General features: G+C 61.5%; 42 protein-coding genes and 3 tRNA genes (2 of these 45 only partly in view). 23 read left to right on the top strand and 22 right to left on the bottom strand.

What is annotated here, in order from left to right; genetic code table 11:
* Positions 1–3,371, bottom strand: the 5' portion of a protein-coding gene (recB, locus tag CLH61_RS02520) for an exodeoxyribonuclease V subunit beta (protein WP_099613113.1). Its footprint begins 391 nt before the window's first position; the window shows 3,371 of its 3,762 coding nt (coding positions 1–3,371); its start codon is at positions 3,369–3,371; its stop codon lies off the left edge, out of view.
* A gap of 23 nt (positions 3,372–3,394) precedes the next feature.
* Entirely contained in the window at positions 3,395–6,976 is a 3,582-nt protein-coding gene (recC, locus tag CLH61_RS02515) for an exodeoxyribonuclease V subunit gamma (protein ID WP_228152501.1), read from the bottom strand.
* Between the two features lie 276 nt (positions 6,977–7,252).
* On the opposite strand from recC, the gene CLH61_RS02510 reads away from it, so the two are divergent.
* The 7 genes from CLH61_RS02510 (at position 7,253) to CLH61_RS02480 (ending at position 18,379) form a co-directional block, all read left to right on the top strand.
* Positions 7,253–8,848: an FAD-binding oxidoreductase gene (locus CLH61_RS02510; RefSeq protein ID WP_099613111.1), complete on the top strand. Its 1,596-nt coding sequence runs from the start codon at positions 7,253–7,255 to the stop codon at positions 8,846–8,848.
* 60 nt (positions 8,849–8,908) lie between these two features.
* The gene (locus tag CLH61_RS02505; protein WP_099613231.1) at positions 8,909–10,528 is read left to right on the top strand and encodes a glycerol-3-phosphate dehydrogenase/oxidase; all 1,620 of its coding nucleotides are present in this window, start codon (positions 8,909–8,911) and stop codon (positions 10,526–10,528) included.
* Positions 10,525–12,087: an FGGY-family carbohydrate kinase gene (locus tag CLH61_RS02500; RefSeq protein ID WP_099613110.1), complete on the top strand. Its 1,563-nt coding sequence runs from the start codon at positions 10,525–10,527 to the stop codon at positions 12,085–12,087. Before CLH61_RS02505 ends, CLH61_RS02500 begins: the two co-directional genes overlap by 4 nt.
* A 110-nt stretch (positions 12,088–12,197) precedes the next feature.
* Positions 12,198–14,723, top strand: a complete 2,526-nt coding sequence (locus tag CLH61_RS02495; protein ID WP_099613109.1) for a bifunctional diguanylate cyclase/phosphodiesterase — start codon at positions 12,198–12,200, stop codon at positions 14,721–14,723.
* A gap of 69 nt (positions 14,724–14,792) precedes the next feature.
* Positions 14,793–15,158 (top strand): MbcA/ParS/Xre antitoxin family protein, encoded by a 366-nt coding sequence (locus tag CLH61_RS02490; RefSeq protein WP_099613108.1) that lies wholly within the window; start codon positions 14,793–14,795, stop codon positions 15,156–15,158.
* Positions 15,155–15,949, top strand: a complete 795-nt coding sequence (locus tag CLH61_RS02485) for an RES family NAD+ phosphorylase (RefSeq protein WP_099613107.1) — start codon at positions 15,155–15,157, stop codon at positions 15,947–15,949. The genes CLH61_RS02490 and CLH61_RS02485 overlap by 4 nt, the downstream gene beginning before the upstream one ends.
* 411 nt (positions 15,950–16,360) lie before the next feature.
* Positions 16,361–18,379 (top strand): hypothetical protein, encoded by a 2,019-nt coding sequence (locus tag CLH61_RS02480; RefSeq protein WP_143752058.1) that lies wholly within the window; start codon positions 16,361–16,363, stop codon positions 18,377–18,379.
* Positions 18,380–18,606: 227 nt separating this feature from the next.
* Here CLH61_RS02480 and CLH61_RS02475 read toward each other — a convergent pair.
* From CLH61_RS02475 to CLH61_RS02455, 5 genes are all read right to left on the bottom strand, one after another.
* Positions 18,607–18,680, bottom strand: a tRNA-Cys gene (locus CLH61_RS02475).
* A gap of 95 nt (positions 18,681–18,775) precedes the next feature.
* Positions 18,776–18,851, bottom strand: a tRNA-Gly gene (locus CLH61_RS02470).
* A gap of 208 nt (positions 18,852–19,059) precedes the next feature.
* Positions 19,060–19,845 (bottom strand): rhodanese-like domain-containing protein, encoded by a 786-nt coding sequence (locus CLH61_RS02465; RefSeq protein ID WP_099613105.1) that lies wholly within the window; start codon positions 19,843–19,845, stop codon positions 19,060–19,062.
* Between the two features lie 283 nt (positions 19,846–20,128).
* Positions 20,129–22,777 (bottom strand): AAA family ATPase, encoded by a 2,649-nt coding sequence (locus CLH61_RS02460; RefSeq protein WP_099613104.1) that lies wholly within the window; start codon positions 22,775–22,777, stop codon positions 20,129–20,131.
* The gene (locus CLH61_RS02455; RefSeq protein WP_099613103.1) at positions 22,774–23,895 is read right to left on the bottom strand and encodes a metallophosphoesterase family protein; all 1,122 of its coding nucleotides are present in this window, start codon (positions 23,893–23,895) and stop codon (positions 22,774–22,776) included. Before CLH61_RS02455 ends, CLH61_RS02460 begins: the two co-directional genes overlap by 4 nt.
* Before the next feature lie 263 nt (positions 23,896–24,158).
* Between CLH61_RS02455 and CLH61_RS02450 the strand changes: the two genes are divergently transcribed.
* The 8 genes from CLH61_RS02450 to CLH61_RS02415 all read left to right on the top strand — a co-directional run bounded on the left by CLH61_RS02450 (position 24,159) and on the right by CLH61_RS02415 (position 31,664).
* Positions 24,159–24,539 (top strand): rhodanese-like domain-containing protein, encoded by a 381-nt coding sequence (locus tag CLH61_RS02450; RefSeq protein ID WP_099613102.1) that lies wholly within the window; start codon positions 24,159–24,161, stop codon positions 24,537–24,539.
* A gap of 63 nt (positions 24,540–24,602) precedes the next feature.
* Complete coding sequence (thiB, locus tag CLH61_RS02445) at positions 24,603–25,607, top strand: thiamine ABC transporter substrate binding subunit (protein WP_099613101.1); 1,005 nt, start codon at positions 24,603–24,605, stop codon at positions 25,605–25,607.
* Between the two features lie 12 nt (positions 25,608–25,619).
* On the top strand, positions 25,620–27,293 hold the full coding sequence (gene thiP, locus CLH61_RS02440; RefSeq protein WP_228152500.1) for a thiamine/thiamine pyrophosphate ABC transporter permease: 1,674 nt from the start codon (positions 25,620–25,622) through the stop codon (positions 27,291–27,293).
* A complete protein-coding gene (locus tag CLH61_RS02435; RefSeq protein ID WP_099613100.1) occupies positions 27,286–27,900 on the top strand; it encodes an ATP-binding cassette domain-containing protein in 615 nt (204 codons plus the stop codon). Before thiP ends, CLH61_RS02435 begins: the two co-directional genes overlap by 8 nt.
* Positions 27,901–28,017: 117 nt before the next feature.
* The gene (locus tag CLH61_RS02430) at positions 28,018–29,115 is read left to right on the top strand and encodes an MlaE family ABC transporter permease (protein ID WP_099613229.1); all 1,098 of its coding nucleotides are present in this window, start codon (positions 28,018–28,020) and stop codon (positions 29,113–29,115) included.
* A 110-nt stretch (positions 29,116–29,225) separates the two neighbouring features.
* The gene (locus CLH61_RS02425; RefSeq protein ID WP_099613099.1) at positions 29,226–30,044 is read left to right on the top strand and encodes an ABC transporter ATP-binding protein; all 819 of its coding nucleotides are present in this window, start codon (positions 29,226–29,228) and stop codon (positions 30,042–30,044) included.
* Positions 30,045–30,048: 4 nt separating this feature from the next.
* On the top strand, positions 30,049–30,987 hold the full coding sequence (locus tag CLH61_RS02420; protein ID WP_099613098.1) for an MlaD family protein: 939 nt from the start codon (positions 30,049–30,051) through the stop codon (positions 30,985–30,987).
* Positions 30,984–31,664 carry an ABC-type transport auxiliary lipoprotein family protein gene (locus CLH61_RS02415; RefSeq protein ID WP_099613097.1) on the top strand — a complete coding sequence of 227 codons (681 nt, stop codon included), beginning with the start codon at positions 30,984–30,986 and terminating at the stop codon, positions 31,662–31,664. The genes CLH61_RS02420 and CLH61_RS02415 overlap by 4 nt, the downstream gene beginning before the upstream one ends.
* Here CLH61_RS02415 and pgsA read toward each other — a convergent pair.
* From pgsA to CLH61_RS02395, 4 genes are all read right to left on the bottom strand, one after another.
* On the bottom strand, positions 31,615–32,175 hold the full coding sequence (gene pgsA, locus CLH61_RS02410; protein ID WP_099613096.1) for a CDP-diacylglycerol--glycerol-3-phosphate 3-phosphatidyltransferase: 561 nt from the start codon (positions 32,173–32,175) through the stop codon (positions 31,615–31,617). The genes CLH61_RS02415 and pgsA overlap by 50 nt on opposite strands.
* A gap of 7 nt (positions 32,176–32,182) precedes the next feature.
* Complete coding sequence (gene uvrC / locus CLH61_RS02405) at positions 32,183–34,036, bottom strand: excinuclease ABC subunit UvrC (RefSeq protein ID WP_099613095.1); 1,854 nt, start codon at positions 34,034–34,036, stop codon at positions 32,183–32,185.
* Complete coding sequence (gene uvrY / locus CLH61_RS02400; protein ID WP_099613094.1) at positions 34,020–34,679, bottom strand: UvrY/SirA/GacA family response regulator transcription factor; 660 nt, start codon at positions 34,677–34,679, stop codon at positions 34,020–34,022. Before uvrY ends, uvrC begins: the two co-directional genes overlap by 17 nt.
* 92 nt (positions 34,680–34,771) lie before the next feature.
* The gene (locus tag CLH61_RS02395; protein WP_099613093.1) at positions 34,772–35,023 is read right to left on the bottom strand and encodes a YheU family protein; all 252 of its coding nucleotides are present in this window, start codon (positions 35,021–35,023) and stop codon (positions 34,772–34,774) included.
* Between the two features lie 132 nt (positions 35,024–35,155).
* Between CLH61_RS02395 and CLH61_RS02390 the strand changes: the two genes are divergently transcribed.
* The 4 genes from CLH61_RS02390 to CLH61_RS02375 all read left to right on the top strand — a co-directional run bounded on the left by CLH61_RS02390 (position 35,156) and on the right by CLH61_RS02375 (position 37,525).
* The gene (locus tag CLH61_RS02390; RefSeq protein ID WP_099613228.1) at positions 35,156–35,860 is read left to right on the top strand and encodes an AzlC family ABC transporter permease; all 705 of its coding nucleotides are present in this window, start codon (positions 35,156–35,158) and stop codon (positions 35,858–35,860) included.
* Entirely contained in the window at positions 35,853–36,191 is a 339-nt protein-coding gene (locus CLH61_RS02385) for a branched-chain amino acid transporter permease (protein WP_099613092.1), read from the top strand. The genes CLH61_RS02390 and CLH61_RS02385 overlap by 8 nt, the downstream gene beginning before the upstream one ends.
* A 43-nt stretch (positions 36,192–36,234) precedes the next feature.
* The gene (locus tag CLH61_RS02380) at positions 36,235–37,182 is read left to right on the top strand and encodes an AEC family transporter (RefSeq protein WP_099613091.1); all 948 of its coding nucleotides are present in this window, start codon (positions 36,235–36,237) and stop codon (positions 37,180–37,182) included.
* 64 nt (positions 37,183–37,246) lie between these two features.
* Complete coding sequence (locus CLH61_RS02375; RefSeq protein ID WP_099613227.1) at positions 37,247–37,525, top strand: acylphosphatase; 279 nt, start codon at positions 37,247–37,249, stop codon at positions 37,523–37,525.
* Positions 37,526–37,629: 104 nt separating this feature from the next.
* Here CLH61_RS02375 and CLH61_RS02370 read toward each other — a convergent pair whose 3' ends face one another.
* The gene (locus CLH61_RS02370; protein WP_099613090.1) at positions 37,630–38,727 is read right to left on the bottom strand and encodes a porin; all 1,098 of its coding nucleotides are present in this window, start codon (positions 38,725–38,727) and stop codon (positions 37,630–37,632) included.
* Positions 38,728–38,891: 164 nt separating this feature from the next.
* A tRNA-Ser gene (locus CLH61_RS02365) sits at positions 38,892–38,982 on the bottom strand.
* Between the two features lie 418 nt (positions 38,983–39,400).
* Here CLH61_RS02365 and CLH61_RS02360 point away from each other — a divergent pair.
* Positions 39,401–40,051 carry a cupin domain-containing protein gene (locus CLH61_RS02360; RefSeq protein WP_099613089.1) on the top strand — a complete coding sequence of 217 codons (651 nt, stop codon included), beginning with the start codon at positions 39,401–39,403 and terminating at the stop codon, positions 40,049–40,051.
* A gap of 94 nt (positions 40,052–40,145) precedes the next feature.
* On the top strand, positions 40,146–40,643 hold the full coding sequence (locus tag CLH61_RS02355; protein ID WP_265734781.1) for an isochorismatase family protein: 498 nt from the start codon (positions 40,146–40,148) through the stop codon (positions 40,641–40,643).
* 12 nt (positions 40,644–40,655) lie between these two features.
* On the opposite strand, the gene CLH61_RS02350 is transcribed toward CLH61_RS02355, so the two are convergent.
* From CLH61_RS02350 to CLH61_RS02340, 3 genes are read right to left on the bottom strand one after another with little or no spacing between them, the layout of a single operon-like run.
* Positions 40,656–41,273, bottom strand: coding sequence for a flavin reductase family protein (locus CLH61_RS02350; RefSeq protein ID WP_099613087.1), 618 nt, complete (start codon positions 41,271–41,273; stop codon positions 40,656–40,658).
* A gap of 29 nt (positions 41,274–41,302) precedes the next feature.
* Positions 41,303–42,493: an MFS transporter gene (locus CLH61_RS02345; protein WP_099613086.1), complete on the bottom strand. Its 1,191-nt coding sequence runs from the start codon at positions 42,491–42,493 to the stop codon at positions 41,303–41,305.
* Between the two features lie 17 nt (positions 42,494–42,510).
* Complete coding sequence (locus tag CLH61_RS02340) at positions 42,511–43,353, bottom strand: CheR family methyltransferase (protein ID WP_099613085.1); 843 nt, start codon at positions 43,351–43,353, stop codon at positions 42,511–42,513.
* Positions 43,354–43,617: 264 nt separating this feature from the next.
* On the opposite strand from CLH61_RS02340, the gene CLH61_RS02335 reads away from it, so the two are divergent.
* Positions 43,618–44,202 carry a peptidylprolyl isomerase gene (locus tag CLH61_RS02335; RefSeq protein WP_099613226.1) on the top strand — a complete coding sequence of 195 codons (585 nt, stop codon included), beginning with the start codon at positions 43,618–43,620 and terminating at the stop codon, positions 44,200–44,202.
* On the top strand, positions 44,199–46,148 hold the full coding sequence (gene mnmC / locus CLH61_RS02330; protein WP_099613084.1) for a bifunctional tRNA (5-methylaminomethyl-2-thiouridine)(34)-methyltransferase MnmC2/FAD-dependent 5-carboxymethylaminomethyl-2-thiouridine(34) oxidoreductase MnmC1: 1,950 nt from the start codon (positions 44,199–44,201) through the stop codon (positions 46,146–46,148). Before CLH61_RS02335 ends, mnmC begins: the two co-directional genes overlap by 4 nt.
* Positions 46,149–46,172: 24 nt before the next feature.
* Here mnmC and CLH61_RS02325 read toward each other — a convergent pair whose 3' ends face one another.
* From CLH61_RS02325 to rluB, 6 genes are all read right to left on the bottom strand, one after another.
* On the bottom strand, positions 46,173–48,962 hold the full coding sequence (locus tag CLH61_RS02325) for an SBBP repeat-containing protein (RefSeq protein ID WP_099613083.1): 2,790 nt from the start codon (positions 48,960–48,962) through the stop codon (positions 46,173–46,175).
* Between the two features lie 208 nt (positions 48,963–49,170).
* A complete protein-coding gene (gene ligA, locus CLH61_RS02320) occupies positions 49,171–51,201 on the bottom strand; it encodes an NAD-dependent DNA ligase LigA (protein ID WP_099613082.1) in 2,031 nt (676 codons plus the stop codon).
* Positions 51,202–51,275: 74 nt separating this feature from the next.
* The gene (gene zipA, locus CLH61_RS02315; protein WP_099613081.1) at positions 51,276–52,400 is read right to left on the bottom strand and encodes a cell division protein ZipA; all 1,125 of its coding nucleotides are present in this window, start codon (positions 52,398–52,400) and stop codon (positions 51,276–51,278) included.
* A gap of 112 nt (positions 52,401–52,512) precedes the next feature.
* Entirely contained in the window at positions 52,513–56,010 is a 3,498-nt protein-coding gene (smc, locus tag CLH61_RS02310) for a chromosome segregation protein SMC (RefSeq protein ID WP_099613080.1), read from the bottom strand.
* Between the two features lies 1 nt (position 56,011).
* Complete coding sequence (locus tag CLH61_RS02305; RefSeq protein ID WP_099613079.1) at positions 56,012–56,695, bottom strand: GntR family transcriptional regulator; 684 nt, start codon at positions 56,693–56,695, stop codon at positions 56,012–56,014.
* A 133-nt stretch (positions 56,696–56,828) separates the two neighbouring features.
* Positions 56,829–57,671 carry the 3' portion of a 23S rRNA pseudouridine(2605) synthase RluB gene (gene rluB / locus CLH61_RS02300; RefSeq protein WP_099613078.1) on the bottom strand. 297 nt of this gene lie beyond the right edge of the window, so the window shows 843 of its 1,140 coding nt (coding positions 298–1,140); the start codon falls outside the window, past its right edge; its stop codon occupies positions 56,829–56,831.

The raw sequence follows: 57,671 nt of genomic DNA, 5'->3' as shown, positions 1-57,671 counted from the left end.
TTCAGGGTCGCGCTGCGGGCTTGCGGTCGGTTGCGGATTGCAGGATCGTCATGGCCGGTCAGAGTGTGTTGACGAACCAGGGCGTCCAGAGCGGTGGTGTCTACCTGGTGACTTGCAAACCAGAACTCCATCTCGGGCAGCACGCGGCTCAGGCTACCCAGGGCCACCGGCATTGCGGGGCCGTCCGGCTGGCTCGGTAACGGTAGCGGCGCCTCCAGCAGATCGCCGGCCCAGTTCAGTAATGGACCGGCCCAGGGAGTCCAGCCCCTGCTCTGGCAGGCGCGCTGGATCAGTTCGCGCAGGCCCGCCGGATCCCCGGCCACGGCAGCAAACCCCTCGCGGGCACACCATTCAAGAATGCCATGGAGGAACGTACCGGGTCCGGCACCACGGTAGAAACCGTGGATCCGTCGGGTATCCGGATGCGGGTGGCGTGTCGGAGGCGGCAAGACCTGGCCAAGGGGCACAGACTCCTCGCGCTGGCGCTCCGCCTCCGGGGTTTCCGCCTCCCCGCCGGGGCGAACGGGTTGCGAGGGTGAGTCGGCCGCCTGGTAACGAATTGCCGAATAGCTGGCAATCCACCAGTTTTCTTTCGCCTGCCTGGCGGGTACCCGTGCGTCCACCAGCGAATGCGGCTGCTCCGGTGTATACAGGTCATCGCTGGCGGGAGGCAGCGGCGATACCGCCATGGTGGCACAGGTCGCTGTCATCTGCTCAAGACAGCCCTGCAACGACTGGCTACCGTCGTGGCCTGCCAGGTAACCCAGGGCACAGCGTTGCTCCTCCCCCTTGATATCCGGCGCCCCCACCCAGGTGGCGTGGCGGGCACGGGTCAGCGCGACGTAAAGTTTGCGGATGTCCTCCGCCAGTCGCTCCCGGTCGGCCCTGGCCAAGGCATCCTCGTCCGCGCTGAAGACCAGCGCCAGCCGGCCATCGCCGTCGTGCCACGACAGCGGCGTGTCTTTCTTGTTCACCGGACGGCAGCTGGTAGCGTACGGCAGAAAGACCAGGGGATACTCCAGCCCCTTGGACTTGTGAACTGTGACCACCTGGACCAGGTCGGCATCGCTTTCCAGCCTGACCTGCAGTACCTCCGAGCCCTTGCCGCCATCCGCCAGCATGTCGCCATAGGCACGAATCAGTGCCTGCTCTCCGTCCACCCGCTGACTTTCCCGCTGCAAAAGCTCCGCCAGATGCAAGACATCGGTCAGCGACCGCTCGCCGCCCTCCCCGGCCAGCAGCCGCGCCGGGGCATCAAAGCGGGCCAACAGTTGACGGATCATGGCCAGCACGCCCTGGCGGCGCCACGCAGTATGGAAGCTGCGGAAGGCTTCAATTTCTTCTTCCCACGCCAGCTCGCTACGCCGCAGGTGATCCAGGGTCGACCATTCCAGACCCAGTGTGGCGGTGGCCAGCGCAGCGCGGACCAGTTGGTCGCGTTCCGGTTCGGCGCAGGCTTTCAGCCAGGCCAGGACATCCCGCGCCTCCGGTGTCTGCAGCACCGACGCACGGTCAGACAGGTACACACTTTTGACACCGCGCCGGGACAGTGCCTCTCGAACCCGGCCCGCTTCGGTGCCGTTGTTCACCAGGATGGCAATATCTGAAGAACGCAGCGGTACCAGTTCGTCATCCGGGCGCCGGAATCCGGCCCGGCCCTGCACCCCCAGGTTGAGCAGGCGTACGATCTCGGAGGCGCAGGCCTCTGCAGTGCGGTCCTGTACAACCGGTTTGTTGTCGGTATTGGTATCCGTCCAGAAGGACATGGCCGGCGGTTGCTGGCCATCCACTTCCAGCCATTCCTTGCGACCCTGAGCCCGTACCGACAGGAATGGCACCGGATTGGCACCCGCGCCGCCATGGTCCCGGAACAGGAAGGCGCCATGGCGGGTCTTCTGCTCACCGTAGGCAAACACCTGGTTGGCAGCCTCAACCATCGCCAGTGCCGAACGGAAGTTTTTTGGCAGCGTGACGTGGCGGCCTTCAGTCGCCTGCCGAGCCTTCAGGTAGGTAAAGATATCAGCGCCGCGGAAGGCGTAGATCGCCTGTTTCGGGTCGCCAATCATGAAGAACCCGGTATTGCGGTTATTCTCGGCGACACGGTAGACCGCATCGAAAATCCGGTACTGCACCGGATCGGTATCCTGGAACTCGTCGATCATCGCCAACGGAAACTGCTGCCGGATGGTAGCCGCCAAACGCTCACCGCCAGGGCCGTGGAGCGCGGTATCCAGCCGGGTCAGCAGGTCATCGAAGCCCATCTCCGCCCGGCGCTGCTTCTCCCGCTCCAGGCGACGACTGATCCAGCGGCAGGCGTGGAACAGCAGGCTTTCCGGGGAGACCTGGCGACCGCAGATGTCCCGTAACCGGCCCACCGCAACCACCAGTGGGTGTTCCTCCGGCCCCGCATCCTTCCATGCATCCGCAATGCCCTCCGGGCTCAGCCGGTTCCAGGCCGGCTCGGTGAGACCGGGCGCGGCCAGGTCATCACCAGCGGCCCACTCCAGCAGCTTCTCGAGCCAGCCCGCGAGATGGTTATCCCGTAACTTGCTGCCGTTGAACGCCTTGCGGGAACGGGCTTCGGCGACGACCGAGCGGAAGTCCTCGACCCACCCGGCAATTCCAGGTCGCAACTCATCGAACACCCGACGGCGCGACGCCACCAGATCCCCCAGCTGCACGGCAGGACTGCCGCCGTCTTCTGGCAGCGTATCCAGGTAGGCCAGCAGGCTTCCCACGCGGTCCTGCAGGGTGTCGGGAGCGCTGAAACACCCCAGCCAGAGATCGGCCGCATCCGCATCCAGCGGCGAGACGAAGGTGCGCCAGTAGTCCCGTACCACTTGTGCGAACAGCTCACTCTGGTCTGTTTCAAGGTTCTGGTTAAACAGTCCGCCACTGTCGAAGGCGTGCTCCTTCAGCATCCGGTTACACCAGCCGTGGATCGTGTGCACTGCCGCTTCATCCATGGACTCCGCCGCCAGTTGCAGCAGGCGGGCCTTGGCCGGCCATTCGGCGGGGTCCGGGTAGCTGGCCCGCAACTGCAGCAATGGATCATCCTGCTGGTCCGGAGCCTGTAAACTGTCAGGCTCGCCCCGAAACACCTCGGCCGCCTCGGCCAGGCGTTTGCGGATCCGGTCCCGCAGCTCCTTGGTAGCCGCTTCGGTAAAGGTCACCACCAGCAGGTCCCGCGGGGTCAGCAGTTTGCCGGTCGCGGCAATGTCGCCGTGGCCCAGAATGGCCCTCACGTAGAGCAAGGCAATGGTGAAGGTCTTGCCGGTCCCGGCACTGGCCTCAATCAGCCGGCTCCCGCAGAGCGGGAACGTCAGCGGGTCCAGCTCGACAATGTCGATCGGCGTTCGGGCATCCGTCATATCGGCTCCGTGGTGATCCCTCATCATTTGGCCTCCCGGTCTTCAGAGTGCCCCTTTACCGCTTCATGTAGCGGTCGGTAGAGCCGGTTAACCAGTGTGGTAAAGCGTCCGTCCGCCACCAGGCGGTCGAAATCCGGCCAGGCCCGTTGCAGGGCCGGCGTTTCATCCACTTCACCGGAGCGCTGATAGGCGCTTTCGAATACCGTCCGGGCTGCCTCCCGGGCCCTGTCCTCACCTTTTGGCAGCGCATCGAGCCAGGCGAAGGCGGTTTTCGGGGCGACCGGCAATGGTTCGCACAGGCCCTCCAGCCACGTGGTCAGGATGTCGTGCAGATGATCCCTGGCCTGCTGTTTCGGTAACGGCGGGAAACTGACGTCGCCGGCCTTGCTGAGCAGGAACGAGTTGACCGGCCCGTCCAGGGTCAGGCAGGCCGCCAGGTGGTTGACCCAGGGCGCCAGGAAACGGGGCCATTTGTACTGATTACTGGCGGTCGTCAACCCGCTGGTGTGCAGGCTGACCAGGGCCAGGTCACCCTCTGGCGTGGCTCTCAGGCCATCCAGCCAGTCTTCCAGTACCAGCTGCTGGCCGGCCAGCTGGAACCCGGCGGAGACCAGATGAAGGTCCTGCTTGACCGGATAGCGGGCCAGCAACGCCTGGTAGCGTTCATACAGTTCGGGCAGATCACGGGTCAACCGGCGTTGCTGCAGGACACCGACGCCACCTGCCGGCAGTTCACCCCGTGCGGCCTGCCTTTCGGTCACCCGGGTGAGCCGCGCCTCCAGCGACGCTTCATCCGCGCTCCGGCCATTCTCGGGCGGCTGTAACAGGACCTGACTGATCAGCTCGTCGGTCAGCTTCCAGTTGCCAAGGCCATCCACCACAAAGGGCTCATCGTCCTCGGTGCCCGCGGCCTCACGGTCAAAGTAGATGCCGAGGCGCTGACGGAAGAACGCCTCCACCGGCTGCTTCAGGAAACTGGCAGGCATGCTGAGGCTGATGGTATCCCCCGGCAGGTCCTCGGGAAGATCGCCAAGTGCCTGCCGGCCGGATTCCCGCTCGCGCTGACCGTCGTGGGCACTACGCCACTCGCCGGCGTAGGTGAACAACGGGCCCTCGTCGCCGCTGAAATAACGGGGACTGAACGGCTGCAACGGATGCTCGGTTGTCAGCCGCTCCGACAAGGACGTTGCCGGCCCCGTGGCGTGTCGGGCGTCTTTCCCGGTCGGCTTGGCCGGCCGGATTTCATCCAGATGATCCCTTAGCTGGGCCACCAATACCGAGGGCGGCCTCTCAGAATTATCATTAACACTACGACCTATCCAGCTGATATAAAGTCGCTTTCTGGCTGACAACAGGGCTTCCAGGAAAAGGTAGCGGTCATCCTCGCGGCGGGAGCGGTCACCGGGGCGGTAATCTCCGGCCATCAGGTCGAAATCCATCGGCGGGTAGCTGCGGGGATAGTCGCCATCATTCATGCCCAACAGACAGATATGGCTGAACGGTATTGCCCGCATCGGCATCAGCGTGGCGAAGTTGACCTTGCCGGCGAGAAAGCGCTGGCTCAGACCGCCCTGGTCGAGTTTGGCCAGCCACTCTTCCCGCACGATCGTCAGTGGCAGGGGCACGTCAGCCAGCCCGGCGTCTTCACAGGTCGCCAGCCAGCGTGACGCAACCTGCTCCAGCCGCCCCATTATCAGCGCTCCCTCGTCATCCAGTGCACCGAAGAAACGGTCCCGCAGATCATTCAGGGTTGCCAGCCACTGCCCCGGCGTGCGAGGAAGCGAGAGGGCCTGCCAGAGGTAGGCCAGTTCACGGATAAAGGCATCAAGGCGCCCGGCGATCTGGCTTTCCAGTCCACCAACTTCGTCATAGGGCTCGATTCCCTGCCAGGCCTCGCCTTCACCAGTGGCGTAGCCCAGCAACATTCGGTGCAGGCCAAACATCCAGGTGTTCTGTTCCATCTCCGCAGGCAGCTCGAGGGCACGCTTCTGATCCCCCTGCAGGCCCCAGCGAATATTCGCGCCGCTGATCCACTGGTGAAGCAGCGGCAGGTCTTCTTCGGTGAGACCGAAACGCTCCCGCACCGACGCCACGTCGAGCAGATCCAGGACATCACTGACGGCAATTCGGGATTCCGGTAATGCCAGCAGGTGCTCAAGAGCCACCAGCACCGGGATCTGATGACGCTGACCCTGGTCGGATATGGTAAACGGAATGAAACGGCGGTCATCATGATCAAAACGGCCAAACACGGCCTGAATGTGGGGCGCGTAGGCATTGATGTCCGGCACCATGACAATGATGTCCTGCGGCTTCAGTGCCGGGTCACTATTGAAGGCTGCCAATAGCTGGTCGTGGAGGATTTCCACCTCGCGCTGAGGGCTGTGGGCGGTATGGAATACCAGGGATCCGTCGGCCCCTTCCTCCGGCGCAGGCAGGCTCCGGCTTTCGCTGACCGGACGCAGATTGAGTATGTCATCCTGCAAACGCGCGAGGAGCGTCGCACTGGAATCTCCGGCTACCACATCATCAAACAGATCGATCCGCTCAAACCAGTGGCGGTAGTCTGCCGCGTTGTCGTACTCATCCAGCAGCCGGATATAGTCACGGCCCTGCTTGCCCCAGGCCGCCAGCAAGGGGTGGGCGTGAAGGTGCAGATTACGGTCATCCAGCACTGCCGGCATCCCCTCCCGCAGTGCGCCCCGACGGTTGGCCGCCCGCAACAGCTCCCGGTCCTCGACTATATCCGCCCAGTAGAAGCGGCAGGGGTTGTGCACGCACAGCAGCACCTGGCTGCACTGCCCCAGGCGGCTCAGCACTTCCAGGGTTTGCTGGGGCAACGACGAGACCCCGAAAACCACCAGCCGTGCCGGCACCCCGGCAGGCCGGGTTTGCGGCGTCAGGCTGCGGGCAGCGTCAAGAAAACGGTTGTGAACGTCAGCCCGGCTGATCTCTCCGTCGGCGGCGCCGATATCCTCCAGCAGCAGCCGCCACAGCGCGGGCTGCCAGCTCTGGCCGGCGGGCACCGCCGCTTCCTGGCCGCGGACCAGCAGCACGTCCCTACCCTCGCTCCACGCCTCCAGCCAATCCGCGCGGTAGACCTGGTACTGGTCGAACAGGTCGGCGATTTTTTCCGCCAGCTGGAACAGCCTCCGCTCCGGCTCCTCACCACTGAGAAAGCGCGCCAGCGGCGCAAAGCCCTCCTGTTCGGTCACTGCCGGCAGCATCCGCAGCAGGCGCCAGGTCATCCGGTCCTTGTCAAACGGCGACTCGGTCGCCACCGCATCCGACCCCAGCACTGCACGATAGACCTGCCAGAGAAAGCGCGACGGCAGCGAGAAGGTCATCGCGGCGGCGATACCCAGGCCGGCAAGTTCCGGGTCGTCCCGGTCCCGCGCCAGGGCCAGCTTGAGCCACTGGGCAATACCATTGGAGTGCACCAGAAACACCTCTTCCTCCAACGGCGCAAGGGGGAAGCGGCGTATAACTTCAACGGCAAGCTCCCGCAGGTTCTCCAGCCGGTTGCCGTGAATGACCTGAAAACCGGTGGGAATCGGTCGGCTACCGCCGGATTCCATGGGTCCTGCCGCTGGCGCCTGCGCCATGTGCACTCCTGAGTCTGATGGGTCTTACCGGAAAGTCTGCCTCAACTGCGCGACACCCCTTGTCGTCGCGCCTGTTGCAAACGGGATCACAAACCAGATCGCAAACCGGCACTGTCGTCAAATGCCAGCCGGCTTGTCGTGATCGGATACTGTATCAGGGGAGAATACCGCTACAATCCTGACAGTCCAATCTTTACGAAAAATCAGCGTGTTGGCCACTGCTGGCTATCCTGGCCACCGCAGGCCTGCCAACGCGCCCCAAAGGAGTAATGCACCATGAGACGCTGGAATGGCTGGGGAGATGACCAGTACAACCTCGAGTTACCCGATGCGGGCCGCCAGTTTCTCGACGACCGGGTTGGCCCGGGCACTCCGCTGCGGGATGTTGATCTGGACACTGTTTGCCAGTCTGTGCCGCCGTCAAGGCTGGTGCCCCATCCACTGGTACAGACCCGCGCGGAGGACCGCGTGCGGCACGCCCGTGGCCAGAGTCTGCCAGACTGGCTGGCGATGCGCAGCGGTGACTTCGGCGTATTTCCGGATGGCGTGGCCTACCCGGAATCCGCGGACGACGTAAAGCATCTCCTCAACTACGCCCGCAGTAATGGTATTCAGCTTATTCCCTACGGCGGCGGCACCAGCGTCGCCGGCCACATCAACCCGCTGGCCGGGAACAAGCCTGTACTCACCGTCGACATGGGGCGGATGAACCGGCTCACCGACCTGGACACCGAGAGCCAGGTGGCAACATTCGGCGCCGGTACACCGGGGCCGCTGGTTGAATCCCAGCTAAGGGCGCGGGGCTATACCCTCGGGCACTTCCCCCAGTCCTTCGAATTGTCCACCATCGGCGGTTGGGTAGCCAGTCGCTCCAGCGGCCAGCAGTCGCTCCGTTATGGCCGCATCGAACAGCTGTTTGCCGGCGGCAGCATTGAAACCCTGCAGGGCACCCTGGAAATTCCCACCGTGCCGGCCTCCAGCGCCGGGCCGGATATCCGTGAGATGGTGATGGGGTCCGAAGGACGTATTGGCCTGATCACCGAAGTCAGGGCCCGGGTAAGCCCCCTGCCGGAGCACGAAAGCTTTCATGTCATGTTCTTTCCGGACTGGGAGCAGGCCCGCAATGCGGCTCGCAAGCTGGTGCAGAACCGGACGCAACTTTCCATGCTGCGACTGTCCAATGCCGTAGAGACCGAGACCCAACTGGCGTTGGCGGGCCACCCGCAGCTGATTCGCCTGCTGGAATCCGTCCTCGCCCTCAAAGGCGTCAGGGGCGGCAAATGCATGATGACCTTTGGCACCACCGGCAGCCGGCGGCAGTGCCGGACCGCCCTCGGGGAAGCCAGGGCCCTTGGCAAGCAGTTTGGTGGCGTCTACACCGGCACCCGGTTGGGTCGCAAATGGGCCGAAAAGCGCTTCACCATGCCGTACCTCCGCGAAGCACTGTGGCAGATGGGGTATGCCGTAGACACGCTGGAAACCGCAACCGACTGGGACAACGTCGACAACCTGCTGAACCGGATCGAGCATAACCTCCGTCAGGGGCTCCGGGAGCAAAGCGAACGGGTTCACGTGTTCACTCACTTGTCCCACTTCTATCCCCAGGGGTGCAGCATTTACACCACCTATGTCTTCCGGGTGGCCGACAGCTACGACGAGACCTACGCCCGCTGGCACCACCTGAAGTCCACCACGTCAGAGCTGATCGTCCACAATCGCGGCACCATCAGCCACCAGCATGGTGTCGGCAAGGATCACGCACCCTATTTGCCGCAGGAAAAAGGCGAACTGGGCATGATGGCCATTCGTTCGCTGTGCGGTTCCTTCGATCCGGAGCAGTTGCTCAATCCCGACACCCTGTTCCGCAACTGATCCCGTCGGCACTGCGGTAACCCAATGAACCGTTTAAATGACCTGACCCAGGTGGCAGACATGACGAATTCATCCCGGCAAGACGCGCTCAACACATTGCGGGCAGCAGACTCACCGTTCGATGTAGTGGTGCTTGGTGGTGGAATCACCGGCGCCGGTGTCGCCCGGGAGGCCGCAGGCAGTGGCCTGAAAACACTGCTGGTCGAACAGCGTGATTTTGCCTGGGGCACCTCCAGCCGGTCATCCAAGATGGTCCACGGAGGACTGCGCTACCTGGGCAGCGGCCATCTCAAGCTCACCCGCGATGCCGTCCGCGAACGGGAGCGACTGTTGGCCGAGGCCCCCGGGCTGATTGACCCACTGCGTTTCATCATGCCCCACTTTCACAAGCAGTTTCCCGGACCTCGGCTGTTCCAGCTGCTCTTGCGCGCCTACGACCGTCTCGCGGGCCAGCAAAGCCGGCTATGGCTTTCGCCCGGTGAGACCCTGCAATGGGTTCCGGGGCTCGACAGCCACGGCCTGGCTGGCGCCAGCGGGTTCACCGATGCGGTAACCGATGATGCCCGGCTGGTACAGCGAATCATCGCGGAGGCCCGCGCTGACGGCGCCACCTGCCTGAACTACGTCTGCGCCCGGAAGATTCTGCGGGATGCTGCCGGCCAGGTCACCGGAGTCGAACTGGTGGACACTGCGGATGACGGCGCTGGCAGCGCATTCCGGGTAACGGCGAACCTGGTCATCAATGCCACCGGCGCCTGGGCGCAACGACTTCGTCCCGGCGCCGGCCAGGGAAGCCCCATTCGTCCACTACGGGGCAGTCACCTGGTCGTGCCATTCGACAAGCTGCCCGTTGCCTGTTCGGTGTCCCTGTTCCATCCGGATGACCGTCGCCCGGTGTTCGCCTTTCCCTGGCAGGGTCGCACGGTGCTTGGTACCACTGACCTGGACCATCGCGAGGACCTTGATCATGAGCCGTCCATCACCGACGCCGAAGTCAGCTACCTGCTGAAAATTGCCGCAACCCTGTTTCCCGGCCAGCCTCTGGGTCGCAGCGATATCATCTCCACCTGGTCCGGCGTTCGTCCCGTGGTCAGTGAAGGTAACGAGCTGGCTCCGTCGAAAGAGAACCGTGAACACGTGATCTGGCAGGATCAGGGGCTGATCAGTGTTGCCGGCGGCAAACTGACGACCTTCCGGCTCATCGCCCGGGAAGCCCTTGACCTTGGCCGCCATCAGTTGCCGGCGCAACGACCGGCACCAGAGCTCCGTAACGAACGACAACCGGTGCTTGCGCCTTGCCCGGCATTGCCCCGACCCCCGGGGGTATCCCATGACCTGTGGCAACGATTGCAGGGCTACTATGGCCGTCAACTTGAAGGACTGCTGACCGCCGGCCCACTGACGACGATTGGTGACAGCGGCGTGACCTGGGCCGAACTGATCTGGGCGGCAGCTCATGAAGACGTAATGCATCTGGACGACCTGTTGTTGCGGCGAACCCGAATTGGTCTGATCCTGCCCCGGGGGGCTGAGGACCAGTTACCCGCCATAGGCACGCACTGCCGGAAAGCCCTGGGCTGGAGCGAACCACGCTGGCATTCCGAAGTGGAACGCTATCTGGCTCTCTGGCAGACAGCCTACGGTGTACCTGCCCAGCCTCGCCAGGGGGTGCACCCATGAGCGACCGGCAACCACTGATCCTCGCCATCGACAACGGCACCCAGAGCGTGCGCGCCTTGCTGTTCGATACGAGGGGCAACCTGGTCGGCAAGGGGAAGCAGGAAATCGAACCCTATTTTTCCAGCCAGCCGGGCTGGGCGGAGCAGGATCCCGACTATTTCTGGGACAACCTGGGCAAGGCTTGCGCACTGCTCTGGCGAACGACCAACGCAAGCCCGCAGCAGGTGGTGGGAGTCACCGTCACAACCCAGCGGGGTACGGTGGTCAACCTCGATGCGGACGGCAAACCGCTGCGGCCTGCCATTATCTGGCTGGACCAGCGCCACGCCCGGGTAGATGGCCCGTTAAAAGGACCCTGGGGATGGCTGTTCAGGCTCCTGCGCCTGGAAGACACCATTAACCGTTTCCGGGAAAAAACCCAGGCCAACTGGATTGCCCAGAACCAACCGGATCTATGGGCAAGAACCCACAAATTCCTGCTTCTGTCCGGCTACCTCAATTTCCGGCTGACCGGACAATACCGGGATTCCGTTGGCAGTCAGGTGGGCTATCTGCCGTTTGATTACAAGCGTCACCGCTGGGCAGGCAAGCGGGACTTCAAATGGCGGGCCATGCCGGTAACCCCTGCCATGCTGCCCGAACTGGTCAGCCCCGGTGAGGTGCTGGGCCATCTCACGCCCGCTGCGGCCGCTCACCTCGGACTGCCCCCGGGCCTGCCAGTGGTCGCTGCGGCATCCGACAAGGCCTGTGAAATTCTCGGCAGTGGCGGCCTGCATCCGGACATTGCCTGCATGAGCTATGGCACCACGGCGACGATCAATACCACCAGCCGGCGGTACGTGGAACCCATTCCCCTGATGCCGCCCTACCCGTCGGCCCTGCCCGGCCACTTCAGCACCGAGGTGATGATTTATCGTGGTTTCTGGATGGTGAGCTGGTTCAAGAAGGAGTTTGGCCTGCGAGAGCGCCACATTGCCCGCGAGCGGGGTATCCAGCCCGAGGTACTGTTTGACGAACTGGTCAACTCGGTTCCGGCGGGTTCCATGGGTCTGATGTTGCAACCCTACTGGTCGCCGGGTGTAAAACAGCCGGGACCAGAAGCCAAGGGCTCCATTATCGGATTTGGCGACGTACACACCCGGGCCCATATCTACCGCGCCATGCTTGAGGGCCTGGCGTACGCCCTGAGAGAGGGCAAGGAGCGCATCGAGAAACGCAGCGGGGTAAAAATCCGTACCTTGCGGGTCGCCGGTGGCGGCTCCCAGAGCGATGCGGCGATGCAGCTGACCGCCGACATTTTTGGCTTACCGGCCGAACGCCCTCATACCTGGGAAACATCCGGCCTCGGCGCAGCGATCGATGCTGCTGTCGGCCTGGGTCTTCACCCGGATTTTGAGACCGCCGTGGCCGCAATGACGCGGGTTGGCGACGTCTTCCAGCCGGACCCCACCACCCGCGAGCTGTATGAGCGGCTGTATTCCGAGGTCTATCTGCAGATGTATCCCCGTTTGCAGCCCATCTATCGTAAAATCCGGGAGATTACCGGCTACCCCCGCTAGCGCCGGACCAGTCCCGCGACGGCGGCTCAACTTTTAGTATCATGAGCAAGCCAATCTGCGATGGCTGGTATACACTAGCTGCCGGTTCCCTATAACAACTACAGATACCAATGCAACGCGTGCCGCAACAGCCTGCGCAATACGATCGCCTGATCGCACTCCCCCACATCGCTGGCCTGCTGGTCGCTCTGGCTATTCTCCATCTAGTTGCCCATAGCAACTTTTTGCTGTTCCACACTCTGGTCGAGATGCTGCGGATCGTGGCACTCACCGGATTATTCGCGCTGGCATGGCACACCCGACACTGGTCCGGGAACTCCTTTCTCGGCGTTGCAGGCACTGCGGCTATTGCCATTGCCGGACTGGAGCTGCTGCATACCCTCTCCTACAAGGGGCTGGCTATATTTCCCACGGCCGACGCCAATCTGCCGACCCAGTTGTGGATTGCCTTCCGGGGCCTGGAAGCCCTGGCATTCCTGGTTGCCGCACTGTGGATCAGGCGGGCGGTGCACTACGGGTGGGCCCTGACCGGTTTCGGATTACTCGGCCTGGCCCTCCTGGTGCTGGTTTTCAGTGGCTATTTTCCGGACAGCTTCGTTGAAGGCAGTGGCCTTACCCGTTTCAAGATTATCGCCGAGTACCTCATTGCGCTGTGCTTTGCCCTGACCATGATCCTGCTTTTTCGCCGGAGAGAGCAGTTTGCCGCGCCCGTTCACCATTTGTTGCAGGCCTCCCTGCTGTTCAACGTATTTGCCACCCTGGCGTTCACCCAATACATCAGCGTGTACGGATTCGCCAACGAACTTGGTCATTACTTCCTGTTTCTGTCGGCCTACCTGATCTATCGCGGTGTGCTGGTAACCGGGGTGGTGTCACCGTTCAACCTGCTGTTCCGTAACCTTAAAATGCATGAGGAACATCTTGCGGAGCTGGTGTCCGAACGCACGGCGCAACTTGAGCAAAGCGAGTCTCTCCGGCAGACGTTTTTCCAGCACTCACCCGCCATCATCCTTCTAACTGATGCGGACGGGCGGCTGACATTGGCCAACCCGGCCTTTGAAAAACTCGCCAACCGACGTCAGGATCAGATTCTTGGCAAAACCCTTCACGACGTGCTGTCGCCGGAACTGGCCGACACCGCCGCCCGCCATGTCCATGAGAGCCGGCAAGCGGGCAGGCCCGTTACCGTGACCGAAACGGTGAACATCGACGGCCATTCCCGCATCTTCGAGACCATTCATTTCCCGCTTCCGGGATTGGCAGCGTCGGATTCCGGTCGCGGTATCATCGCCACCGACGTCACTGAACACCGTCAGGCCCAGGCCAGAATTGAATTCCTGGCCCATTTCAATGCGCTTACCGCACTGCCAAACCGCAACCATTTTGAAGAACTGGTCAACAACCGCCTGGCCCAGGGCCGACCGGCCGGGCAGCGCCAGATGCTGGCTTACATCGACCTCGATAACTTCAAGGATATCAACGACACCTTTGGCCATGTGATGGGTGACAACCTGCTGCGGGAAATCGCAGGCCGGCTGAAAAGTGCATTCCACACTCAACACAGCGTCATTGGCCACTCCGCCGGAGACGAGTTCATGATTTTCCTCGGGCCGGTGCAGAGCGAGGACGAAATAAATCGTGAAATCAGAACGTTATACGATCTTTTTGCATCACCCTTTGAAGTCAGCGGGCAGCTGCTGACTATCACAATATCGGTGGGTGTGGCCGTATCACCCTCGGACGGCGAAGACTTTTCGGTGCTGTTCCGCAACGCTGACACCGCCATGTATGCCGCCAAAGCGGAAGGCCGGAACACCCACCGCCGCTTCACTCAGGCGATGGAACAGAAGGCCCTGGAGCGACAGGGGTTACTGGCGAAGTTGCGCGGAGCCCTCGGGCGAGGCGAGCTCTACCTGAACTATCAGCCCCAGTTTGATCTCGCCACCCGCCAGATCGTGGGTGCGGAAGCGCTGCTGCGCTGGTGCCATCCGGAATTGGGCGCCATCAGCCCCGAGCGGTTCATACCCATTGCCGAAGAAAGTGGCCTGATCGTCGAGATCGGTCAATGGGTCATCCTCGAAGCCTGCCGGCAGGCCGCGGCCTGGCAGCGTGCCGGGCTGCCTGGTATCACCATGGCGGTTAACCTGTCCGCCATCCAGTTCCAGCGTCCGGACCTGTGTGAATCTGTTGCGGGTATCCTGGCGACAACCGGCCTGCCCGGGCAAAACCTCGAACTGGAACTGACCGAATCGGTTCTGGTCGGGGATGTGGAGCGCGTCGTGAATACCATCAAAACCCTCAAGCAACAGGGCATTCATCTGACCGTCGATGATTTTGGCACCGGGTATTCCAGTCTCGCCTATCTCCAGCGGTTTGCCGTCGACAAGCTTAAAATTGATCAGTCTTTTGTGCGTAATATGGCCACCGACGAGAGCAGTTCCTCCGTGGTACGGGCAATCATCAGGCTCGCTCACAGTCTCGGCCTGAAAGTCGTTGCCGAGGGCGTTGAGACAGCCGGCCAGACTGAACAGCTCGCCCGTCTGACCTGCGACGAAGTCCAGGGCTACCACTTTGGCAAACCGATGGATGCGGAGGAATTTACAGCCTTGCTGGGTAGCCGGACCACGCCAGCCTGAGCAGAATTTCGTATGTCGATATTTCACATAAATGCTCTATAATGTGAAAACTCGACAAAGGAGGCGATTATGATCTCTCCCACGGCTAAACGTGACACCACCAGCGATCGCATGCTGCTCGGCAAGGCACTGCTCAATGCCGGCCGCGCCATGGGGCTTACCCAGGCGGAACTCGCTGACGTGGTGGGCCGGAACCGTACCGGACTGGTGCGCGACGGTGTTGACCCGGCCAGCAAGGCAGGCGAACTGGCCTTGCTGTTCATTCGCCTATACCGCAGCGTCTACAGCCTGACCGGCGGCGATGAAGATGCCATGCAGCACTGGCTGGACACCCGCAACCGCTACTTTGACGCGATACCCCGCGAGCTGATTCAGACCGCAGAAGGACTGGTACGGGTCAATCACTACCTCGACGCCATGCGGGGGCGGATTTGAACTATCGGGAGCGGGTCACCGAGCACCTGACTGCCCTGCAGGGGGCTGTGTTCCGCGTGGTGGAAAGCCAGGAGGAAATAGCGACAACCCGGCTGGTGGACAACATCCAGGAGCAGATGCGTCTGGAGGAATTACTGGAGGGCAGCAAGCCTGCCCTGCCTCCCAAAACAGAAAAACTGCACTACCTGCTGTCCACGCCGTTCCGCTATCCGCCGCTGAAGTACGGCTCCCGCTTCGGGCGCAGTTTCGAACCCAGTTTGTTCTATGGCGCCATGAGCGTGGACACCGCGCTGGCGGAAACCGCTTATTACCGCTTCGTATTCCTCAGCCACCTGGAAACTCCTTTTCCAAGGCCTCTGACGACTCTGCATACACTCTTCAGTGTTCGCATCCGCACTGCCAAAGGCATCCGCCTGCAGGAGGAAGCATGGCGGGACCTGCATGAGGTACTGACTGATCCAGTCAGCTACCGGGAAAGCCAGGCCCTCGGCACCGATATGCGCCGGGCCGGCGTCGAAGCCTTCCAGTTTCTGTCTGCACGGGCACGTCAGGCCGGGCTCTATCAGCTGCCATTCGAGGTTTGCCAGGGTGTCGAAGGTATCAATGCCGCGCTGTTTTCACCCAGGCCATTTTCCGACAAGCAACCCAGAAGCCGGCAGCGCCTGATCGTTGTCAGCGGTCAGGAAACAGTATCGATGAGCCTGGCGGGGGAAGATGGCCACAAACGGGGCGTTGACTTTCACCGGCATGTTTTCCTGGTCGATGGCAACTTTCCCCAGCCCGCATTTTGAGACTCTGCAGAACTTCGCTCGCTGCGCAGCCCGGCACCAATAGAATCATGATCGCGCTCATTCTCACCCAACCCTCGCTCCGCCCTCACCCTTGACGTCAGATGATTAAAAAATCCGCAGTTTTGTTGATCTGCATCTAAGGGTGCGACAGCGAATGCGCTCTATATTGACGGTGAACGATCAATAATCGTCGTCGCAGGCAAGGCAGGCCAATCAACGGCACAAAGTGGCCGAACCGATTGTTCCCTGTGCTGGAATGTTGTTGCGACGGGCTGGCAAGGCGTATTTGAGGGTAGCGAAATGTTTGATCTGTACAACCAGAAGAAAATCTTGGCGGGAACAGTCCTGACCACGGTTCTACTTTCCGGCTGCAGTGACGGCTCATCATCTTTGAGCGGGATCTCAGACCTGGTGACCAACCCGCCTGCCGCAGAGCAGGTGCCGATATCTCCGAAAGTTCTCGACAGTGCCGCGTCTTTCCTTGGTGCCGCCACCGGCAAGGAGATACCACTCTCGGTGGATTCGGTAGTTTTTATCAACTCTGCACTGGGTTTAAACGAGGTCTCCGCGGATCCGCAGAACCTGTTTGGTGATCTGTGGATGGTGGTACGCGATGCCTATGGCGTTCCCGTTCTGGATGCCCTGGAGTGTATCCAGCCGATCGCCTCCGAAACCATCACGCTTGCGGACGGTACCACGACTGACACGGTGCCAATGGTTATCGACACTCTGGAAGAAGAGCCGGTTTGTGCGGTGGAAGAAGGCTATGAGCAGTACACCATCGAACTCGAGATCGGCCGGCTGAACATGGTCCGCACCATGACGCAGAATCCGACTGTGTTCGCTCGCGCTCTGGAGGAGGCCATCAAAAACATCAATGCCTCAGAATCCATCAAACTGGACCCTGCCGGTCGATTGATTCTGGTTTCCAGTGATCCGGTGACCGGTTTACCCGTTGAAAACACCATCGACTCCCCTCGGGAGAACCTCGCCCTCTATAATGCACTGCTCAAGGAGGGCCGGATTGCTGGTTTCGGCCCCGAAAAGCACGAGGGCGGCCAGACCATCGCCCCCCAATGGCTCGAGATCCGGGCTGACCTTGAACTCGGAGACCTCGCTTACCTGCGGGACGGCACACCCGGGCGGGATCATGGTGTTGACCTGTATAAAGGGTATGCGGACCTGTCCGGAACTACCCATGACCGCCAGATGGACTACGCAAACCAGCTGCTGAGCTATATCCAGTACTACGATAACGGCAGTACCTGCCATTACCGGGACGATACCGGTTATGCATGGGCGCAGGTTTTCGATCTTGAGGGATATTACGGTGAGAACATCGCCGGTTTTATGACCCATGCCGATGATGCACGGCGTACCATCGTGTTCATGCACGATGTTATCCAGGATATGCCGGAAGCCCCCCTGCAGACGCTGCCCACGGCCGATGGCAGGTTCGATCTGATGCATGCCGCGGCTGCCTTCCTGGGTGGCGCCTCCAACAAGAGTGTGCCCCTGACCATCGATGGACTGGTGTTCATCAATACTGTGCTCGGCCTGAACGAAGGCGTTGATTTTACCAACAAGGGTGAAGTTTTCGGTGATCTATGGGAATTGGTACGCGACGAGAATGGGGTTCCGGTTCTGGACGGTAATGATTGTCCGCAACCGGTCTCGATGAATGGTGGTACCGTGCCAATGGAATTCGACCCGGATTCCGGTGAATGCGTGATCGTCGAAGGCTACGAGGACGATGTGATTGAACTGGAGCTTGGCCGCCTGAACGTGGTACGGGTAGCACTGACCAATCCACGGGTTCTGGACCGGGCCCTGTATGACGTGATGAATTCCATCAACGCCTCCGTCGGCCTCAAGCTCGACCTGGCTGGCCGCCTGGCTTACGGCATTGATGATGGCACCGGCAACGTCACCTACCAAACAGTCGATTCCCCGTTGGCCGGTCTGTCGCTGTACTGGGCGCTGATGCGCTGGGGCAAACTCGAGGGCACCGTTGAGATCATACAGGATGGTACGTGGACCCCGGTGGACTTGGCCATCAAAGAAGACCTGCGGGATCAGCTCACAGCTGAAGGCCTCCTGTTCCTGATGGATGGCACCGAGGCCTGCCAGGGCAATGCTGCCGACTGTGGAGCAAAACGCCTGACCAGCGGTTACGTGGACTACAGCGCCTTCAACCACACCACCGCAACCATCTACTCCGGTGCCATGGTGGATTTCGTGGAGCGTCAACCGGATGATCTCAGCTGCGCCTACGGCGACCGTACTGAGGATGTTTGGGTCCGAGTGCTGGGCAGCGACGACTACACTGGCAGCAACATAGACGCCTTCGTCAAGCAGGCCGAGGACACCCGCAACGTCATCCAGTTCATCCACACGGTGATTCAGGATCCGTTGACGGTGGCCCTGTGACAAGGTTCCGCTAGCGGAAACGCGCCAACAAACCCCGCTTCGGCGGGGTTTTTCGCTCTGAGGCGATATGATAAGAGCGCCTCATCCGCCAGCCGCCTTTAGGCTCCCGGCAACATCGGCCATTTCAAGACGTCTGGGAATATGGAAATAGCATGACACCGGCAGGCCAACCGACCACGACAGAAGTCAGATGCGAATCTGCTACGACGGTGAAGGAGAAGAAAAATTGGAGGCGCGGGTCGGAATCGAACCGGCGTACACGGAGTTGCAGTCCGCTGCATAACCACTCTGCCACCGCGCCGGGAAAAGTCCGTGGAGATCGAGGACTTTCATGCTCTCAGGTGGGCTGTGAGAGACTTGGGTTTTGATTTCCAACCGGCGAAACCGGAGAGAAATTGGAGCGGGAAACGAGATTCGAACTCGCGACCCCAACCTTGGCAAGGTTGTGCTCTACCAACTGAGCTATTCCCGCTCTTCGTGTCTGAGGCATTCGCCTCTCAACGGCTGCGTATTCTACGGATTACGTTTCCGCCGTCAACACTTTTTTTCACGTTATTGTTTTATAGGGATTTATTGGGCATTTTTTGTTCGGGGTGCACAACCTTTGATCGGTAATACCCCTGGTCGGGAAGTATGCCGGCCCATTCGGGGGCATTGCGCCCCCCGCAGGCACCTGGCTGTCAGAGCATGTCGAAAAAGGCTTTCGCCCCGCCGGCCATGAAGTAATAGTTTTCGACGCCCTTCGCTTCAAGGAAGTACTGCAACCACTGCACCTGTTTGCCGACGGCATCGTAGATCAGCAGCGGTGCGCTGTTGTCGGTTCTTTCTGCCAGCAGCTGTTCCCAGCGGGCGCGATTATCGAACGGGATGCGTTTCTCCCGGCCCATGAACAGAGCAAGGCCGGCCCGCTGTTGGTTGTCGCGGGCATCAACGGCGAAGCCGGCCTCGTCGAGATACAATCCAAATTTCTCGGGCGGCAGCAGGTGTGCCTCGAACTTGTCCCGGGTCAGCAGCTTGCCCGCGTCGGCCAGCGGTTCCCCCAGCAGCACCGTGTCATTGGGAAAGGTGCGGGCCCAGTCGAAAATGCCCGCATCGAACGACACGGTGCCGGCTACCCCTGCTCGCTCAGCCTTCACCGCCGCCTGGTAGGATTTTTCGCAGCTGCGCCCATTGCAATAGAACACCAGCTGGCTTTCGTCCTGCTGCGCCAGTGCCGCCACGCGGTCCGCAAAATCCCGCTCCGACAGCGGGATATGTTGAGCCCCGGCAATGTGGAGAGTGTTGAACTCAAATTCCGAACGAACATCGACAACAGTAACCGCGCCCAAACGCCGGTGAAGTTCGTCGAGTTCAATAACTGCAACGCCAGGATAGAGCGAACGGCCGGGAAAGCCTTCGTCGGCCTGCAGCAACCCGGCAACACTGATCAGGAAACAGAAGGCGAGAAATTGGGCAGATCTGATCATCAGATAGACATCCTTGTGGTGATCCGAACAGGGTTTTCAGCTCAGGCGCCATGATTCTTCGGACTGCTGAAGGCAAAGCCTCCACCGCTGTTCTTGCATTCCTTCGCCGAACAACTCAAATCGGGTTTGGTTTTTGATACCCATGAAAATGGACCCAAAAGGTCCACCAGACAAGTTATTGATCGCAAACATTTGTAAACTTCTTTACGCTCCCGGACACAAGACACCGGAGGCGCGAATCACGCCGCGTCACCGGGTCTTGTCACAGGATTGCCGGGCCAGGTTACAGTAGCGGCTGAGCCTTCAGTGTCTCCAGGTCGATCGGTTCCACCCCAAGGTCCTGCCACTTCTCCGGATGGCAGGTAAACAACAGGATCTGGTGACGCTGGGCAGCATCAAACAGTATCCGCTTCATGCCATCCAGCCGGCCGGTATCCGAGTGCACCAGGGTATCATCGAGGATTATCAGCGTCGGCCGTCCGGCGTCCTTCAGCAGGTCGGCGTAAGCCAGACGGCTGATCAGCCCCATTTGCTCCCGGGCACCAAAACTCAGTTCGGTCATCTGGCCGAGGTCGTTGCCACGACGGAACCTGCCGGGCACCAGGTGCTCGTCCACTTCCAGTGTCGCCTCCGGGAAGAGTACGGAAAGATAGTGATCCAGGTGTTTCTGCAATGGTGCCTGCAGTCGGCGGGTAAGCGCCTGACGCTTGTCGGTGAGGATGGTCAGCAGCAAATCGAGTGCTTCGGCGCGGCGATGAAGCTCACTGTAACGGCGATTGAGATGCTCGAGTTCAGCCGTGCTTTCATTGAACTTCTCCTCGAGTCCTTCTGCCCCCCACGCCTCCAGGCGGACACGGATATCCCGAAGCTCCCGCTCCCGGTTCTTCTGGGCAGCCTGTTGGGTTTCGGCAGCTTGCCGGTAGCGCTGAATATCCTGCTGTAACAAGTCGGGACGGGCCTGGCGAATCCTGCTTTCAATCTCTTCCAGGTTCTTAACCAGCTCGGCTTCCCGCCGCTGGGTCGCGGCAATGGTCCCGGCAATTTCCTGAAGCTGCTGCGGGTTCCCGGAGCGCTCCAGTTCCGTGCTGAGTTGTTGCCATTCGCGGTTGGCGGTCTCACAGGTCTGCCGTGCAGTCAGAACCCGCGTTTCGTGCCTGTTACGGTCCGCTTCGGCCTCCGCGACACGCTGCTCGGCGACTTTACGGGCGTGTTCCGCATCGGCAAGGCCCGGGATGTGGTCAGCCTGCTCGCCCGCAGTCTCCAGTGCTCCGTCCAGGTGCGCCTTGCAGCCCTGCAGTTCGGTAAAGGTATCTCCGGTTTCGCGGCGAAGGCGCTCCAGTCCGTGCGGAGCGACCGACAGCAACAGGTCTTCCGTGTGCCGGACCTGGCGCTCGCCATCCTGGTATCGCGCCAGCCTCTGCTCAGCTTCTTCGACTCCGGCAACGCCAAGGGCACGGAGGTGTTCGGAGAGGGTCTGCTCCAGATGGGCCAGGGTTCGCCGGGCACTGGCGAGGTCTTCACCCCCTGGTGTAATGCCCAGACGCCCGACACCGGGAATGGTCAGTTGGCCCTCGTCAAGAAGGCGAAGTTCACCCTCCCCCGCCAGGGTAGAATCGTTGAGCTGCAGGGTGTGGCCTGGCTCCAGTTGCCAGCTCAGCCGGGTGGCGATCGCCTGCGACCTGATCGTTTCTTCATCCAGCTGCCGGCGGGTGGTACGGGCTCGCTGGACCGCCTCTGCATCAATTCTGTTTTCCTGCTTCTGCTGCCGGCCCTGATCCAGCTGTTGCTGGAATCCGGACGCCTTGTCCAGATTCTGCCGGAGCGTCCGATACCGGTCTTCCAGTCTCGCCACATCCTGTTGCAATCGTGTGCGGATTTCCTGCTGGCGGGCCTGTTCCACTACCCGGGTAGCCGCTTCGTAGTCTGCACGGGCGTCTTTTACGGCCTTGTCGAGACCGGGCGTGCGAGCCTCCTCCCCGGCCAGTCGCTGCCGGGCGGCCTGCAGCTCCGCCTCCCGCTGTTTCAGTTTGGTTCCCTGGGCCTGCATCTGCTCCTGGTTCTGACGGAGCAGGTCCAGATTCTGACGCACCTGGCCGAGGCTATCCTGCGCCCGGAGCTGTTGCTGCTGCAACGACTCTACCTGGCGGAACTGCTCCCGGGCCTGTTCCATCCGGCGCAGGGCGTCCTCCCAGGGGCGCTCCGCGTTGGCACGATCAAACTCCGCTGACAGCAAGCCGAGGCGGTCAACGTGGAGCCGGTATTGCTCGATCCGGGTTGCCAGTTCTGCCAGGTCACGTTGCCGTTCATCTCGCTCTGCGGCAAGCTGCTGATACTCGCCACGGGGCTTGCCCGTAGCGGTAAGGAGTTCCGCCCGCTGTTTTTCCACGGCCTGAATGACATCATCGCCTCCGCTGCTGGCGACTTCACCCACCAGGTTATTCAGAGCGGACTTCAGGTGATCGCCGGCATGCTCAACCGCCTTCTCGATGTCCTGACCGGTACCCTGCTCCACCCACAACAGGCCGGGAATGCCCCAATGCTCGGCTTTGCTGACGCCCTTCTTCGGTAGCTGGAAGCCAAGCAGTTCAGCGAGCTTTTCTTCCGCATCCTCCCCGGAAAAACTGCGGCCATCAATGACCAGGTCACAGCGTTTACGCTGCAAAAAGCTCTTGGTGAGCTGCCATTGTTGACCGTCGTGGTCAAACTTCAGCTCGATGGTGGGCGCTGCGGCGGAATCGCCCCAGGGGCGCAGGTCTTCGACGGATTTGGAGCGGTGGCGCTCAAAGAACGCGGCTCGGATGGCCCGCACCAGGGTACTCTTGCCGGACTCATTGGGGCCGTGAATAAGGTTGATCCCCGGCTGGAGTTCCTCCAGGGCCATGGGGGTCCGAAACTGCCGAACCTGCTCGATGCGGAGTCGCTGAAGTCTCACTTGGTCACCTCCTGCGTGCCGCTGCTGAGCAGTGAGGCCAGGATGGCCAGGGCGTCCCGCGCCGGTCCGGAGACATCGCCCCCCTGCCGCAGCCGTAGCTCTTCGATGGCCTCTCCCAGATAACCATCGGCATGGAGGGCTGCAATATCCTCTTCGGTGGGTTCCAGCTGCAGGCCACTGCGGTCACAGCTGACGCTGCGGAATCGGGCTTCCGCCAGCGACAGCCCGTGGTTCAGGTGTTGGTGGCCCTCCAGGGTAATCGCACCTTCCAGACGCAGATCCAGCACCGATGCTTCCGGCAGTTCCTGCATGCGCGCAATCAGCTGGTCCAGATCCGAGGGTACCGACAGGGTTTCCCGCCACTGATACCAGCGATAACGGGCGGTGTCGTGACGGTGAACGTCAGGGAGAGCCCCCGGTTCCGCCAGGTCAACCACCAGGACATAGCCGGCATCGTTATTACGGAAGCGCTCCGGCTCCGGAGTGCCGCTGTACCAGGTGCGCTCGTTAATCTGCTTGGTACCGTGCCAGTCACCCAGCGCCAGGTAATCAAGGCCAGCCAGTTGCGTCCGATCCGGCGCGATGGGATTGGTTGCGTCCACCTCATCCGGCAACACGCCCTGAATACTGCCGTGGGCAAGACCAATGCGCAGGAGGCCGGCTGGGGTTTCCCACTCATCAAAGGCTGCGGTCAGATCACTGTAGGTGTGGCGTTGGGTTAACGGAGCGGCAAGAATGGCCAGGCGCTGCTCCGCCAGCACCGTCACCCCCGGCTCCAATGCCAGGTGAACATTGTCAGGTACGGCACCCAGACGCCCGGCACGGGTCCAGACGCTCTCGGCCAGGGCTGCATCGTGATTTCCAGGGAGCATCACCCAGGGGCCTTTGAACGCGCTGGTTGCGTTGAACACCCGGCGGATGGTCCGGTCGGAAACCGTCTGGGCATCAAACACATCGCCCGCAACCAGTACGGCATCACAGTCCTGGTCGACGGCCAGCTGTGCCAGCGCTTCGATAGCTGCGTAGCGGGCCTCGGCAAGCGCTGCGCCGTCGTCGGCGTCAAAACGACTGAACGACCGGCCCATCTGCCAGTCCGCGGTATGAAGAAATCTGGGCACGAGTGGTTCCCCTGTCTGGACGCATGCTCTTCTGGCTCACAAGGTTACCCACACCGGAAGGAAAATGCACAACCGACTGAACCTCAGCCCGTTGTCAGCGAGGACTGCCCGCACGCGCCGTGCATCGGACGGACTTCCGTTTGATACCGATATTCACTCTGTATTACGGTGGCTGCAGCCATCATAATAGCGGCTGGACACTGTTCACCAGCCCCAGCCTTCGCGGTGACGGCGTGTACACTTGACGAACGAGGTGGTTCACAATGAAGACAGTTCAGGACATGGTGGCGGCTGCCAAGGCCGAGATACGGGAAGTACCCCTGGAGCAGGCAGACGGCGCAATCAGGCAAGCGGATCTGTTGATTGATGTTCGGGAGCCGGACGAATACCACGAAGGCCACATTCCCGGTGCGATCAACATTCCGAGGGGCATCCTGGAGTTCAAGCTGACCAACGATCCGGCACTGGAAGACCGTGGCCTGAATCTGGTGATCTACTGCAAGAACAGTGGGCGCTCGGCTCTTTCCGCCAAGGCCATGAAAGAGCTGGGCTATGCCCACGTTCAGTCCATTGCGGGTGGCATCGAAGCATGGCAGGAAGCCGGCAACCCGATCGTGAAACCCGAGCTGCCGGATTTCGGCTGATCCCTTAGTGTTCCGGGGCTGCCAGTAGCGGGCCCCATGACTGTTTGGAAGGAAAGCCATAACATGCCCGCGCGTCTGCTCGCCCTGTTACTCGCCTGCGTGCTGCCCGTCGCCACTCTTGCAGATAAGCGTCCCACCCTGAATGTCTATACCCATCCGTCGTTTGCCTCCGAATGGGGGCCCGGACCAGCGGTCAAGACGGCGTTCGAGGCCCACTGCAACTGCACACTGAACTACGTGGTGCTGGACAGTGGCGGGGATATCCTGCAGCGCTTGCGGCTGGAGGGCGAGCACAGCAAAGCGGATGTTGTACTGGGCCTGGATACCGGCACCATGGAGGCGGCCCGCCAGACCGGCCTGCTGGCTTCCCACGACATTCCGCTGCAAGGACTGGCACTGCCGGTGGACTGGTCGGATGACCTGTTTGTGCCCTACGACTGGGGCTATTTCGCATTCGTTTACGATACCGAGCAATTGCCCCAGCCGCCGGCCAGTTTCGAAGACCTGCTGGCTGCCCCGGAGGACCTGAAAATCATCATCCAGGACCCCCGCACCAGTACTCCGGGTCTCGGCCTGTTGCTGTGGATGCGTCACATATACGGTGACCAGGCGGCGGAAAAATGGGCGCAGCTGAACAAGCGGATCCTGGCCACAACCAAGAGCTGGAGCGACGGTTACTTCTCGTTGTTCATGAATGGCGAGGCCCCGATGATCCTGTCCTATAGCACTTCCCCGGCCTATCATATGGCCATCGACAAGACCGACCGCTACCAGGCGGCGGCATTCCGTGAAGGCCATTACCTCCAGGTGGAAGTAGCAGCCCGGGTGCGATCCTCGGGCCAGCCGGAGTTGGGCAGGACATTCCTGCAGTTCATCCTTACCAGAGACTTCCAGCGCCATATCCCCCTGAAGAACGTCATGTACCCGGTGATCGAGCTTGGCGAGGAGCTGCCCGAGGTGTTCAGTCGGCTGATCAAGCCCACGGAAACCCGCTATTTTGAGCCGGCCACCGTTGCCGAACACCGTCGTGCCTGGCTGGATGAATGGCTTGATGCCATGACCCGCTAGGTCAGCCATTCCGTGCCCGAATCGATCCGGTCCTCCACTCCCCGCCACCCCGATGCGCCTTTCAGCAATCCCGGATGGCAGCTGTGGCCTGGCCTGCTGCTGGCCAGCCTGCTACTGATCCTCGCCGGAGGTGGTCTGGGCGCTCTGTTCTGGCAAGCGGAACTGCCGCGGGTCGCGGTACTGTGGGAGAACCGCTACCTGCGCAACGTGCTCAGCTTCACCCTCTGGCAGGCCACCCTGTCGGTCGCCCTCAGTTTACTACTGGCCCTTCCGGTAGCCCGGGCGCTGGCCCGTCAGCCTTGTTTTCCCGGCCGCAGCCTGTTGCTGCGACTGATGGAACTGAGTCTGGTGGTGCCGACCATTGTGGCGGTATCCGGCGTGGTCGGGGTGTATGGGCGCCAGGGCTGGCTGACCACCCTGGTGAACGACTGGGCGCCAGCCCTGAGCTGGAATCTTTATGGTATTAACGGCATCGTCCTGACCCATGTGTTTTTTAACGCACCCCTGGCCGCCCGCATCCTGCTTCAGACCCTGGAAAATGTGCCGCAGCCCCAGTGGCGTATCGCCAGTCAGCTTGGCCTCAGCAGTGGGTGGGTATGGCGGGCCCTGGAATGGCCGGCGTTACGCCCGGTGCTGCCAGGCATTGCCGCACTTATTTTTACCCTGTGCTTCACCAGCTTTGCCATCATTATGACCCTTGGCGGCGGGCCGGCCGCAACGACCCTCGAAGTGGCCATTTACCAGTCACTGCGATTTGACTTTGACTTCGGTCGGGCCGCGCTGCTGGCCACCGTCCAGTTGCTGATCTGCGGCAGCGTCTGGTGGCTGGCTTCACGCCGGGGCATGACCCATGCCCTGGTACCCGGACGGCAGGTTGCCGAGCAGGTCCCCCGAAAAGATGGAAGCGGCCTTCGAGGACTCTGGGATCGCCTGCTGTTACTGACGTTTACCCTGTTTCTGATCGCCCCTCTGGCGGCAGTGGCCCTTCGCGGCCTGCCAGGACTCGTCAGCACCCTGACGCAATCCGGCTCCGGGGGCCGACTCTGGGATGCGACGTTACTGAGCCTGGCCATTGCCATCCCCGCCGGCGCCAGTTCGGTACTTGCAGCCCTGCTGGTACTCGCCAGCAACGGCTCCACGCAGAAGGGCATACCAGGGCAGATCAGCGCCACCGCTGCGTACCTGCCGTTGATGGTGCCCCCGCTGGTACTGGGCACCGGGTTGTTCCTGCTGCTGCGCCCGCAACTGGGTGTCACCAGTGAGGGCCTGATACTGGTGGGACTGATCAACAGCATCATGGCCCTGCCCTTTGTATTGCAGATGTTGCGGGGCCCGTTGCGGGGGCTGGATATCGCAAGCATTCACCAGGCAGACCAGTTGGGCATCCTCGGCTGGTATCGCTGGCGCTGGCTGCACTGGCCCAGAATGCGGCGTCCCTTCGCTCTCGCCATGGCTTATGCCACCGGCTTGTCGCTGGGCGACTTCGGGGTAATTGCACTGTTTGGCTCACCGGAGGAACCGACGATTCCGGTGCTGCTGTACCAGCAGCTGGGCAGCTACCAGATGGCCGCAGCCGCCGGCACCGGCCTATGGCTGATTACCGTGTTACTGGCTGTGTTTGCCCTGTTCAACCTGCTCGGCCGGCCCCCTGCCACCGCACACCTTCGGGAGCCCGAACATGCTTGAAGTCCGTGACCTGATCTTTGCCTACCCCGGGCAACTCCGGCCCTGGCACTTCGACTTTTCCGTGGCACCTGGAACCTGCCTGGCTATTCACGGCGCCAGCGGTTCCGGCAAATCCACCCTGCTCAACCTGTTGGCAGGGTTCCTGGAACCCCTGTCCGGCGATATTCGCTGGCAAGGTGAGTCCCTGGTGCACCGGCGGCCCTGGCAACGGCCTATGACCAGCGTTTTTCAGGAGCACAATCTGTTCGAGCACCTGGATGTGATGACCAACATCGGGCTGGGGCTGCACCCTGGCCTCAAACTGACCGCGGAGCAGCAACTGGCCATCACCCAGGGCCTGCAGGAAGTCGGCCTGGCAGGGCTGGGCAAGCGGATGCCAGCCGAGCTGTCGGGAGGCCAGCGCCAGCGGGTGGCACTGCTGCGGGCCATGCTGCGCTCTGAGCCCGTGCTCCTGCTCGACGAGCCACTCACCGGGCTGGATGACGAAGCCCGCCAGCTGATGCGGAAAATGCTCCTGAAGAGTAAGGCGGCCGGCAGCATCCTCATTCTGGCCAGCCATGATGAGGAAGATCGCTCGGTGCTGGCGGATAACGTCTGGAATCTCTAAGCTTGCTATCAGGCGTGCTGATTTTTCCCCGACAATGAAAGGATTACCGTGCCCAGGCACCATTCCCCCGCAACCGACAAGACCTCGCTCCCCAACGGCGGAAATGCCGGACGGGCGATCGTTGCCGACGGCAAACTGCGGATTGAAGGCGACTGGGTGCTGGCCCACTATCCGGCCCTGCAACAACAGGTAAGCCAACTGATTGCCGGGGGACCTTTTGCCGGTGAAACCGACATCAACGGCCTCGCCCGGGTGGATACCGCAGGCGCGGCCCAGTTGGTACAACTGCTTGGCCCGGAGGCATTGCTGGACCTGACGACAACGAACCGCCTGCCCGCCGAGCGTAACGCCCTGCTCCATGCTGTCGCTGAGGCGATGGCCGGGCGCAGCCGCCCCGAACAGCCCGCCCCGTCCCCGGTCACCGCCTTGCTGGCCGAGACCGGCAAACGGGTGGAGGCGCTCTACCGGCTGCTGTGGATGTTGTCAGGGTTTATCGGCCAGACCCTCACCACCCTGCTCCAGGTTCTTCCGCGACCGCGGCGCTGGCGCATCACGCCCTTCGTGGCGTCCATTCAGGACACCGGACTGAATGCACTGCCTATCGTCGCCCTGCTGACGTTCCTGGTCGGGGCCGTGGTCGCCTTCCTCGGCGCCACGGTGCTGAGGGATTTCGGCGCCACCATCTACACGGTCAACCTGGTGACCTTCGCGTTTCTGCGGGAATTCGGTGTGCTGCTTGCGGCCATTTTGCTGGCCGGTCGTACCGCCAGCGCCTTTACGGCGCAGATCGGCGCCATGAAAGTGAACGAAGAGCTGGACGCCATCCGCACCATGGGCCTGAACCCGGTGGAACTGCTGGTGGTTCCCCGGGTTCTTGCGATGATGGTGAGTCTTCCGGTGCTGACCTTCGTCGGCATGATGTCCGGAATCTTCGGCGGAGCGCTGGTGTGTGCCCTGTCCCTGGACATTTCACCCTCCCAGTTTCTCGCGATCATGCAGCGGGATATCGCCATCAATCACTTTCTGGTGGGCATCGGCAAGGCACCGGTGTTCGCCTTCCTGATCGCGGTGATTGGTTGCCTGGAAGGTTTCAAAGTTGGTGGCAGTGCCCAGTCGGTGGGCGAACACACCACCTCCAGTGTGGTCCAGTCGATTTTTATGGTTATCCTGCTGGACGCGATCGCTGCGCTATTCTTTATGGAAATGGACTGGTAACCGGAGAATCAGCGGATTAACAGATAGGTAACTGGCAGTTATTGGTCCTGACGGGTAGTAGTTGGTAGTTACTGGTAGTCACTTATGGTCACTTGTGGAGGGAGGCTGAAATGACAGGGACCGAATCGCCCACCCATCGCGGGACCCCGGTCATCGAGGTCAGGGACCTGTGCAACCGGTTCGGCGACCATGTGGTCCATGAGGATCTGGACCTGGACCTGTTCCGGGGCGAAATCCTTGGCGTGGTTGGCGGCTCGGGGACCGGTAAATCCGTCCTGCTGCGTAGCATTGTCGGCCTCAACAAGCCGGTCTCCGGCCATATCCGGGTGTTTGGCCAGGATCTCACCAGCCTGTCGGCCGCCGAGCGGTCTGAAACCGAGCAACGGTTCGGCGTACTGTTCCAGGCCGGCGCGCTGTTTACTTCCCTCAACCTGCAGGAGAACATCGCCGTGCCACTGATAGAGCATGCGGGCCTGCCAAGGTCGCAGGCCGAAGAACTGGCCCGCATGAAACTCGCGCTGACCGGTCTGCCCCCGGCCGCCGCCCTGAACTACCCTGCGGAGTTGTCCGGAGGGATGGTCAAGCGCGCAAGCCTCGCGCGGGCGCTGGCACTGGACCCGGAGGTGCTGTTTCTCGACGAGCCCACTGCCGGCCTAGATCCGATCGGGGCCGCCGGATTTGACCGGCTGCTCGTTACCCTGCGAGATGCGTTGGGGCTGACCGTATTCCTGGTAACCCACGACCTGGACACCCTGTACAGCACCTGCGACCGGGTGGCGGTGCTGTCACAGCGCAAGGTGCTGGTAGCGGATACGCTCGACCGGGTCACCGCTACGGACGATGAATGGATACAGGATTACTTCCACGGCCCGCGGGGTCGCGCCGCGAGTTATGCCGCCCGCGCCAGAGCGGAAACCACTGAGGAGTAAATGCATGGAGCCCAAGGCCCATCATGTGATCATTGGCCTGTTTACCCTGGTCGCCGTTGCCGCCGCCCTGGGTTTTGCGCTGTGGCTGGGCAAGTCTTCCACCGACCGGGAGTGGGCGTATTACCAGATCGAATTCAACCATGCCGTTAGCGGGCTGTCGATCGGCAACCCGGTGCTTTACAGCGGCGTTCAGGTGGGCGACGTGCTGGATCTGAAACTCGACCCGGAGGTCCCCGGTCATGTACAGGTTTTCGTGCGGGTCGACCGGGAGGTTCCGATCCGGGAAAACACCCGCGCCGGACTGATTCTGGCCAACATCACCGGGGCAATGAATGTGCAGTTCAGCGGGGGCACACCGGACAGTCCGGTATTGAATGGCAACCGCTCCGACCCGCCGCTGATTATTGCCGAACCGTCGGCCTTCTCCAGTCTGCTTGATAACAGCGAGATGCTGATGCAGAAGGCCGACCAGCTGCTGACAAATGCGGTTCGTCTGATGTCCGAACAGAACAGCGAAAACCTGACCGCGATCCTCGGGAACATCAGGATTGCCACCGAGGCCCTGCTGGAGCGCCGTGGCCAGCTCGAAGCACTGCTGGAAAGGCTGGACGCGGCAGGAACCCGGGCCGAGGAGGCTGCCATCAAGGTGTCGGCGGTTTCCGACAATGCCAACGCGCTGCTCCAGGACGAAGGTCGTGACGCCTTGACCAGCCTCGCGGAAGCCCTGCGCAGCGTGCAGGGGACTGCGGATCGCATTGATGCGCTGGTACGCACCAATGAGGGCGCCCTTGATGCAGGTTTCCAGAGCATGGGCGAGCTGGCCCCCGCCTTACGGGAGCTGCGCAGTACCCTACGTAACCTGAACCAGTTTACCCGGCGCCTGGAGGACGATCCCGCTGGTGTCCTCTTTGCCCCGGAACGAATCCAGGAGTTGCCCCGGTGAATACCACAACCCTAAACCCACCCCACGGCGCCCGTACCGGTCTCCGACCAGCCGCCCTGGCGCTGGGTCTGTCCGTCCTCATGGCCGGCTGTACCTTGCTGCCGGACCGGGAAGCCCCGAGAGTGATGGACCTGCCGGTGCCGCAGCTGGAAAACCGGGCCGGTGCCGCCCTTGGCCTGACCCTGCAAGTGGATACGCCACACGCCACCGAACCCTTCGGCAGCTCGCGCATTCTCGCCAGGCCGGAGCCCCTGGAATACAAGGTATACGGTGGTGTGCGCTGGCGGGATACCGGGCCCACCCTGGTACGGGAACTGATGATCGGAGTGCTGCGCCAGAGCGGGCGCTTTGATGCGGTGATCAATGAGACCAGTCCGGCTGGCAGCGACCTGACCCTGGTCAGTGATCTGTACGGGTTCCACCGGGAACCGGCAGGGCAAGGTTACCAGGCGGTGATCCGTCTCTATGCCCAGCTGCTTGATAACCGCAGCCGGGAAACCCTGTGCAGCCGTGATTTCCGAATTGCAGCGCCGGCCTTCAGCGATACCGTAGAGGCCGTTGCCATGGCCTTCAGTGCCGGAGGTGAGGCGCTGGCCAACCTGCTGCTGCCGTGGCTTGAAGCGTGTATTACCGGGGCGAATCCTGCTTCGGAAACAGATCCGGCCAGGCAGCCTTGAGGTACAAACCCATCGACCACAGGGTCAGCGCGGCGGCCAGGTAAAGCAAGCCAATGGCGACATAGGCCCAGAACACCCCTGGCGGGAACGCCAGCAGGCCCACGATGGCAATCATCTGCGCCGTCGTCTTTACCTTGCCAATGTAGGAGACCGCCACACTGGCGCGACTGCCAATTTCCGCCATCCACTCCCGCAGTGCGGAGATCACGATTTCCCGTCCGATAATCACGGTGGCCGGGATGGTCAGCAAAAGCACCGCGTACTCCTGGATCAGCACCGCCAGGGCCACCGCCACCATCAGCTTGTCCGCGACCGGGTCGAGGAAGGCGCCGAACGGCGTACTCTGGTTCAGTTTGCGGGCCAGGTAGCCATCGAGCCAGTCGGTTATGCCGGCAAGGGCAAAGATCGCCGCACTGACCACATAACTCCAGCCCACCGGCAAAAAGAAGACCACCACGAAAACCGGAATCATCACGATGCGGGACAGGGTCAACAGGTTTGGTAAATTCATGTGTTCCTTACTCGTCATGCAGTGCTGCGTAGATCGATTCTGCCAGGCCCTTGCTGATGCCCTGGACTTTGGCTATTTCATCAACGCCAGCCTTGCGTATTTCCTGAATGCCGCCGAAATAACGGATAAGATCCCGCCTGCGCTTGGGTCCGACCCCTTCAATACCTTCGAGAGTTGACTGGCGACGCTTCTTGTCTCGCCTGGCCCGGTGACCCGTGATTGCAAAGCGGTGGGATTCATCCCGGATATGCTGGATCAGATGCAATGCCGGAGAGTCCGCCGGTACGCGAAACACCGTATCGGTCAGCGCATCAATCAGTTGCTCCATTCCGGCACGGCGGGTGACCCCTTTGGCCACACCGATCAGCGGAATATCCGAAATTCCCAGTTCTTCAAAGACTTCGCGGGCAATATTCAACTGCCCCTTACCACCGTCAATGAACACCAGATCCGGCCGTTTGCCATCGCCAGACACCAGCCTGCGATAACGCCGGGTCAGCACCTGGCGCATGGCAGCATAATCATCACCGCCGGTGATCCCTTCGATGTTATACAGCCGGTAATCACTCTTGAGTGGCCCATTCTCATCGAAAACCACGCAGGATGCGACCGTATTTTCCCCATGACTATGGCTGATATCAAAACATTCCATCCGCGATGGCGTTTCCGCCAGTTCCAGCAGGTCCCTCAAGGCCAACAGGCGGCGGTACACGGTTTCCTTGCTGGCCAGGTGCGTCAGCAGGGTCTGGCGGGCATTGGTCATAGCCAGTTCCAGCCAGCGCCGGCGTTCGCCGCGAACATTCCGGCGAATCCGTGTCTCCCGGCCGGCGACATCGGACAGCGCCTCTGCCAGCAGCTCACTCCCTTCTACCTCGACCGGCACCAGGATATCCCGCGGAATGTCCCGCCGGGTGTTGCCACCAAAATAGTACTGGCCAAGGAACGCACTCAGCAATTCGCCTTCCGTCTGTTCGATGGAAAACCTGGGGAAGTAATCCTTGGTACCCAGCACCCGGCCACCGCGAACGATAATGACCACCACACAGACGATGCCGGCATCCTGGGCGACCGCAATCACATCCGCGTCGCCCCCTTCGCCGTCCACCGACTGCTGCTCCTGTACGTGGCGCAGATAATTGATCTGGTCACGATAGGCCGCCGCCTTTTCGAACTCCAGCCTGCCGGAGGCCTGCTCCATGGCGTCCATCAGGTCACGGATGATGGCAGGGTTCTTGCCTTCCAGGAACATGGTGGCGTGGCGAACATCTTCCTGGTACTGCTCCGGCGTTATGTAATTGACGCAAGGCGCGGTGCAGCGATGAATCTGATACTGCAGACACGGCCGGGTACGATTCCTGAAATAGCTTTCATCACAGGATCTTATGCGGAATATCTTCTGCAGAATATTAAGACTTTCCTTGACCGCTCCGGAGCTGGGAAACGGCCCGAACCAGGTGCCACCGCCCTTGCGGGTACGGCCCCTCCGAAAGGTCAGCGACGGGTAATCGCTGTGCGCCGAAAGATAGATGTAAGGATAGGATTTATCATCCCGCAACAGGATGTTATAGGGTGGTCGCAGGGATTTGATGAGGTTCTGTTCAAGCAGCAGCGCTTCGGTTTCGCTGCCGGTGATGGTGATCTCGATGTGCGCAATACGGCTGACCAGGGCTTCGGTCTTCGGGGCCAGGCCGGATTTGCGGAAGTAGCTGCTCACCCGTTTCTTGAGGTTGCGGGCCTTGCCCACGTACAGCACATTACCGCCCTCGTCGAACATCCGGTAAACACCCGGCCGTTCGGTGAGCTGTTTCAGGAAGTTCCTGGTGTCAAAACTGCGGGGTTCGTGATCAGACCTTGTCGGCATCAAGCAGTCCGAGTCTCACCGCCATCAGCGCCAGTTCCACGTCGCTGGAAATTTCCAGCTTCTCGAAAATACGATACCGGTAGCTGTTGACGGTTTTGGGGCTGAGGCAGAGTTTGTCGGAGATATCCTGCACCTTCTGGCAGTCCACAACCATCATGGCAATCTGCATTTCCCGCTCGGACAACCGGTCAAACAGGGACTCGCCCTGCTCTTCGCCGTTATCGCCGCCAAGCTGCTTCAGTGCCATTTTCTGGGCGATTTCCGGGCTGATATAACGCTGCCCGGAGTGCGCCATGCGAATGGCCCGGAGCATTTCGCGGATATCTGCCCCTTTGGTGATATAGGCTGTCGCGCCAGCCTGCATGACCCGCGTGGGATAGGGATCATCGGCACAGGCAGTGACCACGATAATACGAATACTGTCGTCAATACGCAGGATCTTGCGGGTAGCCTCGAGCCCACCGATACCCGGCATGCGGATGTCCATCAGAACGATGTCCGGGCGGTCTCCGCGGACTACCTCGATGGCTTCCTCGCCGGATGACGCCTGCCCGATGACCTCAAGGTCCGGGTTATCCGCCAGCATCCGGGTAATCCCGGAGCGAACCAGTTCGTGGTCATCAACAACCAATACCCTGATCAAAACTCACCTCACCCTGAGCTGACGCATTGAAAAACCCCACGGATTGTAACGTCTTGGGCGGCCCAGCGGTAGTGAACCGCCCGAGATTAATCTCACTGTGCGGGCCCGAGCCCTGCCGTGTTTTCCACCGGATCGAACCATACCACCAGTTCACCCCGATGCACCGCAGCCAGCACGCGCTCCCGCTCGCTTAACGGACTCTCCACTTCATTCAGGCCGTGGTAACGGGTGCAATATTCCTCGGCAAGCCCTTCGAGCTGGTCCTGTGTCAGCAAGTCGGCCTCCACCACAAACTTCTCCTGCCGCGGATCCGGTGTGGAAGTCTGACCCATTTCGTCGTTCATATCGCTCTCATTGCTGGATTCATGGCGTCAATGATAGTGGCTTTACGACCTTCGGTGAAGGATAGCGGCTGCCACCTTCAAAATTGTGACGGGTTTCTCTATCATCCTCTCTTTAATAACGTTTGGATGCTAATGAACCAATCCGTCTTCCGCCTCACCCTGCCGATCCTGTTCGGCTACCTGCCACTGGGAATGGCATTTGGCGTGCTGTTCACCACCCAGCTGGACTACCCTTGGTGGGCTGCCCCGCTGATGGGGCTGGTTGTCTATGCCGGTGCCGGCCAGATCCTGGCAGTCAGCCTGCTGGCGGTCAACGCCGGCTTGCTGGAAGTGCTCATTGCGATGTTTGTGCTTAACGCCCGCCACCTGTTCTATGGCCTGTCCCTGCTCGGGCAGTTCCGCGGCGCCGGCTGGCGCAAGGCGTATCTGATTTTCGGCCTGACTGATGAAACCTACTCGCTGCTGACCAGCCGGTCCCGCAGTGGCGACAGGCACCATGAGCAGGCAGTGGATTTCCGCATAACACTGTTCAACCAGTGTTACTGGGTTGCCGGTTGTGCCGCCGGCGCCCTGCTGGGGGCCAATGTCACGTTCGACAGCACCGGCATCGAGTTTGCGCTGGTGGCCCTGTTCATCGTGCTGACCATCGAGCAGTTCCGGGCGCTGGGCGACAGCTTCCCGATCTGGACCGGCGCCGCCGCAGCAGCTGTCGCCACCTTCCTGCTGCCGGCGGCACACCAGCTGATCGGCGCCATCTTGATGGTCACCCTGGTGTTGCTGATCCAGTATCGCCGGTTACGGTCCGCTCGACTTCAGGAGGGCCTTGAACATGGCTGAATCCTGGTATCTTGCGGCTTTTATCGGCGTAACGGCCATTGCCACCTTTGCCACCCGGGTCATTCCGTTCCTGTTTTTCGAGCGGCACACCGACCACCCGCTCATCAAGCATCTGGGGCGCTACCTGCCCGCGGCCGTCATGGCCCTGCTGGCCACCGTTTTCCTCCAGCGTTCTGCCAACTGGAGTGCCGACGTGCCGGGGCTCGATGCCCTTCTCCCTGGCCTGCTGGTGGTGGTCATTCATCTGTGGCGGCGCAACGCCCTGCTGTCCATTGCGGCGGGCACCATCGCCTACATGACGATCCAGCAACTGGCTCTGGTGCCGGCGTGACCGCCTTCCACTTTGACCTCAAACGCCAGGTACCCTGTCTGCCATGACTCTGACCGCGATATTTCTCAATACCCTCGAAACCACGCTGCCGGTATTCGTCATGGTGTTCATCGGGCTGGGCCTGCGCCGGCTGAACTGGATCGACGCCACCTTCATTCATACCGCTTCCGCGCTGGTGTTCAAAGCCACACTGCCCACCCTGGTGTTCCTCAGCATCATCAATGCCGACCTGGACACCACCCTGAATCCGGCGCTGCTGGGCTTCTTCCTGTTGGCCACCATCGCCAGCTTTCTGCTCACCTGGTTCTGGGCAGTCTGGCGGGTGCCGCACGCCGATCGCGGCGTCTACGTACAGGGGGCATTCCGGGGCAACTGCGGCATCGTCGGGCTGGCGCTGGCCGCCAACCTGTATGGCGATTACGGGCTGTCGGCAGGCGGCCTGCTGCTCGGGGTGGTGATCCTTTCCTACAATGCCCTGTCGGTGATCGTGCTGTCCGCCTATCACTCCCAGCAACAAGCGGGCTGGCTCGATATCCTGCGGGACATCCTCCGCAATCCACTGATCATTTCGGTGTTGCTGGCCATTCCGGTGGCCTGGTCCGGCCTTAGCCTGCCGGGCTGGGTGATGACCAGCGGCGATTATTTTGCCTCCCTGACCATGCCCCTGGCCCTGCTGTGTATTGGCGGTACGGTATCGATGAACGCCATCCGGGCCGACAGCAAGACCGCGGTAAGCGCCAGCATGATGAAGATGGTGGTGTTACCCGCTTTGTGTGTCGGCGGTGCCTGGCTGGCAGGTTTCTCCGGGCCCGAGCTCGGGCTGATGTTCCTGTTCTTTGCCAGCCCGACCGCCGCCGCGAGTTTCGTAATGGTCAAAGCCGTGGGTGGCAACGACAAACTGGCCGCCAACATCATCGCGATGACTACCCTGATGGCCAGTATCACGGTGACCGCCGGCATATTCCTGTTGCGCAGCGCAGGTGTCATTTGAATTTTCCCCGGCCAGGGCGTTAGATAATTGGCGGGCCAACCCGTCAGAGAGTGAGATGACCGCAATGGACAATCTGCGTTGGAAGATGGTGGTATCAGGCAAGGTTCAGGGCGTCTACTACCGCGCCTCCACGGAAAAGGAAGCCAGCCGGCTGGGACTCTCCGGCTATGCCCGCAACCTTCCCGATGGACGCGTAGAAATCGTCGCAGAAGGGAGCCGTGAAGGGCTTCGGCAGTTGCACCAGTGGTGCCAGGAAGGCCCGCCTGCGGCGAAGGTGAGCGCCATCGACATCGAGGAGCAGCGTGCTAACGGTGAGTTTCAAACGTTTGGTGTGCGGTATTGAAAAGCTGCCAGGCGTAGGTGGAAGAACAAACGGGGCTGCACAGCCCCGTTTGTCCGTAACAGCCAACACACAGCTGTTACGGAGATCAGCCCGGGATTCGGTGATCAGAACTTCAGGCGGGTACCGGCGAGCGCCACATTGACGTCGTCAAAGTCTGCACCGTCACGATCCAGCGAGTAGTTGTTGAAGCCGGCGTACAGCTCCATCCACTTGACCGGGGTGTACACGTAGCCAACGCCGTAGGCTTCCGCATCATCACCCTCAACGGCAAAGTCCTTGCCTTCAGCACGGTGGATGGCCACCGCATGCTTGCCGGACTTGTAGCCCAGCTTGACGATGTTGAAGTCGGACTCGGGGTTGGCTGCGTTATCATCCTCGCCCCGGGAGTAGGCAGCGGAAACGTTGAAACCGCTGTCGTGCAGCCACGACACAGAACCACCCAGAGTGGTCGAATCACCCGTCACACCGCCCACTTTCTCGATGGCATAGCCAACGCCCGCTGACAGGGTGCCCGCCAGTGGTACGCTGAAGCCGGCTGCAACTTCTGTCACATCGTTCGAGCCGTTGGTATCGTCTTTAAAGCCCTGGCTTACCGACAGGCTCACCGGACCCAGCTTCGGGCTGTCGTAACGCACGCGGTCATAGCGGGATTCGAAATCCTGGCTCTGCAGCGTGCTGCGCAGCGAGGTGCTGGCACCGGCTGTCTCGTCAACAAACCGCAGGGCACCACCCACCAGGGTCAGATCCGGGAACGACACCACCTTGGTACCGGACAGGTCGACTTCAGTTTTGCCATCGGCCGCGCCAGCGCCCAGGCCGACGGAAACCTTACCAAAATCACCGGACGCGAAGACATTGATGTGGCGCTCGTTGAACTCGCCATTGACGTTGCGATCATCCGGCGTCACCACGTTGGAGGCATTGCGCTGGTATTCCATCTCCAGGTGCGCACCCAGCTTGATGCCCAGGTCCTTGACATCGCTGCTGATGATGGCGCCAATTCGGCTGGACGAATAGTCGTTGTCCACCAGGAAATAACCGGAATCCTGGCCATTGTCAGCCTGCATCACTGCCAGGTTGACCTGACCGTAGACGTCGATATCCAGATCCGGAATCTCGATGGTCTGGGCTACTGCAGGCAGTGCCAGTACACCGCCGGCGAGGAGTGCTACGGAAGCCGCAAGTTTCTGCTTTTTCATCATTCATTTCCTCTGTTGTTGGTACAGCGTCATTTCGTCAACTACAGGGAACGTCGGTCTCCAGACCGTGGACAAGCGTGTGGGCCAAAGCTCGGGCCGCCCTTCACCGCCAGCAGTGATTTGCGGGCAATAAAAAACCCCAGCATTTCTGCTGGGGTTTCTTTTATTGGCGGAGAGGGAGGGATTCGAACCCTCGATACGCTATTAACGTATACACACTTTCCAGGCGTGCTCCTTCAGCCACTCGGACACCTCTCCAATAAACTGTTCCAAATCAGTGATCTCGTCACTCATTTGAGGGCGCAAACTCTAATGGTTTTATTAGCGTTTGGCAACTCCCTCCGGGAATATTTATCAGTTTTTTTGTTTCGCAGCCCCAGCTGCGAAACCGGTACCCGTACCCCAATCCTCTTTCAAACCAACGATTAGCGTCGATTCGGGCGGCAGTATACGAACTCAGCTCGAAAATGCGTCCCCTACCAATGGCTTAGCGACAAGACTCCGGGAGCGTGATCTCTCCTGCATACGCGTGGTGTGCAGCTGAAATCCTCCACTTTCTTCAGGCACCGGTGATCATCGAAGCCATTCCTGCGATAATCAGCCCAGTGTGACATCCGCCCCGCGCCGGAGGCCGTAAAAGCGACAATCACCCATCAACCCTTCCGGAGACCCCGCCATGCTCAACATGGACTTCAGCCAGCGAGTTGTAATTCGTACCACAGAACAGGAGTGGGTACCCAGTCCGGCGGGTGGCGTCCTGCGCAAACCCCTGGCCCGGGAAGAGGCGGAACGGGGCCACGCCACCAGCATTGTGCGCTATGAGCCCGGCGCCTCGTTTCAGCGCCATGAGCATCCGCTGGGCGAAGAAATCCTCGTGCTTGAGGGTGTGTTCTCGGATGAGACCGGGGATTATGGCGAAGGCACGTATCTTCGCAATCCGCCGGGCAGCGGCCATGCGCCTTTCAGCAAGTACGGCTGCACCCTGCTGGTCAAACTGCACCAGTTTGATGAACGAGACACCGCAACGGTGCGAATCAACACCCGCACAGCGTCGTGGCTGCCAGGCATCGGTGGCCTGCAGGTGATGCCACTCCACGAGTTCGAGCATGAACACGTCGCGCTGGTAAAATGGCCGGCGGGCGAACAGTTCCAGCCCCACCGCCACTTTGGCGGCGAGGAGATCCTGGTCCTGTCCGGCGAATTCTGCGATGAATACGGCCGCTACGGGGCCGGCACCTGGATCCGGAGCCCGCACCTGAGCCAGCACCATCCGTTTGTGGATGAAGAAACCGTGATCTGGGTGAAAACCGGCCACCTGCCCTTTTGATGAACTGATGGCCGTGACCACCGTTCCGCTCCCCGTCGAGCACTGACCCGAGAGAAATGCCATGCTGATGAACCCGGATACCTGCTGTGTCGTTATGATCGACTTTCAACACCGCCTGATGCCGGCCATCAGCCAGGGTGACCGGGTGCTGGCCCAGGGCGTGCGACTGGCGAGAATTGCGAACCTGTTGAACGTGCCGGTCATCGGCACGGAACAGACCCCGGACAAGCTGGGCAGCAATGCGGCGGACATCGCCAGGCTCTGTCATGAAACCCTCGTGAAGCGCCACTTCAATGCGTGCCAGGGCGGACTTCTGGACCTGCTGCCCCGCGAGCGTCCGAACCTGGTCGTGGCCGGCTGCGAGGCTCACGTCTGTATGCTGCAGACGGCCCTCGGCCTGCAAGCCGAAGGCTTCAACATCTGGGTGGTCACGGATGCGACCGGATCGCGCAAGGACACGGACCGGGAACTGGCCCTGAGCCGCCTGCGGCAGCAAGGTGCGCAGCTGGTCAGTGTAGAAATGGTCGCCTTCGAGTGGATGGAGTCAGCGGATCACCCCCGCTTCCGGGAAATCCTGAAGCTCATCAAGTAGCCCGCGACCACCTCATGCCGGACGTGGAATGGTGACGATGTCGCCAAAGGTCACGTATTCATTGGCCCCGAGCCGGCCAATCGGATCAATGGCGGCAGCATCAACAACCAGCCGGCCCTTGTCATCCTTACCGGTCGCTTCATCCGCCACGTAGACCTTGAGGATCTTGCCAAAGATCATCGATTGCGCCGCTTCGCCGATTTCCTGAACCTCATACAATTCACAGGCCATCGCAATGCGGCAGTCCGCCAGCCTTGGCAACGGAAAACCTTCAATCTCCGCCAACTCGAGTCCCAGCCGGGTTACCTCGGATTCGCCGTGGGGCAAGGTGCGGGACGACTCCGTCATCACTTCCGCGAGATCCCGGTGGGCGATGTGGACGGTGAAATAGCGACGCTGTTCGATGTTCACCCGGGTGTCCTTGGAATCCCCCGTCGTCGGCTTCTTGCCCGTAGAGATCATCAGCAGCGGCGGATGGCTGGTGATCGCGGTGAAGAACGAGTAAGGCGCCAGGTTGTAGTCACCCTCGGGGTTCTCACTCAGCACCCAGGCCACCGGGCGGGGGATCAGGGTCTGGGTCATGGTGTGATAGGCCTGGGTAGCAGGCAGGCCATCAAAATCAATAAGCATCGCGTTCTCCAAAGTAGGATGGGTTATGGTCAGGACGGCTGCTCGCTGGCCGGTTTCCTGGTCAGCCAGACCACCATCAGCAAGGCATGGAGCACCAGGAACGGAACCGCCACCATCAGCAAGCCGGACCACGCCAGGGTACTCAGCACAGCACCCGCTGACAGTGCCGCCGTCGCCTGGGAACCGAACACCACCAGATCGTTCAGCCCTTGCACGCGAAAGCGCTCGGCGTCATGGTAACCGCGCGGCAGCAAGGTGGTACCGCCGACAAACAGGAAGTTCCAGCCGATACCCAGCAGAATCAACGCCACCAGGTAATGGTGGAGGGAAATGCCACTGGCCGCCAGCGCGATACAGGTACCGTAAGCCAGCAGCCCTGCCCCCATCATGACGGGCAAGCCGATGGTACGGGTCAGCCAGCCGCTGATCAGTGACGGCAGATACATGGCCAGGATGTGAATCTGGATGACCCGTTTGGCATCAGTCAGCTCGTGGCCGCCGAGCTCGGTCATACTCAGGGGCGTTGCGGTCATGATAAAGCTCATCACCGCATAGCCGACGGCAGCGGAACTGATGGCAGCCCACACCAGTGGCTGGCGAAGAATTTCGGCCAGTGGCCGCCCGCCGGCGCCACCGTGAACTGTCTCGCGAACCCGCTCTCGCCGCCCCTGATAGCCCACCGCGAGCACCAGAATGGCTGTGGCCTGGATCACCGCCAGCCCCAGCCAACCCGTCATGAACGGCGCGTCACCCTCACCGCCCTCACCAATCAGTGCCACTTCGGGCCCCAGCCAGGCAGCAATCAAGCCGCCAAGCAGCACCCGGGCGGCGGCCGAACCTGCCATTTCCGGCGCAACCGATTCCATCGCGGCAAACCGGTACTGGTGCACCACGGCAAGACCAGTACCGCCAATTACCGCAGCCGCACACAGCAGGGTAAAACTGCCACTCCAGGAGGACGCGGCCCCGGTCAGTCCGGCCGCGACGCCCATCAGCGCCCCCAGCAACATGACCGGCTTGCGGCCGATACGCTCCATCAGCCAGGTGGCCGGCTTGATGGCGAGCACCGTTCCCACCACCACGAGGCCCACCGGCAACGTGGCGAACTCCGGCGACGGTGCCAGCAGGCGGCCCTGCAGGCTGCCGATGAATACAATGAACGGGGCGGTACACATGGCGAAGGCCTGTGCCGCCACCAGAATCCAGACGTTAAGTGGCATGTTTGCGATGCTTCCGGTTACTTCTTGCGGTAGACAATGCCGGGCGAACACTGCACCGGCTCATAGAGGTCAGTCAGGCCGCTAATGGCCTCGGTACTGGCAAGGACGAGATAGCCTCCGGGATTCAGGCTGCGGTGGACCCGGGTCAGCAGGTCCTGCCGCACATTGGCGGTAAAATACCTCAGCACGTTGCGACACAGCACCAGATCAAATCCCGCCGGCAACGACTGTTCCCGCAGATTAAGCTTGCGGAATCCAACCCGCGCCCGCAGTTCGGGGCTGACCTGCCAGCGATCGGGGCCGGTCTGGCTGAAGAACGCCGCCCGGCGGGCAGCAGACAACCCATCCTCTCCCGTCATCAAGTCATACTCGCCCTGTCGCGCGGTATCGAGCAATCCCTTGGCCACATCGGTCGCAACAATCGTTACATCGGCAAGCCTGCCGGGGTGAGCCTCGCGGAATTCTTCGATTAGCATGGCGACTCCGTAGGGCTCCTCACCGGTGCAACAGGCCGCGGACCAGATCGCCAGGGGGCGATCCACATGGTTTCGCGCCTGAGTGGGCAACCCCTGAGCGGGCAACCATTGCTCAGCAATAAACCGAAACGCAAGTTCATCGGTGAACCAGCGTGATTCCGCCCGGGTCAACAGGTCGATTACCTGCTCGCGAAGTGCGTTGCGCCCCGGCCCCGCCAGCCGGTCAGCCAACTCCGGCAACCCGGCCAGGCCATGGTCACCAAGGATACGAAGCAACCGGCGCCGCACCTGCTTCTGGCTGGCGGCGCCAAGCAGTATTCCGCAGGCGTCATGGAGGAACAACCGGAACGACTCATAGTCCGGTTGGGTAATCTCTGCTGTCATGGGCTGTCGGTTCTCCGAAGTTCCTGGTAGCCGGAGATAATAGCAAACCTGCCGGCCGGTTCCTCCCCCATCGCAATACATGCTTCCAGCTAGCAAACCAACAGCACAAGCTGGCTCCATAACGGGTCAAACCTGCTAGAATCCGACGACAACCAGCCGGGCCTGTTCATGTTGCACCGGCAATCGCTTGCCCAATGAAACCAAGGGGTCTCTACCGTGACGAGTCTTGAACGCAAAATCAGCCTGAAAAGCCCGGCCCGCCTGATGAACGTCCTGTTTGTGTTTTTGGTCACCCTGGCGTTCACACCGCTGACCCAGGCACAGTCGGATGGCGCCGCGGCGGAATTGCCGCGGGTCAGAATGCACACGTCCGAGGGCGTGCTTGAGCTAACCCTGCGATCCGATCTGGCGCCACAGACGGTTGCCAACTTTCTGACCTACGTCGACAACGGTTTCTACGACGGCACTGTTTTTCACCGGGTTATTCCCGGCTTCATGATTCAGGGCGGCGGTTTTACCGCTGACCTGCTCCGCAAACAGACCCGCGAGCCGGTTCGCAACGAGGGCCGTGCCGAACTGCCGAACCAGCGCGGCACCATCGCCATGGCCCGTACCAGCGACCCGCATTCCGCCACCTCCCAGTTCTTTATCAACCTGGTAGACAATCAGTACCTCAATGCCGGCGCCCGGGGTGCCGGGTATGCCGTATTCGGCAAGGTGACCAGTGGCATGGACGTGGCCGATGCCATTGCCGGCAAGCGTACCGGACGACGCAATGGCATGGGCGACGTGCCCCTCGATACCGTCACCATTGAGAAGATTGTTCGCATTGGTGAAGCTGCGGAATGAACCCGGAATCTCCTGCAGCAGACAGCCGCCAGCGTCCCTCGCTGCAGCCGGCTGACCTGGTCTGGCGGGACGGTGTACCGGAATCCCGCCAGTTCGGTGATGTCTACTTCTGCCGCGATAATGGGCTGGAAGAATCCCGCTACGTTTTTATTGACCGGAACCAACTCCCCGAACGGTTCGCCGGACTGGCCCCCGGGGCGTCGTTTGTCGTAGCCGAGTGCGGCTTCGGTACCGGGCTGAATTTTCTGGCAACCTGGCAGGCCTGGCGCCGTCATGCCCCGGCAGACAGCGGCTGCCTGCATTATGTCACCATCGAGAAACATCCGTTAACGGTGGCGGACCTGACCCGGGCCCTGGCACTGTGGCCCGAACTTGCAGGGTTCAGCGCCGAGCTGTTGGCCCAGTACCCGCCGCTGGTCGAGGGGGTCCACCGCCTGGTCTTCGACAGCGGGCGGGTGCGCCTTACCGTATTTTTCGGCGACGCACAGGATGGCTGGGAGCAGCTGGAATTCACCGCCGATGCCTGGTACCTGGACGGCTTTGCACCGGCACGTAACCCGGAACTGTGGCGGGCAAACGTGATCACCGCCGTGCGGCAGCACAGCAAGGCCGGGACCACGGTTGCCACGTTCACCTCGGTGGGTGAGGTGCGGCGAGCCCTGGCGGGTGTTGGTTTTACCATGAGCAAAGTGCCAGGTTACGGGCGCAAGCGGGACATGCTGACGGGTATTCTGGGTGGCAACGCCAGTGAGTTGGACGGCGAAGCCAAAGAGTCGACGGAATATCCCCGCCGGCGGCAACCACCCCGCTCGGTTGCCATTATCGGCAGTGGCATTGCCGGCTGCACCCTGGCCCGCAATCTCGCCGAACGGGGCGTTGCAGTTCATCTGATTGATGAGACCACCGCCCCGGGTTCTGCCGCATCCGGCAACCTTCAGGGCGCGCTGTACGTCAAACTGGGCGTCCAGTTCAATTACCAGACCCGACTGGCATTGGCGGCCCTGCTGTTCAGCCAGCGTTACTACAGCAACAATGCCGCTGACCATTGGCACCCCTGCGGCTTGCTGCAATTGGCCGGCGATGAACGGGAGCAGCAGCGCCAGGCGAAGTTTATCGCGGGCAACCGGTACCCCGACGCCGTCCTCCAGCCAGTGGATTCCGACCGGGCGACGGAACTCTGCGGTGTTGACGTGCCGCGGGGCGGCCTCTGGTTCCCGGACAGTGGCTGGCTTGAACCCGGCCAGTCGTGTCGGGCCCTGGCCCGTCACCGGAATATCCAGGGCCATTTTGGCCATCGGGTCACCCGGCTCACCCCCTGTAATGGACGCTGGCATATCGCCATAGCGGGAAAGAATGACCTGGTAACCGACCACATCGTGATCTGTGCCGGCCACCAGAGCCCGGGCCTGATACCCGTGGCCGGTGGTTTCCGCTTTCGCACCATTCGCGGCCAGGTGTCGTTGCTCGAGGCAGCCCGGCTCAAGGCGCCGAAGGCGGTCATTTGCGGTAACCGTTACCTTAACCCGGTGCGTGATGGCATTTGCCTGACCGGCGCCACCTTTGACCTGCACAGCGATGATGCTGCGGTGACGGAAGCCAGCCACCAGGAAAATATCAGCGAACTGGAGGGGATGCTGCCGGGGATATGGCAGGGCGAGGCGCCCGCTCCCGAGGATATGCGGGGCCGGGTCGGCTTTCGCTGCACGACCCACGACTATCAGCCGGCTGCTGGCCCGCTCTGCGGCCCGGACGGCCACGAACTGGAAGGTATTTCCCTGTTCACCGGACTTGGCAGCAAGGGCCTGAGCTACGCACCGCTGTTGGCAGAATACCTGGCTGACCGGCTCACCGGCCAGCCGCTGGCTCTGCCAAAAGACATTGCTGCGCGGCTAAATCCTGACCGCTGCCGGGTACCGGCACACCCGGTGAGTACCGCAACTGCCTGAAGCAATGGCGAATCCGGAGTCCTTTTACTCCGGATTCGCACCATTGAGCAACCTGCCCTCGCCGCTGAAAATCAGCAACTCCCAGAACCGGCCCCCGGTGGTGTCGATCGTCACCAGGCTAGTGATTTCATCATCACGATAATTCGCCAGCGCCTGTATTGCCGTTCCTTCGACGCCGAGCCATTGGTACCACAATACAATCGGGCTGTTTTCGGCGGTGTCGGTTGATTCCGGCGGTTCATCTTCACCGGTAGTCTCCTCTTCCGGAACCTCCGGGCTGGCCTCGGGTTGAGGGGGAACTCCGGTTCTCGCCAACCCCGCGGCATTGTCCAGCAGCCCGCCGACCACAACGTCACCGTCAAACGCGACCAGGGATGAATAGTGCTCATCCGCAATATCGGTTTCGCCAGACATATCGTTCAGCGTAAGGGCGGCAACCAGCCCACCGGTTGTGCTGTAACCCAACAGGAAACCGGCAGTGCTCTGCAGGGGGTCGCGGCTGAGGAACGGCTCGCTATCATCCGCGACGCCTTCATCCCGTGCCATTTCATAACGGCCATCCCCGTTGCCCAGCAACCACAAAGTACCGCCGCTGTAGACACCGCTACTGATCAGGTCGTCGGCGTCGGAGCCTCGCTGGTAGACCGTCAGGTCACTGTCGGCATTAAACGCCGAGTACAGGTAAAGGTCGGTCATTCCCGCCGTCGGCTGACCTTCCAGGGTGCCGGCCGTGGAACCAAACACCAGGCCGCTGTTGGCAAACGTCGCGCCGCCCGCAACGGTGTCCTCCAGGGCGGAGCCGGCCTGCCGGGTCCAGGCAATGACCGGCGCCGGTCCGGTACCGGTATCAACACTGTCAATACGCTGGACGTAGCTGTCGCGCCCACCTCGCTGGGTTTCCCCCGGCCACTGCCCGGTCGTTTCGCCGGTCACGAAAATATTACCGAAACTGTCTGCGGCGCCCCACCGGGGGATGTCGTCGCCTGCGGTACCGGCCTGTTGACTCCAGACGTTCGGATACAGCTCCGCACTCGCCGGATCGTAGCGGAACAGGGATACCACGCTGTCGACACCGCCAGCATTGGTGCTGCCGGCAAGTGTGCCCCGGGTGCCATAGACCAGCAACAGCTCGCGCCGCAGCACATCCTGGTCACCTTCCTTCACCCTGCGCTCGCTGTAGTCCAGAACCGGCCCTGCAAGCGGGTCAACCGGCGCCGTGGAGGTCAGGACGCCCAGGCCTTCGCCCTTCTGGCTGTATACATGGATTTCCGCTTGGTTAGCCGCCGCGGGATTGTAGCCCGCAACAAACACGCGGCCATCGTGCCCTACCGCCAGGTCCGACGGGATAAACACGCCCTCGCCACCTACCAGCAACCGGGTGGTCAGTTCATTGATGCCGATCCGCAGGAGACTGGCATCGGATCCGGCGAAATTCTCGCGACCGGCCTGGTAGGCGTCGTCAACTGCCAGCTCGATTGCCTTGTCGTTATCGGAAGGATTGGAGTAACTGGCCGCAGGCACACTGACACGGAACCGGGCCGTCACCTGCCCCGCCGGAAACTCGACAATATCGCCGGCCAGCCAGGTACCGGTAGCTACATCCTGAATTTCGATCAGGTAGTCCGCCCCGGGCTGAGCCACCGAGCTCACCGCACGGCCAATTCGGGCACGGTAGGTGATCTCGGCAGGCTTGCTCAGAACCGCGAGATACTCCTGGCCAGAGCCGACATTGATGACATCGCGATCGCCTCCCATAACGGTCTTCAAGGCTACCTTGGGCTCATTATCATCAATGATGACGGAGGTGCGGACGCCCTTGCTGCTGCCGCCCAGGCCTGCCAGGCCGGAGCGGACTTCCGTCAGTGCCAGTTCAAGCACTTCGGACGGTTCCGGGACACTGTCCTCGACCACTTCAAGCCGGATGTAGCACTCGCGGATACCGGGCTCGATCGTGATCACGCCCCGGGTGTAGCGCCCTTGCTCGTCCGCCTGGTAGGTCAGGTAATCCGGCGCCGGCAGCGAGTTGCCGCTGCCGCTGCCCCAGGCAATGACGTCACGGTCGATGATGGCATCCCCGGTATTCTGCCGACTGTGTTCGCAGCGCTGGTGGGGGGCGACAATCGTGGGATCGCAGGCCAGCGGATCGAACCCGCTGCGTAACTCCCATGCCACCTGGACCCGGGTGACGGAGGGGCGCTCCAGCATCACCCGAACCAGCACCGGATAGGTCTCGCTGGTTCGGGCCTCGGTGCCGAGATAGACACCGCTGTCGTCGTAGAGGTTGATGTCGTAGTTGTGTTCGCCGCTATTTTCCAGGTCCGGCAGTTCACAACGCTCCCCTACGCCCTGCTTTGCCGCGCCGGCTTTGCCTTCGGTAAACACCTCCGCTCTGAGGCTGAGGTTATTCTCTTTGACGTTGATGTCGAACGGCTGAACACCGGCCATCCGGCCATCGGTCGTCACCAGGTTGATGTTACGGGTGGTACCAAGGTCTCCGGCACCGCGCTCACCGCCGGTCAGCCCTGGCACACCACGAATAATGATGCCCTGGCGGGCCTTGTTGCTGATGTCTTCCAGCGCGAGCCAGGACGGCGCATTAGTCAGCGAATAATCAAGAATCCCCTCGCCGCCGTAAGCACCAAAGTTGTAGTAATACTCCACCCCGAGGTAGGCGGTGGCCGGCGGCACCCCGAGGACGGTCGGATCATCCGGGTCTTTCTCGGTTTTGCAGGCGGCCAGCAGAACCGGCAGCAGCATCGCGAGAATCAGCCGGCCAGGGTATCGCTTCGGACGGGAGCAAACGTCGGCGCACATGTAGGGAATCCGTTTCGAAAGAATTATTGTTGAGGATCCGGTGCGTTACACACCGTTACAGACCAACCCCATGGTACGTAAATTGACGGGGCCGCTGGGTGCGCGAGTTCTCAGATTCGCACACCTGCCGGTCTGCGGCCCTTAATGACCCCGGCGGGAAGTGCCGGGTGGAAGGAAGTGCCGGTCTGAAGGATCCGGCACAGACAATTCAGCCGGCGCCTTGCTCCGCGAGAAAGGCCAGGAACTCTGCCTCACTGATGACCCTGACCCCGAGCGACTCGGCCTTGCGCAGTTTGGAGCCGGCAGCTTCCCCGGCCACCACGCAGGAGGTTTTGCCCGACACACTGCCCGCCACCTTGGCCCCCAGTGCTTCCAGCTTTTCCCGCGCTTCATCCCGGGTCATTTCCGCAAGGGTGCCGGTCAGAACCCAGGTTTCTCCGGCAAGCGGCCGGGAGGACACATCCACCGACTCGGTCTGCCAGCGCACGCCGGCCTGATGCAGCGCGGCAATGGTTTCCTGGTTATGGGGCTGATCGAAAAAGCTGCGGATATGGCCAGCCACAATCGGGCCCACGTCCGGTACGGTCTGCAGGGCATCCTCATCCGCGCCGGCAATGGCTTCCAGTTGACCGAAGTGGCTGGCGAGTGCCTTGGCGGTTGCCTCTCCGACCTCACGGATGCCCAGGGCGTAGAGGAACCGCCACAGCACCGGGTTACGGGAGCCGTCAATGGCCGCTACCAGGTTGGACGCCGACTTCTCTCCCATCCGCTCCAGCTTCATCAGGTCAGCGGCGGTGAGCGTGTAGAGATCAGCCACAGTTTTAACCAGGCCGGCTTCCACCAGGATATCAATCCACTTATCACCCAGTCCCTCAATGTCCATCGCCTTGCGCGACGCGTAGTGGCGGATGGCTTCCTTACGCTGTGCCGGACAGTACAGCCCGCCCGAACAGCGTGCCACCGCCTCACCCTCGATCTGGATGACATCGGAGTCGCAGACCGGGCAATGGGCGGGTAACTCGACTTCCTGCGCCTCCGGGGGCCGCTTTTCAACCACCACCCGAACCACCTGCGGAATCACATCACCGGCGCGGCGGACAATCACCGTATCGCCGATGCGGGCGTCAAGGCGGCGAATCTCGTCCATGTTGTGCAACGTGGCGTTGCTCACCGTCACGCCCCCCACGAAGACCGGACGCAACCGGGCCACCGGCGTCACAGCTCCGGTGCGGCCTACCTGGAATTCCACGTCCTCGATGACGGTCATTTCTTCCTGGGCCGGAAACTTGTGGGCGATGGCCCAGCGTGGCGCCCGTGATACGAAGCCAAGGGCCTGCTGCAGGTCCAGGCGGTTAACCTTGAAGACAATGCCGTCAATCTCATACGGCAGATCGCCACGCTTGGCCAGCAACTCCTCGTATGCCTGCAGGCACTCGTCCACGCCATGAGCCTTGCGCATTTCCGGGTTAATCCGAAAGCCCCAGTCACGCACCCGCTCGAGGCCATCCCAGTGGGTGTCCGGCAGCAGCGATTCATCGGTCACCGCCACGCTGTAGGCGCACATCTCGAGTGGGCGCCGTGCGGTTACCCGGGGGTTTTTCTGTCGCAGGCTGCCAGCCGCAGCGTTGCGGGGGTTCACGAAAGTCTTCTCCCCACGATTGGCCAGGTCACGGTTCAGTTTCTCGAAACCCTCCTTGGGCATGTAGACCTCGCCGCGCACTTCGACAAGGTCGGGATAACCGGTGCCACGCAGTTTCAGGGGTATCGACGGGATGGTACGGATGTTGGCGGTGATATCCTCTCCTGAATAGCCGTCTCCCCGGGTCGCTGCGCGAATCAGCAGCCCTGATTCGTAATGCAGGCTCACCGCCAGGCCGTCAAGCTTGGGTTCGCAGACGTATTCGATGTCTTCCTCCCGTTTGAGGCGCTCCCGCACCCGCCGGTCAAAATCACGTAGCTCCTCCTCACTAAAGGCGTTATCCAGCGACAACATGGGCAGGCGATGCACCACTTCCTCGAAGCTGGTTTCGCCACTGGCACCAACCCGCCGGGTCGGTGAATCGGCTGTTACCAGGTCCGGGTATTCTCCTTCCAGCTGCTGGAGTTCGCGAAAGAGCCGGTCGTACTCCGCGTCGGGAACCTGTGGATCATCAAGCACATAGTAGCGATAGTTGTGATCGCTGATGATGTCACGCAGTTCCTGGGCCCGGGCCTGCGCGGAAGAAGGTGCTTTACTCATGTGTTGGTCCTTACCCTACAAAAAAATGCCCGGTGCAGACCGGGCATTTGCCAGACATTTACCACAGCCGCTGCTCAGCCGGGCCGTCTGGACCGCTGTTTACGCTCGAACTCGCGAATCCTCTGGCGACAGTGCTCGATGGTTTGTGGTGTCATCACACTGCGTCGCTCGTCTTTCAGCTCCCCGCCGAGATTTTTGACGACGCACTGGGCGGTCTCCAGCATGAAATCAAACGCCTGCATCGCATTGGAGGGTCCTGGCAGGCTCATGAAGAAACTGATCCCCGGGGTCGACAGGGCTGGCATATCAGCCGGCCTGAACGTGCCGGGTTCAACCGCGTTGGCAACACTGAACTGTACCGGACTGGTGGTAACGACCTGTTCGTGGCGGTGATAGATGTCCATGTCGCCGTATTCCAGACCACAGGCCTCGAACAGCTTTTTCAGGGCTGCACCCTGGAACTCCCGTTCCCGTTTTGCCAGCACATTGATGACAACGACCTCCTGCGCCTCCGGACGATTAGCCCCGGCCAGTGGCTCCGATGCCGCCTTGGTTTCGGGACGCTCGCGACGGGCGGTGTCTTGCTGTACATCTGCGGTGACCAACGGCGGAACGTTATCTGCCACAGGCTGCGCCGCGGGCTGATCGGGGGCCACCTCCAAAGGCCGGGGGGTGGCGCGGGATTCACCGGCGAAGCCGGCGTCCAGCTCCGGGTCATCATCCAGCGCGCCCCAGCCGGAATCCGAGTTCATGTCGTCCGCCTGACCCGCCGGCCGCCGGGGGGCAACCTCCTCCTGCCAGTCGTCGTGGCTCGCGTCCTGCCGGTCGTCGGCTACGGGTAAAGAGTCCGCTTGCGGCGCCCCTGTCACCGCCGCACGCTCCTGGTCAGCCATACTGCCGCCTGCGGCGATGACCGGTCGGGTCGGCTTGGGCTCCGGGTTGGCAAACCGGCTACGGCCGGAGGATTTGACGTAGCCCCGCTCCTCAAGGGTTTCCCGGGACACAGTACGGGCGCCGCCATTGGGCAGCTCCGGGTTGTACTCCTCATCCAGCGGCGATTCCTGCAGGTCATCGGCGCCCATTCCCGAGGAGATCGCCATCGACTCCTTACGTGCCCGCCTCACCCGGCGAATACCATCAATAATAATGCCCAGTATGACCAGGGTACCTATGGCGATTAACCATTCCCTAAGTGACATAAGATTGCTGTCCTGTCTGCAAGTCGCGTAAATGGGTTACTCTAAGAAAAGCCTGTACCGAATACAACGCGCCATCAGGCCACATGGCGATTTTGTCATATAGCGTGCCGGCTCAGGCCTCAGCCAGCGCCGCCGCTTCCTCGACATCCACGGACACCAGCCGCGAACAGCCGGGCTCGTGCATGGTCACCCCCATCAGCTGATCGGCCATTTCCATGGCGATCTTGTTGTGGGTAATGTAAATAAACTGTACCTGTTTTGACATCTCTTTCACCATATTGGCGTAACGCCCCACGTTGGCGTCATCCAGCGGTGCATCGACCTCGTCCAGCATGCAGAAAGGTGCCGGGTTGAGCTGGAAGATGGAGAACACCAGCGCAATCGCGGTGAGTGCCTTCTCGCCACCGGACAGCAGGTGAATGGTACTGTTCTTCTTGCCCGGCGGCCGGGCCATGATCGTGACCCCGGTTTCCAGCAGATCCTCCCCGGTCAGCTCCAGATAGGCGTTACCACCGCCAAAGACCTTCGGGAACAGGGCCTGCAGGCCGCCGTTGACCTGGTCGAAGGTTTCCTTGAAGCGCTGACGGGTCTCCCGGTCGATCTTGCGGATGGCGTTGTCGAGGGTCTCCAGGGCCTCCATCAGGTCGTCGTGCTGCTCATCCAGATAGGTTTTGCGTTCGCTCTGGACCTGGTACTCCTCGATCGCTGCCAGGTTGATCGCCCCCAACCGCTGGATCCGACTGCCGATCTTTTCCAGTTCCTCCGCCCACTCTTTCTCGGAGGCCTGCTCCGGGAGCTGAGCCAGCACCTCCTGCAGCTTCACGTTGAGTTCCCGCAGTTGCTCAATGTGGTTCCCTGACCGGATTTCCAGCGCCTGGGACTCCATCTTGAGCTTTTCCAACCGGGCCCGGACATCCTGGACCCGATGCTCAATACCGCTGCGGCCCTGTTCCTTCTCCCGCACCTCACGATCAATATCTTCCAGTGCATCACGGGCCGCCGCCAGCTTCTCCTCTTCCGCCAGACGGCGGTCGAGCAGGCCTTCCAGCTGCATCTGCAGGTCCTCGATGGGCTCCTCCGCGTTTTCGCGGGACTCACGCAGCATGTCCAGCCGCTCCTCGAGTCGCTCCTTCTGCATTTGCATCCGGTCGATGGTCTGGCGCAAGCCGTCGCGCTGGCTGTTCAGGGATTGCAGCTGTAACTGCAACTGATGGGCATGGTCACGGTCGTGGCGGGCATCCTGGCGCAGGCGGTCGAGATTCTCACGCAGCGTGTCACGGCGTTCCAGCAAGCGCTCTTTCTCTTCGTCACTGTCTTCGGTGGAAGCCAGCGCCTGCTGCCACTCTTCCCTGGCCTCCAGCAGGGTCTCCTGCTGGTCTTCCAGGCTGAGACTCACTTCAGCATGGTCGTCACGAATGCGCTGTAAACGGGCATCGATCTGCTCCGCCCTGGCACGCAGACCACTGATCCTGGAGGACAGGCCGCCCAGTTCCCGTTCTGCATCACTGAGTTGCCCCTGAGCATCATCGCGGGACGCCTCGGCACGCTCCGAGCGCTCCTGCAGGCTTTCCAGCCGGTCCTCGGCCGCTTCAAACAAACTTTCGGCCTCCGCCAGCTCGCTGGCAAGCTGGCTGACCTTCTTCTGGCGTTCAATTACCCCGACCTGCCCGGCATCGGAATCGGGCATCAGGATCCAGTCGCGGGCCACCCACACCCCGCCTGGGGTGATGATACTCTGGCCGGGCTGCAGGGACCCGCGAAGAGCGAGTGCCTCGTCGAGGTCCGCCGCTGTATCAATTCCCGTGAGCAGGTCCCGGATAGCGGAAACGCCTGACACCTTTGCCGCCAGGCCGCTGCCGGTTGCGACGGTGTCACCGGCGCCGCTGACCAGTGCCACGCCTTTCGGCGCGTTTGCCATGGCACCGTGCAAGCTCGTCAGGCCATCTGCCAGTGCGAGCCCCTGGGTGAACCGGCCAATGACCTGTTCGACGGCAAATTCCCAGCCATTCTCAATGTTCAACTGGCTTGCAACCCGTGGCACATCCGCCAACCCGTGTTCGCCGAGCCAGCCCTGCAAGGCGTCATCCTGGCTGCCCATTTGCTCGTCCAGCAGGGCCTGCTGGGATTCGAGCACCGCCTTGAGGCTCTGCACCCGTTGCCGGCTTTCGGACACCGCCTGCTCAGCCTCCCGCTGATGCTGGCGAGCCTCATAAAGACTGTCCTGAACCGCCGCAATACGCTCGGCGGCCTCCTCCCGTTGCAGCTCGAGGGTTTCCTGTTGTTCCAGCAACTCCTCAAGCTCGGCGCGATCCAGCTGGCCTTCCAGCAGCCCCTGCTCATCCCGCAGGCGATCCTGGCGGGTTCGCAACTGCTCAATGGCGTCTTCCAGCGAACGGATCCGCGACTGGGCGAGCTCCGCCTGGCGCCGGGCATCCGCCGAGCGGGCGCTGAAGGTTTCCCAGCTGTGTTGCCAGTCACTCATGGCATCTTCGGCTTGCTGGAGCTTCTCACCGGACTCTTCGGCCCGGATGACGAGCTCTTCCTGCTCCGGCCCGATCATATCCAGCTCCTGCTGGATGCCGGCCAGTTTTTCCTCGTCCTGTTCCAGCTCCCGCGCCAGCTCCCGCTGATTGGCCATGGCCTGATCGAGCTCGGCCGCGGTCTGCCGGCTGCGCTCCCGCTGGTGCTCAAGGCTCTGCTCAATGCGGGCTATGTCCGCGCCCGCCTCGTAATAACGGGCCTGGGCACGGTTGAAGTGTTCCGTGCGTTCGTGATGGTTGTCCCGCAGGGTTTCCATGGAGGTTTCCAGGCTGACCCGCTCGGTCAGCAACTTTTCCAGCTCCAGTTCGGTGTCGCGGATCTTGCCGCGCCAGGTTTGCAGGTCGTTATCGAGGGCCTGCCAGCGCAACACCGTAAGCTCGGCTTTCTTCTGCCGCTCCTCCTGCTTGTATGCCTTGTACTTTTCAGCCGCTGCAGCCTGGCGCTCCAGGTGCTGGAGTTGCCGCCCGAGCTCTTCCCGCAGATCGGTCAGCCGCTCAAGATTCTCCTGGGTGCGGCGAATGCGGTTCTCGGTTTCCTTGCGGCGCTCCTTGTACTTGGAAATACCGGCGGCTTCCTCGATGTAGATCCGCAATTCTTCGGGCTTGGCTTCGATCAGCCGGGAAATCATACCCTGCTCGATAATGGCATAGCTGCGGGGACCAAGGCCGGTGCCAAGAAACAGGTCGGTAATATCGCGGCGCCGACACTTGGCACCGTTGAGGAAATACTCCGACTGGCCCTCCCGCGACACCCGGCGGCGTACCGAGATTTCGCTGAACTTGGCGAATTCCCCGGGTGCCGAACCGTCACCATTATCGAACACCAGCTCGATGGAGGCCTGGCCCACCGGCTTGCGGGCACTGGAGCCGTTGAAGATGACATCCGTCATCGACTCGCCCCGCAGGTATTTTGCAGAACTTTCGCCCATAACCCAGCGAACAGCATCGATAATGTTGGATTTTCCGCAACCATTGGGACCCACCACCGCCGTCATGTTGGACGGAAACGGCACCGTGGTGGGATCGACAAAAGATTTGAAGCCGGCGAGTTTGATGGACTTCAGTCGCATATCACGCCTCCGCCTCGTCCTGGAGCAGCGCCAGGACCTGCTGGCGCTGGTGTTCGGCAAACGCGCGAATGGAGGCTTGCAACCGCTCCGAATCGCCACTGGCGGCCGCCTCACCCAGCTGCTTGAAGAAGCGGGCAGTTTCGCCGAACTCCTCGCGGAAGTTGTCCAGGGCGACGTAGTAGGTGCGGCTGATGGCGGGACGGAAATTCTCGAGGGTTTCCTCAAGGAAGGGATTTTCCACCAGGCGATAGGCGTAACGCATAACCCCGAAACCGGCGTCAATGACCTGCTCAGCGGCGTCACCGTCAGAGGAGTTGAGCGCGTCGATCACCGCCTGCAGTTCGCCCACCTGGCTCATCACACCGGCCAGCTGGTCACCGGACCAGCGCTCCAGAACCTTGCGGCCCAGCATACACAGGAGGTCGATGTAGATGTCGTAGAGACTGTTAACAATGTCGGGGGTCAGGCTGGACACCACGGCGCCCCGCCTGGGGAAAATCTCTACCAGGTGTCTGCGCTGGAGAATCAGCAGGGCCTCCCGGACGGACCCGCGGCTGACATTGAGCTCGCCCGCCACCTTGAGCTCCTGGATCCGCTCACCGGGCTTGAGGTCGCTGGTAATGATGCGCTGCCCCAGATGCTGGGCGATTTGTTCAGAAAGGCTTTCCGGGGCCTGAAACCTCATAGGGATAGTCGCTCACTTCTGCAGACGGCACAGTTACAAACGCTGGAGTGTACCATAGCGAATCTTCAGCCCCACCCTCTTGTCGGACATTTTGACTGTCCTTCCACCACTCCCCGGACGGGCCGGCCAGTGGTCAGCGCCGACCGCTCCTGGTATCGGGTTTACCGGAACCTTTCCCGGTTGCTTTGCCAGGCCCCCTGCCGGCACCGCTGCCCTTTGCCGAATCCCGGCCGGCACTCTTACCGGCACTCTTGTCGGCACTCTTACCGGCAGTATTACCGGCACTCTTGCCGGTTGCCTTCTCCGACGTCCGGCCCGGACGCTTTTCGGTGCTCTTGCCAGCAGATCGTTCCGGCCGGGTCCCCGTCACCTCCCAACGACCCGCGGCGGGCTTGCGCGCAGCACGGCCGGGGCTCTTGCGACGCTGACGATCCTGGGCTGCCTGCTCATCCGGGGTTTTCGCCGGAATGGCAACCGATGACAGGCCCACCGTGCGACTGAGAGTGTCCACGGCTTTCTGGTCGAGTTCTTCCCACTTGCCCATCACCAGGCGGCTGGGCAGGAAAACAGGTCCATAACGCACCCGCTTGAGGCGACTTACCCGAACGCCCTGGGATTCCCACAGGCGCCGGACTTCCCGGTTGCGACCTTCCATCAGAGTGACATGGAACCAGCGGTTGATCCCGCTGCCACCAGCCGGGCTGATGTCAGTAAACTTCGCCATGCCATCTTCCAGCAAAACCCCCTGCAGCAGACGCTCAATCATCGCGTCGTCCACCTCGCCGAAGATCCGCACCGCGTACTCGCGGTCGATCTCACTGGAGGGGTGCATCAGCCGGTTGGCCAGTTCCCCATCCGTCGTGAACAGCACGAGACCGGTGGTGTTGATGTCCAGGCGACCAATGGAGATCCAGCGCTGGTCCCGCAGTCTGGGCAAACGGTCAAACACCGTGGGCCGGCCTTCCGGATCCTTGCG

The organism is Marinobacter profundi (genome assembly GCF_002744715.1).
GTDB lineage: Bacteria > Pseudomonadota > Gammaproteobacteria > Pseudomonadales > Oleiphilaceae > Marinobacter > Marinobacter profundi.
The sequence above is the reverse complement of the archived record's forward strand: the minus strand, read 5'-3'. Positions and strand labels throughout refer to the sequence as shown.

What these genes read in the sequence shown, in the direction of transcription:
- recC (WP_228152501.1), bottom strand. Translation starts at nt 6,976, where the DNA reads ATGGCGCAGGCGCCAGCGGCAGGACCCATGGAATCCGGCGGTAGCCGA.
- CLH61_RS02510 (WP_099613111.1), top strand. Translation starts at nt 7,253, where the DNA reads ATGAGACGCTGGAATGGCTGGGGAGATGACCAGTACAACCTCGAGTTA.
- CLH61_RS02505 (WP_099613231.1), top strand. Translation starts at nt 8,909, where the DNA reads ATGACGAATTCATCCCGGCAAGACGCGCTCAACACATTGCGGGCAGCA.
- CLH61_RS02500 (WP_099613110.1), top strand. Translation starts at nt 10,525, where the DNA reads ATGAGCGACCGGCAACCACTGATCCTCGCCATCGACAACGGCACCCAG.
- CLH61_RS02495 (WP_099613109.1), top strand. Translation starts at nt 12,198, where the DNA reads ATGCAACGCGTGCCGCAACAGCCTGCGCAATACGATCGCCTGATCGCA.
- CLH61_RS02490 (WP_099613108.1), top strand. Translation starts at nt 14,793, where the DNA reads ATGATCTCTCCCACGGCTAAACGTGACACCACCAGCGATCGCATGCTG.
- CLH61_RS02465 (WP_099613105.1), bottom strand. Translation starts at nt 19,845, where the DNA reads ATGATCAGATCTGCCCAATTTCTCGCCTTCTGTTTCCTGATCAGTGTT.
- CLH61_RS02450 (WP_099613102.1), top strand. Translation starts at nt 24,159, where the DNA reads ATGAAGACAGTTCAGGACATGGTGGCGGCTGCCAAGGCCGAGATACGG.
- thiB (WP_099613101.1), top strand. Translation starts at nt 24,603, where the DNA reads ATGCCCGCGCGTCTGCTCGCCCTGTTACTCGCCTGCGTGCTGCCCGTC.
- CLH61_RS02435 (WP_099613100.1), top strand. Translation starts at nt 27,286, where the DNA reads ATGCTTGAAGTCCGTGACCTGATCTTTGCCTACCCCGGGCAACTCCGG.
- CLH61_RS02425 (WP_099613099.1), top strand. Translation starts at nt 29,226, where the DNA reads ATGACAGGGACCGAATCGCCCACCCATCGCGGGACCCCGGTCATCGAG.
- CLH61_RS02420 (WP_099613098.1), top strand. Translation starts at nt 30,049, where the DNA reads ATGGAGCCCAAGGCCCATCATGTGATCATTGGCCTGTTTACCCTGGTC.
- pgsA (WP_099613096.1), bottom strand. Translation starts at nt 32,175, where the DNA reads ATGAATTTACCAAACCTGTTGACCCTGTCCCGCATCGTGATGATTCCG.
- uvrC (WP_099613095.1), bottom strand. Translation starts at nt 34,036, where the DNA reads ATGCCGACAAGGTCTGATCACGAACCCCGCAGTTTTGACACCAGGAAC.
- CLH61_RS02395 (WP_099613093.1), bottom strand. Translation starts at nt 35,023, where the DNA reads ATGAACGACGAAATGGGTCAGACTTCCACACCGGATCCGCGGCAGGAG.
- CLH61_RS02390 (WP_099613228.1), top strand. Translation starts at nt 35,156, where the DNA reads ATGAACCAATCCGTCTTCCGCCTCACCCTGCCGATCCTGTTCGGCTAC.
- CLH61_RS02385 (WP_099613092.1), top strand. Translation starts at nt 35,853, where the DNA reads ATGGCTGAATCCTGGTATCTTGCGGCTTTTATCGGCGTAACGGCCATT.
- CLH61_RS02380 (WP_099613091.1), top strand. Translation starts at nt 36,235, where the DNA reads ATGACTCTGACCGCGATATTTCTCAATACCCTCGAAACCACGCTGCCG.
- CLH61_RS02375 (WP_099613227.1), top strand. Translation starts at nt 37,247, where the DNA reads ATGGACAATCTGCGTTGGAAGATGGTGGTATCAGGCAAGGTTCAGGGC.
- CLH61_RS02370 (WP_099613090.1), bottom strand. Translation starts at nt 38,727, where the DNA reads ATGATGAAAAAGCAGAAACTTGCGGCTTCCGTAGCACTCCTCGCCGGC.
- CLH61_RS02360 (WP_099613089.1), top strand. Translation starts at nt 39,401, where the DNA reads ATGCTCAACATGGACTTCAGCCAGCGAGTTGTAATTCGTACCACAGAA.
- CLH61_RS02355 (WP_265734781.1), top strand. Translation starts at nt 40,146, where the DNA reads ATGATCGACTTTCAACACCGCCTGATGCCGGCCATCAGCCAGGGTGAC.
- CLH61_RS02350 (WP_099613087.1), bottom strand. Translation starts at nt 41,273, where the DNA reads ATGCTTATTGATTTTGATGGCCTGCCTGCTACCCAGGCCTATCACACC.
- CLH61_RS02345 (WP_099613086.1), bottom strand. Translation starts at nt 42,493, where the DNA reads ATGCCACTTAACGTCTGGATTCTGGTGGCGGCACAGGCCTTCGCCATG.
- CLH61_RS02340 (WP_099613085.1), bottom strand. Translation starts at nt 43,353, where the DNA reads ATGACAGCAGAGATTACCCAACCGGACTATGAGTCGTTCCGGTTGTTC.
- CLH61_RS02335 (WP_099613226.1), top strand. Translation starts at nt 43,618, where the DNA reads ATGAACGTCCTGTTTGTGTTTTTGGTCACCCTGGCGTTCACACCGCTG.
- mnmC (WP_099613084.1), top strand. Translation starts at nt 44,199, where the DNA reads ATGAACCCGGAATCTCCTGCAGCAGACAGCCGCCAGCGTCCCTCGCTG.
- CLH61_RS02325 (WP_099613083.1), bottom strand. Translation starts at nt 48,962, where the DNA reads ATGTGCGCCGACGTTTGCTCCCGTCCGAAGCGATACCCTGGCCGGCTG.
- ligA (WP_099613082.1), bottom strand. Translation starts at nt 51,201, where the DNA reads ATGAGTAAAGCACCTTCTTCCGCGCAGGCCCGGGCCCAGGAACTGCGT.
- zipA (WP_099613081.1), bottom strand. Translation starts at nt 52,400, where the DNA reads ATGTCACTTAGGGAATGGTTAATCGCCATAGGTACCCTGGTCATACTG.
- smc (WP_099613080.1), bottom strand. Translation starts at nt 56,010, where the DNA reads ATGCGACTGAAGTCCATCAAACTCGCCGGCTTCAAATCTTTTGTCGAT.
- CLH61_RS02305 (WP_099613079.1), bottom strand. Translation starts at nt 56,695, where the DNA reads ATGAGGTTTCAGGCCCCGGAAAGCCTTTCTGAACAAATCGCCCAGCAT.